General features: G+C 57.5%; 41 protein-coding genes. 30 read left to right on the top strand and 11 right to left on the bottom strand.

Annotation, left to right across the window (positions count from 1 at the left end):
• The 25 genes from H9X86_RS06610 to sigE all read left to right on the top strand — a co-directional run.
• The coding region (locus H9X86_RS06610) for a M23 family metallopeptidase (RefSeq protein WP_204900767.1) at positions 1-506 on the top strand (506 nt) is incomplete at its 5' end.
• Positions 490-1104: a site-2 protease family protein gene (locus H9X86_RS06605; protein WP_204900766.1), complete on the top strand. Its 615-nt coding sequence runs from the start codon at positions 490-492 to the stop codon at positions 1102-1104. The genes H9X86_RS06610 and H9X86_RS06605, both read left to right, overlap by 17 nt.
• 111 nt (positions 1105-1215) lie before the next feature.
• Positions 1216-1557 (top strand): 50S ribosomal protein L19, encoded by a 342-nt coding sequence (gene rplS, locus H9X86_RS06600; protein WP_204900765.1) that lies wholly within the window; start codon positions 1216-1218, stop codon positions 1555-1557.
• Between the two features lie 137 nt (positions 1558-1694).
• Positions 1695-2555 carry a ribosome biogenesis GTPase YlqF gene (ylqF, locus tag H9X86_RS06595; protein ID WP_204900764.1) on the top strand — a complete coding sequence of 287 codons (861 nt, stop codon included), beginning with the start codon at positions 1695-1697 and terminating at the stop codon, positions 2553-2555.
• Complete coding sequence (rnhB, locus tag H9X86_RS06590; protein WP_204900763.1) at positions 2548-3177, top strand: ribonuclease HII; 630 nt, start codon at positions 2548-2550, stop codon at positions 3175-3177. The genes ylqF and rnhB overlap by 8 nt, the downstream gene beginning before the upstream one ends.
• Positions 3178-3224: 47 nt before the next feature.
• The gene (locus H9X86_RS06585; protein WP_346011442.1) at positions 3225-3545 is read left to right on the top strand and encodes a YraN family protein; all 321 of its coding nucleotides are present in this window, start codon (positions 3225-3227) and stop codon (positions 3543-3545) included.
• A gap of 13 nt (positions 3546-3558) precedes the next feature.
• Positions 3559-4494 carry a dipeptidase gene (locus H9X86_RS06580; protein WP_204900761.1) on the top strand — a complete coding sequence of 312 codons (936 nt, stop codon included), beginning with the start codon at positions 3559-3561 and terminating at the stop codon, positions 4492-4494.
• A complete protein-coding gene (gene thrC / locus H9X86_RS06575) occupies positions 4491-5984 on the top strand; it encodes a threonine synthase (RefSeq protein ID WP_204900760.1) in 1494 nt (497 codons plus the stop codon). Before H9X86_RS06580 ends, thrC begins: the two co-directional genes overlap by 4 nt.
• Positions 5985-5995: 11 nt before the next feature.
• Complete coding sequence (locus tag H9X86_RS06570; protein WP_204900759.1) at positions 5996-6685, top strand: metallophosphoesterase; 690 nt, start codon at positions 5996-5998, stop codon at positions 6683-6685.
• 107 nt (positions 6686-6792) lie between these two features.
• Positions 6793-8112, top strand: a complete 1320-nt coding sequence (gene tig / locus H9X86_RS06565; protein WP_204900758.1) for a trigger factor — start codon at positions 6793-6795, stop codon at positions 8110-8112.
• Positions 8113-8195: 83 nt separating this feature from the next.
• Entirely contained in the window at positions 8196-8777 is a 582-nt protein-coding gene (locus H9X86_RS06560) for an ATP-dependent Clp protease proteolytic subunit (protein ID WP_087254877.1), read from the top strand.
• Between the two features lie 66 nt (positions 8778-8843).
• Positions 8844-10157 (top strand): ATP-dependent Clp protease ATP-binding subunit ClpX, encoded by a 1314-nt coding sequence (gene clpX, locus H9X86_RS06555; RefSeq protein WP_204900757.1) that lies wholly within the window; start codon positions 8844-8846, stop codon positions 10155-10157.
• 107 nt (positions 10158-10264) lie between these two features.
• Positions 10265-12679: an endopeptidase La gene (lon, locus tag H9X86_RS06550; RefSeq protein ID WP_204900756.1), complete on the top strand. Its 2415-nt coding sequence runs from the start codon at positions 10265-10267 to the stop codon at positions 12677-12679.
• An 11-nt stretch (positions 12680-12690) separates the two neighbouring features.
• Positions 12691-13284, top strand: coding sequence for a ribosome biogenesis GTP-binding protein YihA/YsxC (yihA, locus tag H9X86_RS06545; RefSeq protein WP_204900755.1), 594 nt, complete (start codon positions 12691-12693; stop codon positions 13282-13284).
• Between the two features lie 3 nt (positions 13285-13287).
• A complete protein-coding gene (locus tag H9X86_RS06540) occupies positions 13288-14040 on the top strand; it encodes a fumarylacetoacetate hydrolase family protein (RefSeq protein ID WP_204900754.1) in 753 nt (250 codons plus the stop codon).
• 149 nt (positions 14041-14189) lie between these two features.
• Entirely contained in the window at positions 14190-14669 is a 480-nt protein-coding gene (locus H9X86_RS06535) for a CarD family transcriptional regulator (protein WP_204900753.1), read from the top strand.
• Positions 14670-14719: 50 nt separating this feature from the next.
• Positions 14720-15439, top strand: a complete 720-nt coding sequence (gene ispD / locus H9X86_RS06530; protein WP_204900752.1) for a 2-C-methyl-D-erythritol 4-phosphate cytidylyltransferase — start codon at positions 14720-14722, stop codon at positions 15437-15439.
• On the top strand, positions 15436-15909 hold the full coding sequence (ispF, locus tag H9X86_RS06525) for a 2-C-methyl-D-erythritol 2,4-cyclodiphosphate synthase (protein ID WP_204900751.1): 474 nt from the start codon (positions 15436-15438) through the stop codon (positions 15907-15909). Before ispD ends, ispF begins: the two co-directional genes overlap by 4 nt.
• A gap of 99 nt (positions 15910-16008) precedes the next feature.
• Positions 16009-16263: a putative Se/S carrier protein gene (locus H9X86_RS06520; RefSeq protein ID WP_204900750.1), complete on the top strand. Its 255-nt coding sequence runs from the start codon at positions 16009-16011 to the stop codon at positions 16261-16263.
• Entirely contained in the window at positions 16260-17393 is a 1134-nt protein-coding gene (locus tag H9X86_RS06515; RefSeq protein ID WP_204900749.1) for an aminotransferase class V-fold PLP-dependent enzyme, read from the top strand. Before H9X86_RS06520 ends, H9X86_RS06515 begins: the two co-directional genes overlap by 4 nt.
• A 92-nt stretch (positions 17394-17485) precedes the next feature.
• Positions 17486-18748, top strand: a complete 1263-nt coding sequence (locus H9X86_RS06510; RefSeq protein WP_204900748.1) for a replication-associated recombination protein A — start codon at positions 17486-17488, stop codon at positions 18746-18748.
• 21 nt (positions 18749-18769) lie between these two features.
• Positions 18770-18964 (top strand): DUF951 domain-containing protein, encoded by a 195-nt coding sequence (locus H9X86_RS06505; protein WP_204900768.1) that lies wholly within the window; start codon positions 18770-18772, stop codon positions 18962-18964.
• Entirely contained in the window at positions 18961-20013 is a 1053-nt protein-coding gene (gene hisC, locus H9X86_RS06500; RefSeq protein ID WP_204900747.1) for a histidinol-phosphate transaminase, read from the top strand. Before H9X86_RS06505 ends, hisC begins: the two co-directional genes overlap by 4 nt.
• 134 nt (positions 20014-20147) lie before the next feature.
• Complete coding sequence (locus H9X86_RS06495) at positions 20148-20984, top strand: sigma-E processing peptidase SpoIIGA (RefSeq protein WP_204900746.1); 837 nt, start codon at positions 20148-20150, stop codon at positions 20982-20984.
• 2 nt (positions 20985-20986) lie between these two features.
• Positions 20987-21706, top strand: a complete 720-nt coding sequence (sigE, locus tag H9X86_RS06490) for an RNA polymerase sporulation sigma factor SigE (RefSeq protein WP_204900745.1) — start codon at positions 20987-20989, stop codon at positions 21704-21706.
• 37 nt (positions 21707-21743) lie between these two features.
• Here sigE and sigG read toward each other — a convergent pair whose 3' ends face one another.
• Entirely contained in the window at positions 21744-22514 is a 771-nt protein-coding gene (sigG, locus tag H9X86_RS06485; protein ID WP_204900744.1) for an RNA polymerase sporulation sigma factor SigG, read from the bottom strand.
• A gap of 182 nt (positions 22515-22696) precedes the next feature.
• Positions 22697-24241 carry an ABC transporter substrate-binding protein gene (locus H9X86_RS06480; protein ID WP_204900743.1) on the bottom strand — a complete coding sequence of 515 codons (1545 nt, stop codon included), beginning with the start codon at positions 24239-24241 and terminating at the stop codon, positions 22697-22699.
• A 272-nt stretch (positions 24242-24513) separates the two neighbouring features.
• Between H9X86_RS06480 and H9X86_RS06475 the strand changes: the two genes are divergently transcribed.
• Positions 24514-25593 carry a response regulator transcription factor gene (locus tag H9X86_RS06475; protein ID WP_204900742.1) on the top strand — a complete coding sequence of 360 codons (1080 nt, stop codon included), beginning with the start codon at positions 24514-24516 and terminating at the stop codon, positions 25591-25593.
• The gene (locus tag H9X86_RS12875) at positions 25590-27359 is read left to right on the top strand and encodes a histidine kinase (protein WP_204900741.1); all 1770 of its coding nucleotides are present in this window, start codon (positions 25590-25592) and stop codon (positions 27357-27359) included. The genes H9X86_RS06475 and H9X86_RS12875 overlap by 4 nt, the downstream gene beginning before the upstream one ends.
• A 70-nt stretch (positions 27360-27429) precedes the next feature.
• On the opposite strand, the gene H9X86_RS06465 is transcribed toward H9X86_RS12875, so the two are convergent.
• The 7 genes from H9X86_RS06465 to H9X86_RS06435 all read right to left on the bottom strand — a co-directional run bounded on the left by H9X86_RS06465 (position 27430) and on the right by H9X86_RS06435 (position 37339).
• Positions 27430-32427: a discoidin domain-containing protein gene (locus H9X86_RS06465; protein WP_204900740.1), complete on the bottom strand. Its 4998-nt coding sequence runs from the start codon at positions 32425-32427 to the stop codon at positions 27430-27432.
• Between the two features lie 314 nt (positions 32428-32741).
• A complete protein-coding gene (locus H9X86_RS06460; protein ID WP_204900739.1) occupies positions 32742-33869 on the bottom strand; it encodes a DUF362 domain-containing protein in 1128 nt (375 codons plus the stop codon).
• Positions 33870-33973: 104 nt separating this feature from the next.
• Entirely contained in the window at positions 33974-35218 is a 1245-nt protein-coding gene (locus H9X86_RS06455) for an ABC transporter permease (protein ID WP_204900738.1), read from the bottom strand.
• Between the two features lie 14 nt (positions 35219-35232).
• A complete protein-coding gene (locus tag H9X86_RS06450; RefSeq protein ID WP_204900737.1) occupies positions 35233-36123 on the bottom strand; it encodes an ABC transporter ATP-binding protein in 891 nt (296 codons plus the stop codon).
• 14 nt (positions 36124-36137) lie between these two features.
• Positions 36138-36356 carry a hypothetical protein gene (locus H9X86_RS06445; RefSeq protein WP_204900736.1) on the bottom strand — a complete coding sequence of 73 codons (219 nt, stop codon included), beginning with the start codon at positions 36354-36356 and terminating at the stop codon, positions 36138-36140.
• A gap of 36 nt (positions 36357-36392) precedes the next feature.
• On the bottom strand, positions 36393-37130 hold the full coding sequence (locus H9X86_RS06440; RefSeq protein ID WP_204900735.1) for a DUF3169 family protein: 738 nt from the start codon (positions 37128-37130) through the stop codon (positions 36393-36395).
• Positions 37127-37339, bottom strand: coding sequence for a helix-turn-helix transcriptional regulator (locus tag H9X86_RS06435; RefSeq protein ID WP_204900734.1), 213 nt, complete (start codon positions 37337-37339; stop codon positions 37127-37129). Before H9X86_RS06435 ends, H9X86_RS06440 begins: the two co-directional genes overlap by 4 nt.
• A 179-nt stretch (positions 37340-37518) precedes the next feature.
• On the opposite strand from H9X86_RS06435, the gene H9X86_RS06430 reads away from it, so the two are divergent.
• Genes H9X86_RS06430 through H9X86_RS06420 form a run of 3 tightly spaced genes read left to right on the top strand, consistent with a single transcriptional unit; the run spans position 37519 to position 40489 of the window.
• Positions 37519-38340, top strand: coding sequence for an HAD-IIA family hydrolase (locus H9X86_RS06430; protein WP_243416869.1), 822 nt, complete (start codon positions 37519-37521; stop codon positions 38338-38340).
• A complete protein-coding gene (locus H9X86_RS06425) occupies positions 38337-39668 on the top strand; it encodes an MFS transporter (RefSeq protein ID WP_204900732.1) in 1332 nt (443 codons plus the stop codon). The genes H9X86_RS06430 and H9X86_RS06425 overlap by 4 nt, the downstream gene beginning before the upstream one ends.
• Positions 39669-39673: 5 nt before the next feature.
• The gene (locus H9X86_RS06420) at positions 39674-40489 is read left to right on the top strand and encodes a glycerophosphodiester phosphodiesterase family protein (RefSeq protein ID WP_204900731.1); all 816 of its coding nucleotides are present in this window, start codon (positions 39674-39676) and stop codon (positions 40487-40489) included.
• A 51-nt stretch (positions 40490-40540) separates the two neighbouring features.
• Here H9X86_RS06420 and H9X86_RS06415 read toward each other — a convergent pair whose 3' ends face one another.
• Positions 40541-40702 carry a hypothetical protein gene (locus H9X86_RS06415; protein ID WP_204900730.1) on the bottom strand — a complete coding sequence of 54 codons (162 nt, stop codon included), beginning with the start codon at positions 40700-40702 and terminating at the stop codon, positions 40541-40543.
• Positions 40684-42141 (bottom strand): FAD-dependent oxidoreductase, encoded by a 1458-nt coding sequence (locus H9X86_RS06410; RefSeq protein ID WP_204900729.1) that lies wholly within the window; start codon positions 42139-42141, stop codon positions 40684-40686. Before H9X86_RS06410 ends, H9X86_RS06415 begins: the two co-directional genes overlap by 19 nt.
• Between the last annotated feature and the right edge of the window lie 369 nt (positions 42142-42510).

Below are 42510 nucleotides of genomic sequence, written 5' to 3'. Positions count from 1 at the left end.
AACCAACCCCGGTTCCAACTCCTGCGGTGGTGACGGCAGTGGCCCAGGAGTATAGCCCGGAAGGGGTGGCTCTGCCTGCCAATGTCAGCTATGAGTATTACGAGCTGGGACTGTCCAAGACGGTGTGTCCGGTGATGGGACCGGTGACCTCTACCTTTGGCTACCGAACCCACCCCATCACCCAGGAGCATGAGTTCCACCTGGCCCTGGACATCGCTGCCGACGAGGGCACCGACATTGTGGCCTTTGCCGATGGCGTGGTGGAGTATATTGGGAGAAGTGACGATGACTTTGGTCTATACTTGAAGATCACCCATGGCAATGGGGTCAGCAGCTTTTATGCCCATTGCAGCAAGCTGCTGGTACAAAAGGGGGATGAGGTGAAGTGCGGACAGACGGTGGCTCTGGTGGGAGAGACCGGAATGGCCACGGGTCCACACTTGCATCTGACCATTGAAAAGGACAATATCCGCCTGGATCCCGCCTACTATGTTGACCCGTCCTGAGATGGAGTGGAAGGTGAGTGCGGGGTTTTGGCTGGTGCTGGGGGTGCTGTTCTATTTAGATGAAGGGGTGGGACTGCTGCCCTGGGGACTGTTGGCCTGCCTGGTGCATGAGTTGGGCCATGTGGCAGCAGCCAAGTGGCTGGGCGGGCGGCTGGATCAGGTGCGGCTCACCGCAGTGGGTGCCGAGATGGCGGTGGTCTACCCCAGAACCATCTCCTATGGGGAGGACACCGTGGTGGCTCTGGCAGGGCCGGTGGCCAATATGCTGCTCAGCGCATTGGCCTGGGCAGGCAAACTGCACATTCTGGCGGTGCTGAGTGTGGGGGTGGGGGGCTTCAACCTGATTCCTATTGTGCCCCTGGACGGGGCCAGGATACTCCACGATTACCTCACGCCTCTGTTGGGGCCGGAGCGGGCCCAGCGATGGGAGACGGCCATCTCGGCGGTGCTGGTGGGCGGACTGCTGGGGCTGGGAGCCATTCTCGTGGGACTGTACGCCAACCTCACCCTGCTGCTCACCTCTGCCTGGCTGTTCTGGGGAATCGTGCGCAGGGAGACGCTGGGATGGTGGCGAGAAAAAAGAAAAAGAAGGGAATAAAGGGTTGATTTCTTCCGGGGGCTATGGTACAATATCTCGGTCTGAAAAAGGGTGGTCCTCTGCACATCGGTGTATGATGCACGAACGCCTGAAGATTAGGAGGAAATATCAATGGAACTGCTGAAGCAATTTAGCGACAAGTATCTGAAGGAAGAGGCTCCCGTGGCCAACGTGGGTGACACCGTGCGTGTTCACATCCGTGTTAAGGAAGGCAACCGTGAGCGTATCCAGGTGTTCGAGGGCACTGTCATCGCCAAGAAGCACGGTGGCATCGAGGAGACCTTCACCGTGCGTCGTGTTTCCTACGGCGTGGGCGTGGAGAAGGTGTTCCCCCTGCACGCTCCCACCATCGAGAAGGTGGAGACTGTCCGTCGTGGTAAGGTGCGCCGCGCCAAGCTGTACTACCTGCGTGACCGTGTGGGTAAGGCTGCTAAGGTCAAGGAAGATCTGTAATTCCAGTTGCACGAGAAAAGGAGCGGAATATCCGCTCCTTTTTTTGTATTTTCCCTCTTTTCCTGAGCAGAAGAATTTAGTATAATAAATCAAAATGTTTACACTGGGGGCAGGGCTCCCAGAGAAAGGGGACGAGTATGAACATCCAATGGTATCCCGGCCACATGACCAAGACCCGCCGCCAGATGGAGGAGGATGTGAAGTTTGTGGACATGGTGGCAGAGGTGGTGGATGCCCGCATTCCCATCTCCAGCCGCAACCCGGATATTGACTCCATGGTGGGGGATCGACCCCGCATGATTATTTTCAACCGGGCCGACCAGGCAGACCCCAAGGTCACCGCCCAGTGGATGGCATGGTTCCGGCAAAAGGGGTATGCCGTGCTGGAGACGGATGCCAAGACCGGTAAGGGGGTCAACCAATTTTCCAACGTGGTCAAGCAGGCCCTGCGGGAGAAGATTGAGGCATGGCGGGCCAAGGGCCAGGTGGGCCGCCCGGTGCGTGTGATGGTGGTGGGGGTACCCAACGTGGGCAAATCCACCTTTATCAATAAGGTGGCACGGCGCAAGTCTGCCAAGGCGGGGGATCGGCCTGGTGTCACCCGGGGCAAGCAGTGGGTGAACATCGACCAGGGCCTGGATCTGCTGGACACCCCCGGCATTCTCTGGCCCAAATTTGAGGACGAGACCACGGGAATGCACCTGGCCTTCACCGGCGCTGTGCGGGATGAGATCCTGGACGGGGAGGAGCTGGCCTGTGGCCTGATGGCGCTGTTGAGTGCCCATTATCCCGGCGTGTTGGAGGAGCGGTACAAGCTCAAGGATGTGGATGGAAAAGCGGGCTGGGAGCTGCTGGAGATGGCAGCCCGCAAGCGTGGCATGCTCATTTCCGGGGGCGAGGTGGACACGGAACGGATGTCCCGGGTGCTGCTGGACGAGTTCCGGGGTGGCAAGCTGGGACGCTTTACCCTGGAACGGCCGGAGGACATTCATGAATAAGGAAGAGAATCATATTGGCCTCTATGCGTGGGATGAAGAAGTGCGTACCCAGAGGGGTGTGGAGCTGATGGCCGGTGTGGATGAGGCTGGGGCAGGCCCCTTGGCCGGGCGGGTGTATGCTGGGGCAGTGATCCTGCCTCGGGACATCCAGCTGCCCTACCTCAATGACTCTAAGAAGGTGACACCCCGGCGGCGGGAGCTGCTCTTTGACATCATCCGGGAGCAGGCGTTGAGCTGGAGCGTGGCCTGGGCTGAGCCGGAGGAGATCGACCAGCTGGACATACTCAACTGCCGGATGCTGGCCATGCAGCGGGCCATTGACGGGCTAAAGCCTGCTCCTGAGCTGGTACTGGTGGATGGGAATCGGGACCACGGCAGCCGCTGTGCCATTACCTCACCCCACCAGACGGTGGTGAAGGGGGACGCCCATTCTGCCTGCATTGCCGCAGCGTCCATTCTGGCCAAGGTCAGCCGGGATCGGCATATGGAGGAGATGGCCAAGGTGTACCCCCAATATGCGTTTGACCAACATAAGGGCTATCCCACCAAGCTTCACTATGAGTTGCTGCGGCAGCACGGGCCATGCCCCATCCACCGCCGCAGCTTTTTGAAGAAGCTGTGAGGGGCGGGGGAACGGCCCGGCTGCTGGGCAAGTGGGGGGAGAACCAGGTGGCGACCTATCTGCGGAACCGGGGATATGAGGTTTTGGATGTGAACTACCGCTGTCGCCTGGGAGAGCTGGACATTGTGGCTTCCAAGGGCCGCTTTCTGGCTTTTGTGGAGGTGAAGCTGCGGCGCAGTTCTGACGTGGCCACCGCCCGGGAGGCGGTGACCCACACCAAGCAGCAAAAGCTGCGGGCAGCGGCGCTTCTTTATCTGCAAAGCCATCCCACCCATCTTCAGCCCCGGTTTGACGTGGCGGAAATCTATGCACCCCAGGGGACTGAGACAAGCCATCCCCGCATAAACTATCTGGAAAACGCTTTTTAAGAGGTGAGTGGGTATGAACCGGCGGATGGTCATGGATGGACACTGTGACACGGTGTATCGTTGCTGGTCCATGGGGGAGGAGCTGCCCTATAACACAGGGGCGTTGGAGCTTTCCTCCGCCTTGGATACCTTTGGAAGCTATGCCCAGATCTTTGCCCTGTGGTCAGCCAAAGGGTATGTGGGGGGCGAGTGCCTGGAGGCCACCTGCAAGTGCCAACTGGGCTACTTTCGGCGGCAGATGGAGTGTTACTCCCACATGGTGACCCAGTGTACCACCGCCCAACAGGCCAGGCACGCCAATGAGATGGGACGGTGTGCCGCTTTCCTCTGGGTGGAAGGGGCGGAGCTGCTGGGGTGCAGCCTCAAGGGCCTGGCATGGGCCGCCCGGGAGGGCGTGTGCGGGGTCAACCTGACCTGGAATCACGAAAACGCCCTCAGTGGCTCCCACTGTGAGAATCCCCAGCAGGGGTTGACTGCGCTGGGCAGGCAGTTTGTCCTGCGTATGCAGGAGCTGGAGATGCTGGTGGATGTGTCCCATCTTTCGGAGGCTGGGTTCTGGGACGTGATGGAGCTGTGTCCCAGGGGAGTGGTGGCCAGCCACTCCAATGCCAGGGCCATATGCGATCACACAAGAAACTTGACGGATGAACAGATTACTGCCATAATAGAGCATCAAGGTATCATCGGCCTGAACTTCTACGAGAATTTTGTGGGGGGTGGCCGAGGTTTGGAAGATGTACGCCGACACCTGGATCACATGCTGGATCTGGGTGGGGCCAGGTGTGTGGCCCTGGGGGGAGACTGGGACGGCGCCCAGCTCATCCCGGCCCTGTCCCATATTACCAAGCTGGAGGATCTCTGGGAGTATCTTCTGGCCCATGGATATGAAGAAAAGGTTTTGCAGGACCTGTTTTACAATAATTTAATGGGGGTAGTGAGACAATTATGAATTATCTGAGCACAAGAGACAATAAATTGCGCATGAGCGCAGCTCAGGCCATTTCCAAGGGTTTGGCCCCCGACGGTGGTCTGATGACCCCTCAGGTGATGCCCCGCCTGGCAGGCAATGCCCTGGAGCGTTTGAAGGATATGTCCTACCAGCAGCGGGCGGTGTATGTGCTGACCGCTTTCCTGGAGGGGTTCTCCAGCTCGGAGCTTACCAACTATGCCAGAGCGGCCTACGGCGAGGAGAAGTTCTCTGACCCCGACGTGGCCCCGGTGCGGGCGGTGGATGAGAACACCCACTGCATGGAGCTGTGGCACGGCCCCACCTGTGCTTTCAAGGATATGGCGCTGCAAATGCTGCCCCACCTGCTCACTGCCTCCCTGGTGAAAACCGATGAGAAGCGGACGGTGTGCATTCTGGTGGCCACCTCTGGGGACACGGGCAAGGGTGCTCTGGAGGGCTTTAAGGATGTCAGCGGCACTCAGATCCTGGTTTTCTACCCCAAGGATGGTGTGTCTGACATCCAGCAGCTGCAAATGGTGACGCAGGAAGGGGAAAACGTGGGAGTTTGCGCCGTGGTGGGCAACTTCGATGATGCCCAGACCGGAGTGAAGAAGCTGTTTTCCGACGAGAAACTGGCCCAGCAGCTCTCTGAGCGGGGCTACTTCCTGTCCTCTGCCAATTCCATTAACTGGGGCCGGGTGCTGCCTCAGATCGTCTACTACATCTCTGCCTACTGTGATCTGCGCAAGCAAGGCGCCATTGAGCAGGGGCAGGAAATCAATGTCTGTGTACCTACGGGAAATTTCGGCAACATTCTGGCTGCCTACTATGCCAAAATGATGGGGGTGCCCATCAAGACTCTGATCTGTGCCTCCAACGAGAACAACGTGCTCACCGACTTCATCCGCACCGGCGTGTACGACCGCAACCGTCCTTTCCACAACACGCTGTCCCCCTCCATGGATATCCTCATCTCCAGCAATCTGGAGCGGCTGCTTTTTGAGCTCTCCGGCCGGGATGACAAGCTGGTGGCCTCCTACATGGAGCAGCTGGCCCAGGAAGGTCGCTATGAGGTGGATAAGGAGATCAAGGCTAAACTGCAACAGACCTTTGCTGCCGGGTACTGCGACGACGTTCAGACCAAGAAGACCATTGCCAAGATGTGGAAGGAGAAGCACTACCTCATTGATCCCCACACTGCCGTGGCCTTTGATGTGCTGGAGCAGTATCGCAAGGACAGCGGAGATCAGACGGTGACGGTGGTGGTGTCCACCGCCAGCCCCTTTAAGTTCTGTTCCAGCGTACTGGACGCTCTGGGGGAGAAGGAGTTTGCCCCCGGCACTGAGATTCTGGATCAGCTCTCCCAGCTCACCGGTGTGGAGGTGCCCAAGCCGCTGGCTGCGCTCAAGGACAAGCAGGTGCGCTTTGACACAGTGACCGAGAAGGAGCACATGGTGGATCAGGTTTTGGCGCATCTCAAGCAGCAGTAAGGGGTGACGCAATGGCTCTGTATGCCTTGGGAGATACCCACCTGTCTCTGGGCTCGGACAAGTCTATGGAAGTGTTCGGGGGCAGCTGGGAAGGATATGTGGACAAGCTGGAGGCTGGCTTTTCCGGAGTGGCGGAGGACGACACGGTGGTGCTGTGCGGGGATCTGTCCTGGGGCATGAGCCTGGAGGAGGCCAAAAAGGATTTGGAATTTCTCAATACCAGGCTGCCCGGGGAGAAGTGGATTCTGAAAGGGAACCACGACTACTGGTGGAATACCGCCTCCAAGATGAACGCTTTTTTCCGGGAAAACGGCCTGGATCGGCTGCACATTCTCCACAACAACTGCGCCTTTTACAAGGATGTGGCCCTGTGCGGCACCCGGGGCTGGTTCTATGAGGAGCAGGCCAATGCCCCCTCGGGAAAGGTGTTTCGCCGGGAAGTAATGCGCCTGGAGACCTCGCTGAAGGCGGCAGGGGAGGCGGAGAAGTACTGTTTTCTCCACTATCCGCCCCTGTATAAAGGATACCAGTGTCCGGAGATTTTGCAGCTTCTGGAGCAGTACCAGGTGAAGGTGTGCTGCTACGGGCATCTCCACGGCCCCAGCCACCGTCTGGCGGTAGAAGGGGTGCAGGGGAGCGTGGCCTATCAGCTGGTGGCCGCCGACTACATTGGCTTCTCACCGAAAAAAATTTTGGATTAGCAAAAAAAACAGTGGAAATATTCTTGCGTATCTGATAGAATAGGTTGGATTTATCAGAAAGAAAAGCCCGCAGCCTTAAGGCGGGGCTAAGTTGGAGGAACGTATACATGAACATCAAGAGCAACGAGAAAAAAGAAAACAGCGCCATTGAGCTGGTCATCGAGGTCAGCGCTGCTGAGTTTGACGCCGCCATCAACAAGGTGTACAACAAGCAGAAGAAGAACATCATGATCCCCGGCTTCCGCAAGGGCAAGGCTCCCCGGAAGATGGTGGAGAAGATGTACGGCGAGAGCGTGTTCTTTGAGGATGCTGTGGAAGAGGCCTATCCCGCTGCCTATGATGCTGCTCTGAAGGAGGCCGGCATTGTGTCCGTGGCCTACCCCAAGCTGGAGATCGTGGAGATCAGCAAGGACGGCTTCACCTTCAAGGCTCTGGTCACCGTGCAGCCTGAGGCTTCCGTGAAGGAGTACAAGGGCCTGGTGGTTGCCAAGCCCGAGGTGAAGGTCACCGCTGCTGACGTCAAGGCTGAGATGAAGCCCTACATCGACCGTGCTTCCCGCCTGGTGAGCGTGGATCGCAAGGCCAAGAAGGGTGACGTGGCTGTCATCGACTTTGAGGGCTTCAAGGACGGCGTGGCCTTCGAGGGCGGCAAGGGCGAGAACTACTCCCTGGAGCTGGGCTCCGGCAGCTTCGTCCCCGGCTTCGAGGAGCAGGTCATCGGCATGAAGGCCGGCGAGGAGAAGGATCTGGACATCACCTTCCCCGAGAACTACACCGCCGATCTGGCTGGCGCCGCCGTGGTCTTCAAGGTGAAGGTCAACGAGGTCAAGGAGCGTCAGGAGCCCACTCTGGACGACGAGTTTGCCAAGGACGTGTCCGAGTTTGACACCCTGGACGAGTTCAAGAAGGACCTGAAGGAGAAGCTGAAGGCCCGCCGTCAGGAGCAGGCCGAGCGTGACTACGAGGCTGCTGTCATCGACGCTCTGCTGGCCAACCTGGTGTGCGACGTGCCCCAGGCCATGATTGACTACCGTGCCGACAAGATGGTGGAGGAGCAGGCCATGCGGATGCAGCAGAGCGGCCTGAACTTCCAGGACTACCTGAAGTACATGGGCCTGACCATGGACGACGTGCGTGCCCAGGCCAAGACCGCCGCTGAGCGCACCGTGCGTACCGCTCTGGCTCTGGACGCTGTGGCCAAGGCCGAGGGCATCGAGGTCACCCAGGAGGAGCTGGACGCCGAGGTCAAGCGCCTGGCTGAGCAGTTCCACGTCACCGAGGAGCAGGTCCGTGAGGTCACCAACCCCGACGACATGAAGCAGGATCTGGGCTCCAAGAAGGCCCTGGAGCTGGTGAAGGCCTCCGCCAAGAAGCCCGCCAAGAAGAAGGACGAGGCCCAGGGCGAGACCGAGGCTCAGGCTGAGTAATCAATTTACAGCATGGGAGGAATAATCCTCCCATGCTGCTGGGTATACTGGGATTGATTTCCAGCAACGAAGGAGAGGTTTCCATGAGTTTAGTTCCCTATGTTGTGGAGCAGACCAGCCGGGGAGAGCGTTCCTACGACATTTTCTCCCGTCTGCTCAATGACCGTATCATTTTCCTGGGGGAAGAGGTGAATGCCACCACATCCGCCCTGGTTGTGGCCCAGCTTCTCTATCTGGAGGCCCAGGATCCGGACAAGGACATTCAGTTCTACATCAACAGCCCCGGCGGCTCTGTCACCGACGGCATGGCCATCTATGATACCATGCAGTATATCAAGTGTGATGTGTCCACCATCTGCGTGGGCATGGCCGCTTCCATGGGAGCATTTTTGCTCTCTGCGGGCACCAAGGGCAAGCGTCTGGCGCTGCCCAATGCGGAGATCATGATCCACCAGCCCTCTGCGGGCACCCAGGGTCAGATCACCGATATGGCCATCCACCTCAAGCGTCTGGAGATCATCAAAAAGCGGATGAACCAGATCCTGGCCGACAACTGCGGCAAGAATGTGGAGCAGGTCACCGCCGACTGTGAGCGGGACAATTTCATGACCGCCGAAGAAGCAGCGGCCTATGGCCTCATTGACAAGGTCATCTACAATCGTTGATGGTGCAAAGGGCGGAGACAGGTCTGTCTTCGCTCTTTGGCACGTCTGACGAAAGGAAGGTATTTCATGGCTCGAGACGAGTACAAAACCGTTCGCTGTTCCTTTTGCGGCAAGCATCAGGAGCAGGTGGAGCGTATCATTGCCGGCCCCGGGGCATACATCTGCAACGAGTGTGTCCATCTGTGCCTGAGCATTCTGGGCGAGGAAGAAGAGCCGGAGCTGGGCAATCTGGAGATGCCCGATGTGATTCCCACCCCCCGGGAAATTCGGGAGGTGCTGGACGAGTATATCATTGGCCAGGAGCAGGCCAAGGTGGCCCTGTCCGTGGCGGTGTACAACCACTATAAGCGGATCTATTTCGGCGGCGGGGACTCTGTGGAGCTGCAAAAGAGCAACATCCTCCTGGTAGGTCCCACTGGCTGCGGCAAGACATTGTTTGCCCAGACCTTGGCTCGGGTGCTCAAGGTGCCCTTTGCCATTGCCGATGCCACCACCCTCACCGAAGCCGGTTATGTGGGCGATGACGTGGAGAACATTCTGCTGCGGCTGGTGCAGGCAGCGGATTACGATATTGAGCTGGCTCAGAGGGGAATCATCTATGTGGATGAGATCGACAAGATCGCCCGCAAGAGCGAAAACACCTCTATCACCCGGGATGTGTCCGGTGAGGGTGTGCAGCAGGCTCTGTTGAAGATTTTGGAGGGGACTGTGGCCAATGTTCCGCCCCAGGGCGGCCGCAAGCACCCCCATCAGGAGTTTTTGCAGATCGACACCAAGAACATCCTGTTTATCTGCGGTGGCGCTTTCGATGGTCTGGAAAAGATCATTGAGCAGCGCATGGATCAAAAAACCATTGGCTTTGGCGCACAGGTACGCACAGCCTCTGAGCGCAGCCAGGAGGACCTTTTCCGCCATGTGCAGCCCCACGACCTGCTGAAGTTTGGTATCATCCCCGAGCTGGTGGGCCGTCTGCCTGTGATTACGGGGTTGAAGGCCCTGGACGAGAAGCAGCTGGTGCAGATTCTCACCGAACCGAAAAACGCTCTGGTCAAGCAGTATAAGAAGCTGCTGGAGTATGACAACGTGGAGTTGGAGTTCACCCCAGAGGCTCTGGAGGCCGCCGCACAGAAGGCGGTGGAGCGGAAGATCGGTGCCCGTGGCCTGCGGGCAGTGCTGGAGGAAGTGATGACCCCCATTATGTACGACGTCCCCTCCGACGACACCATTGCCAAGGTCACCATCACACCCGAGGCCATCCGTGGGGAGGAGGAGCCCCTGGTGGAGCGGGAGGAAGGCCGTCCTGCCCGGCCACGTCTGGGCGCAGCTGCCCTGCGGGCTGAGCTGGGAGGCCAGGCCAAAGGCAAGGGCAACGCATCTTAAACCCAACATACGATAGAAAGGGGCGGGCAGGTTGCTCGCCCCTTTTTGCCTACCCCCAATATCCAGCTTCCTTCCCAATGTGGGGAGGAGGAAAGGAGGAATCCAATATGACAACCAACCAAACGCACCAGATTGTGGCCATGCCGGCCCTGGCCTTGCGGGCCATCACCGTGTTTCCCAATCTGCTCATCCACTTTGATGTGGGCCGGGAGATCTCCATTCGTGCCCTGGAGCAGGCCATGTCCGGCTCCCGAGAGATTTTCCTGGTGACCCAGAGAGAGCTGGCAGTGGAGGCCCCCACCCAGAAGCACTTGTACCGGGTGGGTACCGTGGCCACCGTCAAGCAAATTCTCCGCCTGCCGGACAACAATGTGCGGGTGATGGTGGAGGGTAAGAGCCGGGGGAGAATGCTCCAGCTGCTCACCACCGAGCCATACCTCACCGCAGAGCTGGAGCTGCTGGAGGAGCAGCCTACCCCCGGAGAGAATACTCCCCGCACCGAAGCGCTCATCCGCCAGATCTATTCCATGGTGGAGAAGTATACGGAACTGTCTGACCGGGTGTCCCCAGAGGTGTATCTCAAGCTGCTGGCCAGCGATGACCCCGCCTACATAGCAGACTACGCCGCCCAGAATATGCCTCTGCGCTTTGAGGATAAGCAGCGCATCCTGGAGGAGCTGCGGCCTACCAAGCGCCTGGAAAAGCTGGTGCGCATCTTGGCTCGGGAAGTGGAGATCCGCCAGGTGGAAAGCGAACTGGAGGGCAAAGTCCAGGAGCAAATGGCGGACAACCAGCGAGACTACTACATGCGAGAGCAGCTAAAGGTCATCCAGCGGGAGCTGGGGGAGCGGGACGACGGGGACGAGATCGCCGAGTACCGTCAGCGAGTGGCCAATGCCAAGCTGCCCGACGAGGTACGGGAGAAGCTGAACAAGGAGATCCGACACCTGGAAAAGCAGCCGTACAGCTCTGCGGAGGCATCGGTGCTGCGCAGTTACCTGGACACCTGCCTGGAACTGCCCTGGATGGTGAAGACCAAAGAGCGGGCCAACGTGGCCGCCGTGTCCAAGGTACTGGAGGCGGACCACTACGGCCTGGAAAAGGTGAAGGAGCGCATTCTGGAGTTTGTGGCGGTCAAGCAGCTGTCCCCTGAGATTAAAGGGCAGGTGATCTGTTTGGTTGGCCCTCCCGGCGTGGGCAAGACGTCCATCGCCATGAGCGTGGCCCGGGCCATGAACCGCAAGCTGGCCCGCATTTCCCTGGGCGGCGTCCACGACGAGGCAGAGATCCGGGGCCACCGCAAGACCTATGTAGGCTCCATGCCCGGGCGCATCATCGCCGGCATCCGCCAGGCGGGGAGTGTCAACCCGGTGCTGGTTCTGGACGAGCTGGACAAGGTGGGCAGCGACCACCGGGGCGACCCCAGCGCCGCCTTGCTGGAGGTGCTGGACGTGCACCAGAACGCCACCTTCCGAGACCACTATCTGGAGATGCCCTTTGACCTGTCTGAGGTACTGTTCATCGCCACTGCCAACACCACCGACACCATTCCCCGGCCCCTGTTGGACCGGATGGAGGTCATTGAGATTGGAAGCTATACCGGCGAGGAGAAGGTGCAAATTGCCAAGCGGCACCTGTGGCCCAAGGAGCTCAAGGCCCACGGCCTCACCCGCAGCCAGGTGAAGCTGTCTGACCAGGCTCTGCGCCAGATCATCTCCGGCTATACCCGGGAGTCCGGGGTGCGTCGGCTGGAGCGGCTGCTGGACAAGCTGTGCCGGAAGTCTGCCATGAAGCTGGTGCGGGAAGAAGTGAAGTCTGTCTCCATCACCCCGGAGAATTTGCAGGACTTCCTGGGTGTGCGTCGCTATGCCCAGGACAAGAGCGCTGGCCAGCCCCAGGTGGGAGTGGTCAACGGTCTGGCCTGGACGTCTGTGGGCGGCGAGATCCTGGAGGTGGAGGTCAACGTGGTGGAGGGCACCGGAAAGGTGGAACTCACCGGAAACCTGGGTGATGTGATGAAGGAGTCCGCTCGGGCGGCTCTGTCTTACATCCGCAGCCGAGCCAAGCAGCTGGGGCTGGAGGGCACCTTCTACAAGGATAAGGACATCCACGTCCATTTCCCCGAGGGAGCCGTGCCCAAGGACGGCCCCTCCGCCGGCATTGCCATCACCACTGCCATGGTGTCTGCTCTTACGGGAGTGGCTGTACGTCCCGACGTGGCCATGACAGGAGAGGTGACCATCCGGGGCCGGGTGCTGGCCATCGGAGGCCTGAAAGAAAAGACCATGGCCGCCCTGCGCAACGGCATGTCCACGGTGATTATTCCCCAGGACAATGTGAAGGATCTGGAGGAGATTGACCAGCTGGTGCGAGAGAGCTTGAAGTTCCTCCCCGTCACCAGTGCTGACCAGGTGCTGGCCTATGCTTTGATGGGGGAGTGTACAAATCCCAAGACCTGTGATGCTGTCATCACCCCGGAGCCGGGAAAGACCCCCGGGGTGGCGGTAAATTTGTGCCAGTGAGGTGAGGAAAGATGAAGGTGAATTTGAATCAGGCGGAGTTTGTCCGCTCGGCGGCCAAACCCGCCGATTTTCCCCGGGACACTCTGCCCCAGGTGGTGTTTGCCGGACGCTCCAATGTGGGCAAGTCCTCAGTCATCAACCGCCTGCTCAACCGTAAGAACTTTGCCCGGGTGGGCTCTGCCCCCGGCAAGACCACCCACATCAACTACTTTCTCATTGACAAACAGCTCTACCTGGTGGATTTGCCCGGCTACGGCTATGCCAAGGTGTCCATGGCGGAGCGGGCCCGGTGGGCCAAGCTCATTGAGGGCTGGTTTGCCGACACCTCCCTGATGACCCTGGGGGTGCTCATTGTGGATGCCCGCCACAAGCCCACGGCGGACGATAAGGTGATGAGCGACTTTTTCCTCACCACTGATAAGCCCTATGTGGTGGTGGCCAATAAGCTGGACAAGCTGAAGAAGAGCGAGATCGTTCCCAATCTCCAGCGGGTGCGGGATACCCTGGAACTGCCCGACCACGTCCCTGTCATTCCCTTCTCCGCCGAGAAGGGGGAGGGCAAGCAGGAGCTATTGGAGCTGATCTTCAACCATATGGAGGGCTAAATCATGAAGTACGTGCGTTTTCAAGGGCAGCACGGCCCTCAGTGGGGCGTGGTGGAGGGAGAGCAGGTGAAGACCCTCACCACAGCCCCCTATGATGGTGTGGAGTACGACGGAGGGAGTCTCCCTCTGGCACAGTGCCAGCTGCTGGCTCCTTGCACCCCCACCAAGGTGGTGTGCATCGGCAAAAATTATGCTGAGCACGCCCGAGAGATGGGGGCGGAGCCGCCGGGATTCCCGGTGCTGTTCATGAAGGGACCCAACGCCGTCAACTGTCCCGGCGGGGAGATCACCCCACCGGACTTCGTCCAGCGCCTGGACTACGAGGGGGAGCTGGGGGTGGTGATTCGCCGCCGAGCCACCAAGATTGCCGCCGCAGACTACGCCCAGTACGTACTGGGCTACACCTGTCTGAACGATGTCACCGCCCGGGACGTGCAGCAGCACGACGGGCAGTGGATTCGAGGCAAGTCCATGGACGGATTTTGCCCCATGGGCCCCTGGGTGGTGGATGGAATAGACCCCTCCGGCCTGGACGTCACCACCCGCCTCAACGGAACTGTGGTGCAGCAGGGGAATACCCGGGACTTCATCACCCCAGTGGCCCAGCTGCTGGAGTTCATTACCGCCTCCATGACCCTGGAGCCGGGAGATGTGGTAGCTACGGGAACGCCTGCGGGCATTGGCCCCATGAAGGCCGGGGATGTGGTGGAGGTGGAGATCTCCCACATTGGAGTATTGCGCAATTATGTGAAATAAGAGAAGGCGATGTTGCACCGAAAGGCGTCAACATCGCCTTTTGTCAATTTTAGGTAAATGTTATGGAAAAATTCCGCACCCTCTTGAATTGCAAAGGGAAAAGGGGTATACTAACTTTGTGAGTTTATACATATTTGGGAGGTGGAATCGTGTATCAGATTGGTGATAAGGTGGTACATCCTATGCACGGGGCGGGAGTCATTGACTCCATTGTGCGCAAGAAGGTCGCGGGCAAAGTCCAGGACTACTATTTGCTCAAGCTGTCTGCTGGAAGCATGATGGTCATGATTCCCACGGAACACAGCGATGAGATCGGCGTGCGCCCTGTGGTGTCCGACCAGGAGGCCACCCACATTCTGACGGCGATGGAAGACATCCAAGTGGAGATGACCGCAAATTGGAATCGTCGGTACCGGGAGAATATGCTGCGCATCAAAAGCGGAGATTTGCTGGAAGTTGCCAAGGTGGTCAAGAGCCTGATGCTGCGGGAGACCCAGAAGGGGTTGTCCACCGGGGAGCGGAAAATGCTCCACTCCGCCAAGCAGATTTTGATCTCCGAGCTGGTGTTGGCCCAGAGTATGCCCTATGAGGCTGTGGAAGAGCGGGTCAACAAGGTATTGCATCAATAATCAAAAAGAGGAGCCGTCGGGGCTCCTCTTTTGGGTGTGGAGGAGAATATATGTCATTGTTTGGACGTAAACGTAAGCAGCCCCAGCAGCCAGGCTGTGCCATGGTGGTGGTGGCGGCGGGGTCATCCCAACGCATGGGGCAGGATAAGATGCTGCTGGAGCTGGAGGGACGGCCGGTGCTGGCCCACACGCTGCTGGCCCTGGAGGGCAGCCACCGGGTGGACGAGGTTGTAGTGGTTACCCGGGAGGATCTGGTGGGCACTGTGGCCACTCTGTGCCGGGACATGGGCCTGCAAAAGGTGAAAACTGTGGTGCGGGGTGGAGCCACCCGGGTGGAGTCTGCCAGGTTGGGGACTCTGGAGGTGTCCCAGGAGGCCAAACTCATTGGCATCCACGACGGAGCTCGGCCCTTTGTCAGCTCCCAGGTCATGGAGCGGGTGGTGGACAAGGCCCATCAGACTGGGGCGGCAGCTCCTGCCATTCCTGTGCAGGACACCATCAAGGTAGCGGTGAACGGCGTGGTGGAGCACACCCCTGACCGGGCCACCCTATTTGCGGTGCAGACGCCCCAGATCTTTGACGCTGACCTCATCCGGGGCGCATTGGCCAAGGCTTTACAGGATAACGCCCCCATCACCGACGATTGCTCGGCTGTGGAGCGGCTTGGTATGCCGGTGTCCCTGGTGGAAGGGGATCGGAGCAACATCAAATTGACCACCCCGGCGGATCTGGCTGTGGCCCGGGTGATTTTGGAGGGATGGAACCAATGATGCGAGTGGGACATGGATATGACGTACATCGCCTGGTATCTGGGCGTAAGCTGGTTTTAGGCGGGGTGGAGATTCCCTGGGAGATGGGCCTTTTGGGTCACTCGGATGCCGACGTGCTGGTGCATGCGGTGATGGACGCCCTGCTGGGAGCCGCTGGGCTGTGGGACATCGGCCACGCCTTTCCGGACAACGACCCCGCCTATGCGGGCATTGACAGTATGTTGCTGTTGGCTGAGGTGCGGGATATGCTCACGGAAAAGGGGTATACGGTGGGCAATGTGGATGCCACCATCCTGGCCCAGCGGCCCAAGTTGGCCGGACATATCCCCCAGATGCGGCGCAACATCGCCCAGGTACTGGAGGTCGAGGAGGACTGCATCAACGTCAAGGCCACCACTGAGGAGGGGCTGGGCTTTACCGGCAGCGGAGAAGGCATGGCCGCCCACGCTGTGGCCCTGCTGGAACGATAAAGGCAAACACCTGCGGACGCTCTTGCGCATAGAATGTGCATGAGCGTCCGTATCTTTTTTGGGGAGCGGACAATCCGAAGGGAAGGGAAATGATACCCTATGGTATATTACTTGATTGTATGCCGCTCCCTGACCTATGCCCAGCGTGGGGTGCGGTTGTTGGAGCGGGCAGGTATCTCCGCCTATCTGGTGCGGGCCCCCCGGCTCATTGCCCAGGCAGGGTGCGCATATTGCGTGAAGGTGTCAGAACGGTGGCTGGAGCGGGCAATGGAGCTGATGCGAGGGGCAGGGCTGGCTCTGCGGGGGGTCTATCGTCAGCTGGACAACGGCGAGTTTGAGGAGGTGGAAGTATGATCTACCTGGATAGTGCTGCAACCACCATGGAAAAGCCCGCTTCAGTGGCCAATGCCACCGCTTGGGCAATGAACCACATGGCCAGCCCCGGGCGAGGGGGACATCAGGCGGGAATGCGGGCAGCCGACACCCTGTTTGCCCTACGGGAGACAGCAGTAGAGCTGTTTGATGTGCCCAGTCCCGACCGGGTGGTGCTCACCTATAACGCCACCCATGCCTTGAACCTGGCCATCCATGCCCTGGTGCGCCCGGGGCACACGGTGCTCATCTCCGGCTATGAGCACAACGCCGTCACCCGGCCTCTGTGTGCCCGCAAGGACATCAACCTCCGGGTGGCCCAGGCCCCGGTGTTTGATCAGGCTGGGATGCTGGATGCCTTTGCCCGGGAGCTGGAGCGTGGGGTGGATGTGGTGATCTGCACCCATGTCTCCAACGTCTTTGGGTTTATTTTGCCTGTGGAGGAGCTGTCAAAGCTGTGCCGGGACAGGGGCGTGCCTCTTATCGTGGATGCTTCCCAGTCGGCTGGGTGCCTGCCTGTGAATTTGACCGGTTGGGCAGCGGCCTATGTGGCCATGCCGGGACACAAGGGGCTATACGGCCCCCAGGGCACGGGGCTATTGCTGTGCGGGGAGGAGCAGCCGGCCCCGCTGCTGTATGGCGGCACAGGCAGTGAGTCAAAAAACCAGGCCATGCCGGAGTTTTTGCCCGACCGGCTGGAGGCGGGAACCCAGAATGTGGCGGGGGCAGCGGGTCTGCTGGCAGGTCTGCGCTTTGTCCGGCGGAAGGGGATCTCCCGGATTGGGGCCTATGAGCACTGTCTGTGTACCCGCATGATGGACGCTCTGGAGCAAATTCCAGGCGTGCATGTGTTTAGGGGCGGGATTGGCAACCAGACAGGCGTGTGCTCCATGACTGTGGAAGGGATGGACTGCGAGGAGGTGGGCAGCTGGCTTGCCTGCCGGGGGGTGGCTGTGCGGGCGGGGCTGCACTGTGCGCCTTTGGCCCACCAGACGGCGGGCACCTTGGACACGGGCACGGTGCGGCTGAGCTTTTCTGTGTTCAACACCACCCAGCAGGTGTGTCGGGTGGCGGCGCTGGTGGAGCAGATGGTGCGCTGCCACGCCAAATAAGCTATTCAGCGGATGCTCTCCCTTGCGGGAACCGCTTTTGTGTGCTAAAATATCACGAGAAAGAAGTTTACAGGAAAGAGAGGTGGAGGGGGATGTATCAGCCCTTGGCAGACCGGATTCGCCCCCAGACTCTGGAGCATGTGGTGGGCCAGCGGCACATCTTGGGGGACAACGGCCTGCTGCGGCGCATCGTGGACAGCGGAAACATCCCCAACATGGTCTTTTACGGCCCATCGGGGACGGGAAAGACCACCGTGGCAGATATCATCGCCAAGCGGTCCGGGCGCACCTTACGCCGACTCAACGCCACCACCGCCTCACTGGCCGACGTGCGGGAGGTTATGGATCAGGTGGGCACCCTGTTGGCCCCCAATGGGGTGCTGCTCTACCTGGATGAGATCCAGTACTTCAATAAAAAGCAGCAGCAGACTTTGCTGGAATATATGGAGACGGGGAAGATCACCCTCATTGCCTCCACCACGGAAAATCCCTATTTCACCATCTTCAACGCCATCCTGTCCCGGTCCACCGTCTTTGAGTTCAAGGCCCTGACCCCAGAGGATCTGCTCCCGGCAGTGGAGCGGGCGGTGCAGCTCATGGATGAAGAGCTGGGGGGCGAGAGCCACTTTGAAGAGGGCGTGAAGGAATACCTGGCCCAGGCCAGCGGGGGAGATGTGCGCAAGGCCCTCAATGGGGTGGAGGTGCTGATGAATGCTGCCGCCACCCCCAACGGGGTGCGTACCATCACCATGGAAGATGCCAAGCTGGTGGCCCAGCGCTCCTCCATGCGCTATGACCGGGATGGGGATCAGCACTATGATATCCTGTCTGCCCTGCAAAAGTCCATTCGAGGCTCTGACCCGGACGCAGCGGTGCACTATCTGGCTCGGCTGTTGGAGGCGGGGGATCTGCTCTCCGCCTGCCGGAGGCTGATGGTGATTGCCTGTGAGGATGTGGGGCTGGCCTATCCCCAGGTGATTCCCATCGTCAAAGCCTGCGTGGATGCCGCCACCATGCTGGGATTGCCCGAGGCACGGTTGGCGCTGGCGGATGCGGCCATCCTCATGGCCACGTCCCCCAAGTCCAACTCAGGTCACGATGCCATCAATGCCGCCATGGCGGATGTGCGGGCGGGAAAGACCGGGGATTTTCCCCGCCACCTGCAAAACGTCCACGCCGACGGTACCGGCTTTGAGCGGGAGCAGGGGTATCTCTACCCCCACGACTTTCCCAACCACTGGGTGCAGCAGCAGTATTTGCCCGATGCCTTGGTGGGGCGGGTGTACTACGAGTACGGGCCAAACAAGACCGAGCAGGCTGCCAAGGCCTACTGGGATAAGATCAAACACCAATGAGAGGAGGGGTACCCTATGCCCATGGATATACAAGTCGGTGATGTGCTGGAGATGAAAAAGCAGCACCCCTGCGGCTGCAAGGACTGGCAGGTGCTGCGGGTGGGAATGGATTTTAAGCTGCGCTGCCTGGGCTGTCAGCGGGAGATGATGATTCCCCGGGCCAAGGCGGAAAAAGCGGTGAAACGGGTGAAACGTGAGGGAGGAATAGAGGCATGAAAGAGTTTTGGAGCCGCCGCATTGTGGATGCGGTACCCTATGTGCCGGGGGAGCAGCCCAAGGGGCGCACCTTTGTGAAACTCAACACCAACGAGTGCCCCTACCCTCCATCTCCAAAGGCGTTGGAGGCCATCACTCGTGCAGCGAATGAGACGCTGCGCCTCTATCCGGACCCGGAGTGCCTGGAGCTGCGCCAGACCATCGCCCGGCGGGAGGGGCTGAGTGCCAACCAGGTGTTTTGCGGGAATGGCTCGGATGAGGTGCTGGCTTTTGCCTTCCAGGCCTTTTTTGACCCAGACAAGGAGATCGTCTTTCCCCAAATTACATATAGCTTCTATCCTGTATATACCAGCTACTTCGGCCTCACCTGCCGCCGGGTGCCCATGAACTCCGACTTCTCTGCACCAGTGGAGGAGCTGATGGGGAAAAACGGCGGCGTGGTGCTGTGCAATCCCAATGCTCCTACGGGAATCGGGGTGCCTCGAGACGTGGTGGAGCGGCTGCTCAATGCCAATCCGGACGTGGTGGTCATTGTGGACGAGGCCTATGTGGACTTCGGCGGGGAGAGCTCGGTGGGGCTCATTGACCGCTATCCCAATCTGCTGGTGATCCAGACCGCCTCCAAATCCCGGGCCCTGGCAGGACTGCGGGTAGGCTGGGCCATGGGCAACGAGAACCTGATCCAGGCCCTGTGTTGTGTGCGGGATTCCATCAACTCCTACCCGGTGGATCGGCTGGCCCAGGCGGGGGCCGCTGCCGCCATCCAGGACGAGGACTACTTCGAACAGACTTGCCGAAAGGTGATGGCTACCCGGGAGCGGACGGCCCAGCGGCTGCGGGAGATGGGGTATACGGTGCTGCCCTCCCAGGCAAACTTCCTCTTTGTCTCCCACCCGGACAAGCCTGGCAAGGCTCTGTTGGACGGGCTGCGGCAGCGTGGGGTGCTGGTGCGGTGGTGGTCTGACCCCATGATAGAAAGCTGGCTGCGCATCTCCATCGGCACAGATCAGGAGATGGACACCTTGCTTTCCGCCCTGCAAGACTTATAAATCAGATAAAACACCCGTGAGATGGGGAGCGATGCTCCGTCCCACGGGTGTTTTTATGTCCGAACATCCTTTGACCTTTTTTGAAGGGGCATGGGGCTATAATCTAAGGGCGTCAGAGAAAAGGGGGGATGCCAGTGACGGTGGTATATGTGGACTTGTTGTGGCTGCTCAACTTCATCGCCAACCACCTGCTGCTGCTGGGAGCAGGGCGGCTGGCCGGGGCGGGGCTGCGCCGGTGGCGCATCGCTCTGGGGGCGGCCTTGGGGGCCATGTACGCTGTGGCGATTTTCCTCCCCGGCCTGGGATGGCTGTCTGCGCTGCCCTGCAAGCTGGCCGTGGCGGTGGTGATGGTGGTGTGTGCCTATGGGGGAGAGGTGCGGCTGTGGCGGGTGCTGGGTCTGTTTTTTGCAGCCTCAGCGGGACTGGCTGGGGCCGTACTGGGATTTGAATGGTTGGGGAACGCCTCTCTGACCCTGAACTCTGGAGTGCTTTACACCCAGTTGGATTTGAGACTGCTGTTGGTGGTCTTTTTGGTGTGCTATTTTGTTTTCTCTCTGCTGCTGCGGCGGCTGGGGGCGCATACGGGCTCAGAGCTGGTACATATGGAGCTATCTTTTCCCCAGCGCACCGTGTCCATGACTGCCCTCCATGACACGGGGTTGACCTTATCGGATCCTGTGACAAACCGTCCGGTGGTGGTGGTGTACTGGCGGGATTTTGCCTGGCTGCTCCCACCGGGGGCAGATGTGGCCCGACCCACAGAGTGTGCCCGACTGTGCCACGACCAGGGCATCCGGGGGGTGCGTCTGGTGCCCTACCGTGCAGTGGGGGTGGAGAGCGGAATGCTGCTGGCCTATCCCACCCAAGGGGTGCGAGTGAACGGGCGGAGCATGGGCAGCCTGCTGTTGGCTTTGTCCCCCACGCCGGTGAATGACGGGGGAGCATATCAAGGACTGTTTGGAGGTATGTGAATATGAGAGGGCTGTGGTACGTCAAATTATGTGGGTTTTTGGCTCGGATAGGGCTTCACCTGCCGGGAACGATTTTTTATATTGGGGGCAGCGACACCTTGCCGCCGCCTCTGTCCAAGGAGGAGGAGCGGGAGCTGCTGGCCCAGTGGCAGACCCAGGGGTCCAGCGAGACCATCCGCTCCACGCTCATTGAGCACAACCTCCGACTGGTGGTGTACATCGCCCGCCGCTTTGAAAATAGTGGGGTGGGTATTGAGGACCTGATCTCCATTGGCACCATCGGCCTGATCAAGGCAGTGGAGACCTATAACCCGGGAAAAAATATCAAGCTGGCCACCTATGCCTCCCGGTGCATTGAAAATGAGATCCTCATGCACCTGCGGAAAAATGCCAATCGAAAGGGTGAGGTGTCCCTGGAGGAGCCGCTGAATACCGACTGGGATGGCAATGAGCTGCTCCTCTCCGATGTGTTGGGCACCGACAGCGATGTCATTGAAAAACCCATGGAAGAGGATGTGGAGCGGGACTTGCTTTTCCAGGCGGTGAGCAAGCTGAACCCCCGGGAACGCTCCATCATCACCATGCGCTTTGGGTTGGACGGCAAGACAGAGCGCACACAGAAGGAGGTGGCTACGTTACTGGGTATCTCCCAGTCCTATATCTCTCGGCTGGAAAAGCGTATCATTGGACGACTCAAACAGGAAATATTGAAGCTGATGTGACAAAAAGCCGTGGGGCAGAATGCACCCACGGCTTTGTTCAGAACTCTTTTCGGATTTGTTTCAGGGCGTGCTTTTCCAGCCTGGACACTTGGGCCTGGGAGATGCCGATTTCGGCGGATACCTCCATCTGAGTCTTCCCCTGGAAGAAGCGCAGCTCCAAAATTTCCTGTTCCCGCTTTCCCAGCTTGGAGATGGCATCAGAAAGGGCAATGTGATCCAGCCATGCCTCGTCGGTGTTTTTCCCGTCTCGCACCTGATCCATGACGCACACAGCGTCCCCGGAGTCGGAGTATACCGGCTCAAACAGGGAGATGGGGTCCATCACTGCATCCATGGCAGTGACAATGTCCTCACGACGCAGCTCTAAAATCTTTGCCAGCTCGTCCAGGGTAGGCTCCCGCTGATGTTCATTTTGGAAGGCCTCCCGAGCCTGGAGTACTTTGTAGGCGGTGTCCCGCAGGGAACGGGAGACCCGAATGGTGCTGTTATCCCGGAGAAAACGGCGGATCTCCCCGATAATCATGGGAACGCCATATGTGGAAAACTTCACATCTAAATCTACATTGAAGTTGTCTATGGCCTTGATCAGTCCAATGCACCCCACCTGGAACAGGTCGTCCATGTGCTCCCCACGGCCTGAAAATTTTTGAATCACCGAGAGCACCAGACGAAGATTCCCTGCAATGAGCTCCTCTCGGGCCGCCTGATCCCCCTGACGGGCACGGCGGAGCAGGGCAATGCTCTCTTCGCTTTTCAGCACCTTGAGTTTTGACGTATTCACGCCGCATAAGTCCACCTTACCTTGCACAAAAGCCACCTCGTTTGGAAGATACTGTATTCAGTATCTCCAGACAGGTGGCTTTCATGCAGTGGGGCAGTGGAGGATATTTTTTATCTGTCGAGGAGTTTCGATGGATAATTGTGATTTCATGTTCCCTACCCAGGGATGGGCGGAAATATACTACCTAGGGTAGATGCTGCCCAGGTGGTTCATGACTGGGCATGAAATACATCCAACTGAGCAGAAACTTCCTGCAAAACTTGGTCTACACCATTGGCGTGCAGGGCATCCAAAAATTCCGGGATGTACTGGCCGGGATCCACAGAACCTGTCTCCAGAGAAGGTGCATACTTGGCAATGACGTTGGACAGGGCGGACAGTTGGGGTTCCACGGAATCTGTCTGGAAGGAAAACCCGGTGTTGGGGGCAATGACGGCGGATGCGTTGTATGTCTCAAACAGTTCCACAATGTTTTCTGGGTAGCTGATGTCCCATTTCTGGTTAAAGGGGGTGCCAAACTGCCAGCCGTAAGTGTAATCATAGCCGGAGTTGGTCAGGGTGCCACCCATGGTTTTGTCCACTTGATGCTCTCCTACGGCGGTGTAGTGCACCCCTTCGATGCCGTGGCGGATCAGCGTGCCCACATATTCGTCGGTGTTGAGCAAATTGATGAAAGCCAGCGCCTTGTCCGGGTGCTCACAGGAGGATGAAATGGCCATCAGACCACCCAGGGCACTGCGTGTTTCAAACAGGGGGGACATGAGAGGGACAAACTCCACGCCATGTCCGCAAGACGCACTTAAGGATTCCGCAGTGCCCGGGGCATATTGAATGAAGTAAGAGAACAGGGTGCCCTGCTGAAAATCCCGGTCCCGGTTGGCAATGTCACTGTCATAGGTGACCGGATCCACACCCAGGTAGCCGGCTAGGTTCCAGTCCCGCACAGTTTGGCAATACGACACATATTCCTGGCTGGCATATGGATTGAACACAGCTGACCCAGCCATATCCGAGAAGTTGGAGAACTCCGGCACGGCTGCGGCAATGGGCAGCTTTGGATTGCCGGTGAGGGATTCGTAGGGGGCAGCCATGGGCCATGCGTTGGTCAGACCGGCTACGCCGATGACAGGACTGCCCGCCGCCTGGGATTTTTCTGATACCGTTTGCAGCACAGCGGTGAAATCCTCCAGAGACTTTACGGAACTCATATCAATCCCGTATTCACGAGCCAGATCGCTGTTGTAAAGAATTCCGCCCTGCCATCCCATTTCTTTGTAGGAAGGTACCCCGTAGATGCCGCCGTTGACCTTCACAGCGTCCCAAAGGGATTTAGGTATGAGATCATAGGTTTCTGAGGCGCAGGTAGGCAGCAGCTCTGAGATGTCTAAAAAGGCGCCTTTGCCGGCAAATTGCAGATAGTCGGTGGACCAGTTGGAGGTGAAGCAGATGTCAAAGTAGGAGCCTGCGTGGATCAGGTTGGGCATCATCTCCTTGTAGGTAGGGTTGGAAATCACTTTGTACTCAATTTCCACGCCGATGGTTTGACGGGTGTATTCATTTAGGGCGTTGATAACCTGATCCGTGTCGGAAGCTACGGGGTTGACAGACATATACCAGGTCAATGTTGTAATATTTTCCGGCTCATGCCCGTCATTGTTCTGTTCTCCGCCGGAAAATTGGCAGGCACAAAGCAGACAAGCAGCTATGATAAGACTCCCGGAGAGACCCAGGATCCATTTGAAAAAATGTTTCATCACGTTCTCCTCCTTGGGTGGAGTGCGGGGAATGGAAGATGGCCATGGGAATCCGCCAGAAGAATGGCACAGCCCCCCAATCATTATACACGCTGCGACAGGTTTCAACAACCGTAGAAATGGTAGGGACTCTCACTTTTTTCCATGAGTGCTTTCGTGGAGAAGTGTCAGCGAAAATATAAAGTTTCAAATCCAGGCGCTCAGACGGGGAAAATGTGGTATACTGTAAAGAAGATTGAGTTAAGGACCCAATTTGGAGAGGAGCCAGGTGTATGAAGATAATACTGGTGGACGACGACCCCATGGCTTTGGATGGAATATCCAGGATGCTGCACTGGGAACAGTTTGATGGGCAGCTGGTGGGATGCGCCACGGATGGACAAGAAGCGGTGGAGCTGTTGGAGCAGCATCATCCAGATGTGGTGATATCAGACATTCGGATGCCTGGGATGGATGGCCTGGAGCTGGCACGATATATATATGAACACAATCCAAACACCCGTATGATTCTCATCAGCGGCCATGGTGAATTTGAGTATGCCCAGCAGGCACTGCAATACCAGGTTACGGATTACATACTAAAGCCGATGACCAGGGAGAAACTCAACAGCCTGGAACAGCGGCTGAAGACGATTCGAGACCAACTTTTGCAGGACGAGCCACCCTGGTATGTGTGCAATGAGGCTTTGCGTGGACAGGTTACACAGGCTCTTCGCAAAGGGGATATGGCGGCAATGGGAGAGCTTCTCATCAGTCTGGACGTGCGTCATGCCCTTTCAGAGCGGCGGGATGTGTTAGGCGTTCAGCTGCTCAACTACCTGTTCTCCTATCAGGAGGAACTGGGGCTGGACAAGGACTACCTGGAAGCCATGCGTCGCAAGGCGATCCTGGAGTACTGGAGGCTGACCGACCAGGATCAGCGTCTGTCGTACCTGGCTGCCCAGTACTATGATCTGATGGAACTTGCCGAGAGTCAGAAGGACAAGCATACGGGGCCCATCGTGAGCTATTGCCTGCAAGCTGTGGAGGAGCATTATGCCGATGCAGACTTTAACATCTCCAATCTGGCCGATAAGCTGCATATCTCCCTGTCCTACCTGAGCACGGTGTTCAAAAATGCCACCAAACAAACCATCAGCAGTTACCTGTCCTCCAGACGCTTGGAGCGGGCACAGCAGCTGTTGCAGGATGCGGCGGTTCCCATCAAACAGGTATGTTGGAATTGCGGGTACAGCGATCCACGATATTTTGCCAAGCTCTTCAAGAAGCACACCGGGATGACACCCAGTGAATACCGCAATCTACATGCCGGCACGGCGCAGGGCCTGGACAATGAGGAGGAGAGGTCGTGAGCATACGAAGGTGGTCGTTTCTTGTGGTCTGTTGCGTGGTGTCTGCCATTTTACTGACGATGAATGGAGTCACTTACTTTTTGTTTCGCACATCTATGACCCAGCAGCGGCTCCAATCCCAGCAGATGGTGTTCCAGACCAATGTCAGACTCAGCGAGGTCTTCACCCAGACCGTAGAGCAGCTGGTGTATCAATACACCAGCGATCCTCAGCTGGGGCTGCTGCTCAGTGCGTCGGTGGGAGAGGATCAACTGCGGGATTTCAACACCAAGCAGGGCCTGAATAACCGTGTTTCTGATATCTTGAATGCCCAGCCGTTGCTGCTGAGCCATGGCTTCCGCGTGGAGCTTTATGTCAATGAGGAGCTGGAGGTCAGCCGGTTGTTTTTGCCGTCTAACACAGACTTGAATGTCAGCCGGGTATTTCACAGTGGGATGGTACAGGACCAGACCTGGTATCAGCAGACACTGGAGACGCCCAGCGGACTGTACATTTTTTTGAATGAGGATCAGACCCGGTTATGCTTTGCCTGCCGGCTGCAAAACAGCGCCTACGTTGGCGCCCACTCCCAAGAGGGGCTGGGCGTACTGCGGGGGAGTTTGCCGGTAGCGCAGCTGTCCAACTTGCTGGCCTTGATTCCATCCACGCCAAACAGTGGATTTTTGTTGCTGAAAAAAGGGGGAGATCAGGTTTTTTGCAGCGAAAATCTGAGGGATCTGCCTACACATCAAGTTTATCCTCAGTTGAGTGGGGAGGATGAACCGGTTATGATTGGCGGGGAGAAGTACCTTGGCTCGTGTCAGGAACTGCAGTGGGGCCTGCATCTGGTATTTCTCACGCCGTACCGAGATATTACAAGCCAAGTGTTGGAGATGATGTCTCCCTATGTGATCTGCTCCGTGGTGTTTCTGGTGTTGGGAATTGTGTTATCCACGGTCTTGTCTACGGGCATTTCACGGCCTGTAATTATGCTCACCCGCAAGGTGGAGCAGATCCAGGATATCCGGGATGTGAAGTGGACCAGCGGCGGTGGACCCAGAGAGATTCGGCAGCTGGGTGACAGTTTTGGAAGTCTGATCCGCTGTGTCAACGACCTGATCTGTGAGCTGACACGAAAGGAGGCGCTGCGCCGCGAAAGTGACCTGCGGGCGCTGCAAGCCCAAATTAACCCCCACTTCATGCTCAATGCCATGAACGCTGTGAACTACATGGCTTTGGAACGTGGGGAGGATGACATCGCCGCCACAGTCAACTCCATAGCCAGCTTGATGAGATACAGCATCACTGAGCCGGACCGCATGGTCACCATCAGCACGGAATTGGAGAACATCCAGGAGTATATCTCCATTTACACCCTGCGTTTTCGCCAAAAAATAGGATTGAAGGTGTTACCGGGAATGTCTCCCGGGCAGGTGGTCATTCCCAAATTTACGCTGCAGCCACTGGTGGAAAACTCCATCCGACACGGCATGACCCGGAAGGACGATGGCATTGACATCCAGATTCAGGTACGGGAAGAGGATGAGATGATCGTGGTGGAGGTGACGGATTCGGGGGTGGGGGCGGATGCCTCGCAGCTCAACGCCTACTTGGCCTATCAGGACGTACCCCTTCAGGTCAGTCACGGGTTTGGCATTCGAAATGTCAATGAACGGCTGAAGCTGAGCTTTGGTGAGCGCAGCGAACTTCGTTACTTCAATTACCAGGGACAGCGCTTGATGGCAAGGCTGACGCTGCCCAAGGTGCCACGGGTGGAAATAGAATAATAGAAAGTTCGCCACAGAAGTTTTGGCTTCTGTGGCGAACTTTTTTAGAAAAGAGAGCAAGGGGAGAAGGTTACTTGTTACGACGCTTTCTCACCACTCCGGCGCATGCCATCAAACCTGCGGAGACCAACAGGGCAGCGGCATAGAGGTAAATCATCTGGCTATCACCGGTGCCGGGGACGGCCGAGTCCTCCTGCTGGGCAGTGGTATTCACCAACACGTAAGTGCTGAAGTGGCTTAGGGTGGCTGTGACGGTGTTGGCCTGCTTGTTCACCGTGATGGGAACCTCCTGCCGTTGACCGTCGGTGGAAATGTAGTACAGCTTCAAGTGATTCGCAGAGAGATGGTCAGGGATCTGGAACACCATTTCCACAGGGACCTTGGGCTGGACAGCCTGTCCCTGAAGGGTGGCTGTGATCTCGAAGATTGCGGCTTTGTCCATCTCAGCGATGCCTTTGAGAGCATCTTCCACACGGGTGTAGATTTCGCCCTGGGTGATGGCGTCCACCACAATCACAGTCCCGCCGTCAAAGGCCTGGGAGGCGTTGCTCACAGTGATCTGTGCATCGGTGTTGTTGTCCAAAACCACGCTTTGACCGGGCTCAGCGGAGGGCTCGGCGGTAGGCTCAACAGTAGGCTCAACAGTAGGCTCAGCGGTAGGCTCAGCGGTAGGCTCAGCGGTAGGCTCAGTGGTAGGCTCAACAGTGGGCTCAACAGTGGGCTCAACAGTGGGCTCAACAGTGGGAGAGGGGTCGGGATCGGGTTCCTCTACCTGCTGGAAGACAGCGGCAATGGTCACGTCCTTGTCGGGCATGGTAAATTGGAAAGAACCGTCTTCGGCGGTCACCACGCTAACCGGGGTGCCATCGGCAGTGGTGACAGTGAGAGAACCCGCCTTGAACTGATAGCCGGTAAAGGCCTGCTGGGTTACCGAGATGGTGGCACCTGCGGCAGCCTGCAAGGTGGAGGGGGTCACGACGCCGCCGTTGCCTGGGGCCAGGTTGATGTCATACATGGCGGCGGAGAAGGAGACCCGGACAGAGGTGTTGGCCTGGATGTTGGTGAGCACCAGACGTCCGTCGTCGGGAATGTTCTGGGCCACATTGTTGACCACGATACTTTGAATCTGATATCCGGCGTCCGGGGTGATGGACACCACGGCGTTGCCGCCGGCGGGAACCTGTGTGCCAGTGAGCAGCTGGGCAGAGCCGTGTTCTCCGGCGGAAACGTCCACGGAGAAGGTGTTGCCCACCAGCTCATCCTCCCACATCCGTTCCACCACAGCATAGTCCACGCGGAGGTAACCGTCGTTGACAGTGACGGTCAGGGTATGGTCAGCGTTGGCAGTGGCATCGGGCACGTCGATGGACCACATCCGGGCAGATACCTTGCCGTTGGTGCCCAGACTGGTGGTGTCCAACTGGGTGGGGGTGACCTCTTTACCGTCCAGGGTGAAGGTGAGAGAACCATAGACAGTGGAGTCGTTGGCCTCTCCCATGGGGGTGACGCCGGCATACAGCTGCACGCCGGTACCGTTGAAGTGGAGGGTGTAGGAGGCGCCGTCCTTGTTGGTGCGGGTGAAGCCCAGGTTCTGATACTGGGCGTTCTGGACGTGCTGCACCCAGCCGTTGGCCTCGTCGGCATCCACATTGAAGCCGTTGTTGGTGGTGTCCATGTTTTTGCTGGTGACTGTACCGGGCTGATAGGAGAAGTAGTGCTCTGTGCTGGTATCTGTGTTGCGCTGATCCACATACACCTGCACGGCATCAGCCTTTTGGCTATTGTTCTCCACCACCTCAGCGGGGAGAAGGCCGGTGTAGGTGACCTTGGCTCCGTCAATACCGGCTTGGTTGTTGTTGACTTTCTCGATGGTCAGGGTGTGGACACCTAACGTCAGATTGTCAAACACCAGGCTCTGGTTGTTTGCGGTGCCGGTTTTCCACTCTGCACCGTCAATACCGTTGTCGGTGATGGCGGCTCGGATGTTCTGGGCCTGGTCGGCACGCAGAAGCAGCTCCACCTTGGTGCCGTAGAAGGTAAAGGTGGCCTGAGAACCGTTCCAGTTGGAGAAGTGGCCGTCGTTCTCCAGGGGATACTGCTTCATAGCAGAGCCATTGGTCTCGGTCTCACGATAGGACCACTTATCGTCATAGGAGAAGCGGAACAGGCCGGAACCCATGGTGTTGTCGTTGACGGTGATGGTGGTGCTCTGCTGATCGTCCGCAGCGGTAAGGGCCAGCTCCACATCGTAGATAGCGGGCAGCTCCTGGGCCTGGACAGTCAGACGAATGGCAGAGGCGGTCTCAGCGGTGTCGCCGATGCCGCTCCACACGCCCTGGTCTTCCGTCAGCTCGCCCAGTTCATGCCACTGGCCATCGGTACCCAGATAGGAAGCGGTCATGGACTGGATGGCGTCACCCTTTTCCACCACGGTGATCTGACCCAGCAGGCTGGGCTCAAAGGTGTTTTCCAGGGTATAGCTCTGGCTCTCCTGCTGCTGGGGCTGCCAATAGGTCTCAGAATGTCCGTCGAAGGCAAAGGAGGCGCAAGCACCTTCGCTCTGAGAGCTGGCCTTGGCGGTGGTATTGGTGGCCCAGAAGTACAGGTTGGCCTCGCCGCCGCCCAGGGTAATGGTGAAGCTGCCGTTATCATCCAGGGCGACTTCCTTCAGTTCACCGTTGTTGTCCTTGTCCACCTCATAGAGGGCGTAACCTGCGGCAACAAAGCTGGGGTCAGCGGTGATGGTGATTTGCTGGCGGGTGTTGTCCGAAGAGCCGGCCTCCCGCTCAGAAATGTTGAACTGGTTGTACCGCTCGGCAGTACCAGCCACCAGGCCGTTCATGACCATGAATGCCTTGGGGGCGGTGGCACCGGCAAAGTACTCTTTGATTTCGCTCTCGTACAGGCCGGGCAGGGTATTGAAGTAGCCCAGTACCACGTCGCCGGTCTGGCCGTTGTGAGTGTCGGAGAGGCTGGTCACGGAGATGTCAGACAGACCGAACTCCTGGTTTTTGGCTTCGCTCTCAGCGGCGTCGAAGTTGCTACGTCGGAAGCCAGTGGCGGAGGCGGCGCTTTCGTCACCCATCTCCCCGACTTTGAACATGATCCAGTCGTTGTTCAGACGGGTGAGTTGGTCGTCAATGGCGTGGACACGGTCGATGATCTCGCCCCACTCCAGCAGACCACGGGTGGGGGTTCCGTCCTCATCCCACAGGTAGGAGCGGTCGAACTGGTACTCCACACGGAAGAAGTTCAGCCATTTCATGCCGGACAGGATGGAGGTATTGACGATCAAGTTCTTGTTGGACTGGGAGTGATTGAAGGCAAAGGCATCCAGGTACTGGCCGAACATAATGGGCTTTGTACCCGTGCCGTCCACGCCGCCATAGGCCAGCATACGGTATCTGTCCCAAGTGGGGAGGTTGAGCAGCTTGCGGGCTGCATCTTCCTGTACGGTGGAGTTAGACAGGTTGATGCTGGAGGGGTTGGCCCAGCTGTTGTCTCCGTAGTAATCGTCCCAGGTGAGCAGATCAGGCTGAGCAATGCGGATATATTCTCTCAAATTTGCCTCAGTCCACTGGTTGGGGTACTGGTTGGTGTGGAGAATGACCCCGGGATAGTGCTGGCGGGTCCACTCAAACCATTCGCCGAAGGCCTGTGCTTCGGCGGTGGAGTAACCACCCTCGTCACCGAAGCAGAAGCTGATGGCGTTGTGGACATAGGCTTCCATGGAGTCAGGGATGAAGTCCCGGGGCTCGCCAGCGCCGCTCATGTTGTTGCCGCCGAAGGGAGCCTTGGCAATGCCCCAGACGGAGTCGGGGTTGTAGAGCATATAGTCGGCGTTTTCAAAATCCGGATCATAGAACAGGGGGCCGTCATAGCCGAACTGCTCTGCCTCCTCTACGGTGGGGGTGCCTCGGCCATATCCGCTGCTGGGCGTCCAACCCAACATGGGCAGGCCCCGCTCCACCACAGTGGCCTGACCACTGGCCAGGTACTGGTGGCGATCCTCGTGCTGATAGGGGACGCTGCCGCCCTCCGGGGCGGGCTGCTCCTCGGGCACTGTGCCGGAGTCGGTGAAGATCATAAACTGATACATACGCAGTTCACTTTCCGGGCGCTGCCAGTGGGTGACCTCGAAGCGGATGTACCGGGCCTGATAGGACACGCCAAACTCATAGCGGGTCACGTTCTGGTGATATTGCACGCCGGTGTTCATGTTGCCCTTGGTGATGGGGGTTTCCCAGTTGATGCCGTCGGTACTCACCGAGATCCGAGCCTTGTTGGTGCCCAGTGCCAGATTGGAGGGGCCAAAGGCGGCACGAATGCGGCTGACACTGTACGCTGCACCCAGATCCACGGTGAACAGGGTGACGGCCTGGTCGTTACCGGTGCTGTCGGGGAGCTCACTGCCCGGCACGCTCCAGTAGCTCTCGTCGGTGTTGACATAGCTGCCGTCGTTGGCCTTGCTCTCAGGCAGCACCACGGCATAGTCCTTTTTCAGAACCTCCAGAAGGGCATCTTCATTGTCAAAATCGGTATCAACGGAGAGAGCCTGTTTGATGGTCTGGTCATAGACTGCGGGGACACGTCCACGGTAGTCGGCCTCCACCTTGGTGATCTCAACATTGTATGTGGTGGAGTCCTCGCCGTCGGTGACAGTCACATTCAAGTCGTGAGTGCCGGTTTCGGACACATCCATGGTCACATAGCCTTGGGCATTCAGGTCCTGCCCGTTCACCGTCACCTCAGCGGTGTCAGACTGGGTAAAGGGATAGACCTGGATGGAGTCCACCGACATGTAAGCTGTGGCGGTGTAATCGGTGACCTGGGGGGCAAAACCGATGTCGTTGGGCTCGACGCCCTGAGGGTAATCACCCACAGCTTCCAATTCGTAGACTTTGTCCAGAATCAGATTGCTCAGCATGGGCCCCTGACTCTGTGCGCTGGCCAACAGGGATAAAGGCAGCATACTGGAAATCAGGGCACCGGCACACAAAAGGCTCAAGGCCCTGTGTCGGATGCCGATTGACCACATGCGAGAAGGAATGCGATCATGTTTTTTCATTCTCTCTCCTCCTTGTGAATGTTTGGCGCACCAAAACTGCGGCACTATAAACTCATACAATTCTATAATACCTGGGAGCTATGTGGGAGGGTAGTAGAATTATTTCCTCTGGAGTGTCATTTTTTTAGATGCCAGAAAAAAGAAGTATGGTTGGGCAGATTCTCATAAAAAATGGAAAACCACTGCCTTGTTGCAGACAGCGGTTACCATACTTATGATTTCTACACTCCGGTGGAGCAATATGCGGAATGACTCAGGGCAGGTCATTACACCTCAGTTTGGGCCACCTGTCCAAAGCAGATGCGGCGAAGAAATTATTTCAAAGAGACCAGTTCATAGCTGCGAGTGCCTATGCCGATCTTCTCTGCGTGCTCCAGACACGTCTTGTATTCCGAGTCGGGGGTGCTGTTTTTGAAGTGGTCGTGGTGGTCACAGAAGTCGGGCTTGGCCATGTTGTCGCTGAGCTGGCTGTTGGGCAGGGGATCGCAGGCCAGGCAGGCGTCCACGCAGGCCTGATCCAAGGCCAGGGGGTCAAAGGAGGCGAACATGCCGATGTTGGGAAGGATGGGGGCGTCATTTTCTGCATGGCAATCGCAGTTGGGGCTGACATCCACGATCAGGGAGATGTGGAAGTTGGGACGGCCGTCCACCACAGCCTTGGCATACTCCGCCATACGGCAGTTCAGGTCTTTCACGGCGGCCCAGCTGGAGAAGTCGATGGCATCGAAGTTACATGCCCCGATGCACCGGCCACAGCCCACGCAGTTTTCCGTGACAATGTGCATCTTCCGGGTGGTCTCATCAAAGGCCAGACCGTGGTTGGCGCACTCCTTCAAGCAGGCCTTGCAGCCCCGGCACTTGTCCTGGTGCACGGTGGGCTGACCGTTGTGGTGCTGCTCTTTTTTGCCGGCCCGGGAGCCGCAGCCCATGCCAATGTTCTTGATGGCGCCGCCGAAGCCCGCCATTTCGTGGCCTTTGAAGTGGTTGAGGGAGATGAACACGTCTGCATCCATGATGGCACGGCCAATTTTAGCATTCTGGACATATTCGCCGTTGACGGGAACCTCCACATCGTCGGTGCCCTTCAAGCCGTCACCAATGAGGATGGGGCAGCCCACGGTCATGGGGGTGAAGCCATTTTCCCAGGCGCAGTACAGGTGCTCCAGGGCGTTTTTCCGGCTGCCCACATAGAGGGTGTTGCAGTCGGTGAGGAAGGGCTTGCCACCCAGCTCTTTTACCACGTCCGCCACAGCCTTGGCGTAGTTGGGGCGGAGAAAGCCCAGGTTGCCCAGCTCACCGAAGTGCATCTTGATGGCCACGAACTTGCCATCCATGTCCATGTCCCCGATGCCGGCGGCACGGATGAGCCGCTTGAGCTTGGTGGGCAGGCCCTCGCCCAGCTTGGTGCGGAAGTCTGTGTAATATACTTTTGCTTTATCCATACCTCATTGCTCCTCATTCCAAAATGGGTGTATTTGAAACAGTATTTACAGTATAGCGGAGCCAGGAGAGTTTGGCAAGAATCATCCAAGAAGACTGGAAAAAGTTAGGCCCGCCAAACCGCCTTGAAGATGGCGCCCAGCTTGGGCGGGGTGCCGTAGAGGAGTACACCCACCCGGTAGATTTTGGCGGAGAGCACACCGATGGCCGCCACGGACACAGTCAACAGTCCTATGGACAGGGCAATTTGATACGCCGGAACCGTGGACATGGCAATGCGGGCAAACATGGCAATGGGGGAGGTGAAGGGAAGGAAAGAGCAGACCATCATGGCCACATTGTCCACCGAGCTGCTGCCCATACTGAACATGACCACACAGAAGGCCACTACAAAGAGCAGGGACAGAGGCATCACCGAGGTGTTGATGTCTTCCAGCTTGGTGGCGGTGGAGCCGATGGCGCCGTAGAGGAAGGCGTAGAGGAGGAAGCCCAGCACAAAGAACACCAGCATGAACACCAGCAGGGAGGGGGGCATATCAAACAGGGAGGTCATCATGGTGTTGCCACCCCAGGCATCTTGATTGAGCTGGTAGAAGAGCAGGGAAGAACCGAAGATGACGGTGAGCTGGACAAAACCAGCCAAGCAGGAGGCCAGCACCTTGCCGAACATCATGTTCACCGGGGTGGCACTGGTGATGAGCAGCTCCATGGCTCGGGAGCTCTTTTCCGTGGCCACGTGGGAGGCCACCATTTGTCCGTAGAGCATGATAACCATGTACAGGGCCAAGATCATGATGTAGGTGTACCAGTAATTTTGTGCCTGGTCTATCCCCAAAAGTTCCTCTCTGGCATCAATCTGAATGGAGAGGATGTCACCAGCCTGTTGAGGGGTCAGACCCTGCTGGGCCATGGCATCCACCTGGGCCAGTCCCACCAGCACCTGATTGGCGATTTGGGTGTTCTGATCGTAGAGGGAGCGGTTGAGCACATAATAGGTGTACGAGGTCAACCCGTCAAAGACAAAGGCGCACTCTGCCTCTGCGTTGGACACCTTTTCTTTGATTTGGGACACAGTTTCCTGGGTCAAAGAAACTTCCTGGTCTGAAAATGCGGCGGAGAACGCCTGAACAATGGCATCCCCCATCTCTGGAGATGGAGCAGAGACCAAAATTATGGACTGCTCTGTGCTCTCACCTTCGTCTCCCCCCAAGGAACCAAAGAAGTTCATCAGATTGGGCAAGAACATCACCACTGCCAACACGGCCACGATGAACAGGGTGGAGCCCACGAAAACTTTATTTTTGAAATAGTTTTTCAGCTCGAAGCTGAGAATGGTTCGGAATTGTTTCATGATCTTCTCTCCCTTCACACATGGTCCCCGGCATATTCCACGAAAATGTCGTTGAGGGAAGGTTCGTAGACTTGCACCCGGTCAATGTCGTAGCGGGCCACCAGTTGGCCCATGACCTCTGGCTTTTGCTGTGGGCTGTCCAGACGGAGAAGTACCTCTCCGGGCTGTATCAGTTGGCAGCGGGGGCCAAACTGGTTGAGGATCTCCTGGTACTGGGGACTGCAAATGGTGAGCCGATCCCGGGGATAGCTGCGCTTGATTTGCTCCAGGTTGCCGGAAATGGCGATTTTGCCCTGGTTGAGAATAGCGATGTTCTGACAGAACTCCTCAATGTAGTTCATCTGGTGGGAGGAGAAGAGGACGATTTTCCCCTTTTGAATCTGCTCCTTCACCACGTCTTTGAGCAGCGAAGCATTCACTGGATCCAATCCCGAGAAAGGTTCATCCAGCACGATGATGTCCGGGTCGTGGGCCAGGGCGGTGATGAGCTGGATTTTCTGCTGGTTGCCCTTGGAGAGGGTGTCCAGCCGTTTGTTTTCGTACTCCTCCATGCCCAGCCGTTCCAGCCAGCGGCGGATGGCAGTTACCGCTTGGGAGCGCTTCATCCCTTTGAGCTGGGCGAAGTAAACCAGCTGCTGCCCAATGGGCTTTTTGGGGTACAAGCCCCGCTCCTCGGGCAGATAGCCCAGGGACACCTTGCGGTAGTCAATGGGCTTTCCATCCAGGAGAATTTCTCCTCCATTGGGGGGGAATACATCCATGAGAATGCGGATGGTGGTGGTCTTACCGGCACCGTTGCGGCCCAGCAGGCCAAAGGCCTGGCCGCCTTCAGCGGTGAGGGAGATGCCCTGGAGCACTTGCTTGGCTCCAAAGCTCTTTTCAATGTTGCGCAGTTCCAATGTCATAGTGGTTCACCTCATCATTTTGTCGTGGGATCATCCTGTTGGTGGGAGCGATTTTTCCGCCACCGATCTACAAACGCAATGATCCAGAGTAGGGCACAAAGACTGTAAAGAATCAGGAGAAACATAGGCTCATCTTCATCGTATTTGATGATTTTGGACAGAGCCAGCACAGTCCAGATCACAGCACAGGCGCCATGAATCACCAAGGTGGAGTCTTTGGGTTTCTTCATCATGATAATACACTCCTTACCTATCCGTGGATTGGGTGGTTATAACCTGGCTTTATCCAGCTTTAGGGCGGTGTAGTTGTACACGAATTGCTGCACCAACCAGATGGCGCCTACCAGCAAGCTGTACGCAGGTGCAATCAAGTCGATCATGGAGAGAAGTGCCAGAACTGCCATGAGAATGGGGAAAATTGTGGTCATTATCTTGAACGCCTGATAGCTGCACTGGGCGATTTGCTGTCGCTCGGCCTCGTCACAGCTCTGGTACCAGTCGTGTTGAAATTTGAAATCAAAGATATTGCCTCGCTTTTCTGGAAAAAGTTGCTTGGTGGCGGAGATAATGCGGGCCTGCATGGCCATATCCCATACAAGGTGCACCACCAAAAGCAGAACAGACCAGCCGATACCCCAGGATGCAGCGCAACTCAGAGCCATAGCAAGGAACATAAGCACGGTGGAGAGATTAGCCAGGAACATGGATCGGCACAAAACGAGGTTGACGCCGGGAAACACCTCATCATCCTCCAGGGCCTGGGGAATCAGGTGTTTACCTTGCACGTAAAACCAGGTGGACAAGGCCAGCAACACCAGGGCAGGCAGAAACCACCAGGGGCCGGGGGCAGATAGCATCTGGTTGGTCCATTGGCTGAGGTCTTGCATAGAGAGTTCGTTGGCTATGGCGGCATAGCCCGCAACACCCCCAACTATGCCGCAGATGATGAGTACAACGGCGAAGGTGAGATAGATACGAGCGGGAGATTTTTTCTTGGCTTCTTTCATGATGGCTCCTCCTCTACGAGATAGAAGACTTCTTCCACCGGGCGGTGGAACACCTGGGCAATGCGGAGGGCCAGGGTGATGGAGGGATTGTAGTCTCCCCGCTCGATGAGGCTGATGGTCTGCCGGGAGGCTCCCACCAAGGCTCCCAATTCCTGCTGGTTGATGCCCTGGGCTGCCCGAAACTCTTTGAGACGATTTTGCAACGGCATGAGCACCCCTCCTTGACAACTTTCCTTTGCGTTATAACAACTATTATTGTCAATCAAAGTATAGCGATGACAAAGATAGTTGTCAAGTAGAGCCCGGAGATTTCAAAATCTTTTCAAACTGTTGACACAGAGGGGTGGATTTTCTTCTTCTCTTCGCTATAATGGAGGTGAGTGTGGCAATGGAGGAATGCTATGTGGGAACTTTGAGAGAGAAAAAACTGTTTTTGCTGGATATGGATGGAACGATCTACCTGGACGGAACGTTGTTTCCGGACACCCTCCCGTTTTTACATCAAATCCGGGCACAAGGGGGGAGATATCTCTTTTTGACCAACAACTCCTCCCGGTCCACCCAAGCCTATGTGGACAAGCTGCAGGGCATGGGGATCGACGCCCGGGAGGAGGATTTTCTCACCTCCACCACCGCCCTCATTCAGGAACTGAAGGGTCGGAAGCCGTATCGACTGTGCTACGCCTTTGGCACTGAGAGCTTCCGCAGCCAACTGCGCCAAGCTGGGATTGCGGTGACCGACCGGTTGGAGGATGAGGTGGATTGTCTGCTCATGGCCTTTGACACGGAACTGACCTTTCAAAAGCTGGAAGATGCCTGCATCCTGCTGGGGCGTGGGGTGGACTATCTGGCCACCAACCCGGACTGGGTGTGCCCCACCTGGTATGGCTCGGTGCCAGACTGCGGCAGCGTGTGCGAAATGCTCTTCCGGGCCACCGGGCGCAGACCCCAGGTGATTGGAAAGCCACAGCCCGCCATGGCACGCTTGGCCATGGAGTGGGTGGGGGCCACTCCTGAGGAGACGGTGATGGTGGGAGATCGGCTGTATACCGACATTGCCAGCGGAGAAGCGGCGGGTATTGATACGGTGTTTGTCCTCTCAGGAGAGGGCACGCGGGCTGATTTGGAGACAAGTCCTGTGCATCCCACCTGGGTGTTGGACGGAATCGGAGATATCCTACGAGACATGGAGAGGGGAGAGAACATATGAAACTGGATTATAAGCGTACTGTGTTGGTGGGTCTGGCCTTTTTGTCTATCTGTGCCTTTTGGCAGATGTACGACAATGTGATGACCCTGATTCTCACCGGGACGTTCCAACTCAATGAATCCCTGGCGGGGGCCATTATGGCAGCTGACAATGTGTTGGCGCTATTTTTGCTGCCGCTGTTTGGGGCCATTTCAGATCGCACCAGCACGGGACTGGGGCGGCGGATGCCCTTCATCCTGGGAGGCACCGGTGCGGCGGTGATTTTGATGAATCTGCTGCCTATGTTGGACAACGGCTATGCAGCCTCCCCCTCGGCGTTTGAACTGGCCAGCTTTGTCATTGTTCTGGGGCTGCTGCTGGTGGCCATGGGTACCTATCGCTCTCCTGCGGTGGCCTTGATGCCGGACGTTACTCCCAAGCCCCTGCGCAGCAAGGGTAACGCCATCATCAACCTGATGGGTGCTGTGGGCGGCGTGCTCTATCTGGCGGTGGCGGCGGTGCTGTACCCCACAGCTGAGACCCAGGGAGTGGAGCACGTCAACTACCAGCCTCTGTTTTTGGTGGTGTCCCTCATCATGCTGGTGTCGGTGGTGGTGCTCTTTGTCACCACCCGGGAGCCGGAGCTGGCCCGGAAGAATCAACAACTGGAACAGGAGCACCCAGAGTGGAATCTTGCGGAGGATGACGGGGCAGGGCATGAGGTACTGCCCGCTCCGGTCAAACGCAGCCTGGGCTTTTTGCTGGCGTCCATCTCCCTGTGGTTCATTGGCTACAACGGGGTGACCACCTGGTTTACCAAATATGTGGCAGAGGTGATGGGAGAGGGGCTGGGGGGTGCGTCTACCTGTCTGCTGGTGGCCACCGCCGGAGCCATTGTCTCCTACATCCCCATCGGCATCCTGGCCAGCCGCATTGGCAGAAAGAAGACCATTTTGTGTGGTGTTGTTCTGCTGGCAGCCTGTTTTTTGATGGGCTTTGTCCTCACCACTGTGTACTCGTCCATCCAGCCCATCATGTACCTGGTTTTTGCCCTGGTGGGCTTTGCTTGGGCGGCCATCAATGTCAACTCTCTGCCCATGGTGGTGGAGATGTGCCGGGGCAGCGACATTGGTAAATTTACCGGCTACTACTACACCTTTTCCATGGCGGCTCAGGTGGTGACCCCCATTTTGGCGGGGACGCTGATGCGTGTCATTGACTACCGGGTGTTGTTTCCCTATGCGGCTTTGTTTGTGGCGCTGTCCTTTGTGACCATGCTGGGGGTGCACCACGGAGACGCCAGGGTGGAAGCGAAAAAGGGCTTGGATGCCTTTGAGGAGATGGATTGAGAGATATGATGGGTTGGATTGTATTGTGTGTTGTGGCTGTGTTGGTGCTGTTTTGGATTGTGGCGGTGCGCTGCCGCCACGGGCATCCGGCCTGGCAGGAGCTGCGTCGATATCGGTATGCGCACCGGGGGCTGCATGATAAAGAGCACGGCATTCCGGAGAACTCTCTGGTGGCCTTTCGTCGGGCGGCGGAGCGAGGGTACGGTGCCGAGCTGGATGTTCACCTTACCCGGGACGGAAAACTGGTGGTCATCCATGATGACTCCCTGCTGCGCACCGTCGGAGTGGATGTGAAAGCGTCCTCGCTGACGGCCCAGCAGCTGTCCCAGTACCGTCTGGAGGGTACAGAGGAAAAGATCCCCATGTTGGAGGAGGTGCTCCCCCTGTTTGAGGGAAAGGGGCCTCTGATCGTGGAGCTGAAGGTGGAGGGCAACGCAGACCGGCTGGCCAAAGCCACCTGTGAGATGCTGGATCGGTATCAGGTGAAGTATTGCATTGAGTCGTTTCACCCCAAAGCACTGCTGTGGCTCAAGCGAAACCGGCCTGAAATTTGCCGGGGCCAGCTAAGTCAGAACTTTCTCAAGAATCGCAGTGGACTGCCTTGGCTGGCGGCTATGGTAATGACCAATGTTATGACCAATCTGGTCACCTGCCCGGATTTTGTAGCCTACCGCTGGAAGGATCGCCGCCGGGCCTGCCTGTTTGTGGCCACGAAGCTGTGGCGAGGACAGGAAGTGAGCTGGACTCTGCGCAGTGCAGAGGAAATGAAGCAGGTAGAGGGTGACGGCTGCTTGTCCATCTTTGAACAATTTACCCCGTAAAATATCCCCCTGATTTCCGGCGTGAAATCAGGGGGAATATTTAATCTCGGGTCAGTGAAAGACCTTCAGATCGGGGCCGGATGTGCCGTCCACAATGGGCTTTGCCCGTTCTTTGCCGTGCTTGGCCTTTCCTTGGATTTGGGGAACAGGGGGAACTTCGTTGCGAGGGTGTGTGTGGGTGCGATCGGGGCGCTTCATTCCTTGTTTTGCCATAACGATACCTCCATACTGATGTCCTTCTGGGCTGGCCCTGAAATGAGATGGCCATAGCGGTCAAAGCGGGAGCCGTGACAGGGACAGTCCCAGCTGAGCTCGTCGGGGTTCCACTCCAGCTGACAGCCCAGGTGGGGACAGCGAATATCCACGGGGTGGATGGTTCCGGTTGGCTCCTTATAGACCCCCAATTTCTCCCCATTCAAAAAGACGATGCCGCCGTGACCCCGTGGAATTTCTGCCGCCTCTTTGGATGGAATTTGAAAAAATCGTTTGACCATCCCTTTCACAGCCTTGCCGCCATCCACTGCCATGCCGGGAAGTGCGGCAGCCTCAAATCGGCCTGGATCGAAGACCTGGGCGCAGGGACTCTCTTTTCCGCAGATCAGATCCCGGAGTATGGTTGCCGCCACCATAGAGGTGGTCATACCCCATTTTTGGAACCCGGTGGCCACATGCCAATGGGGGTGGCTGGTGGCATATCGGCCAATATATGGAACTCCGTCCGGGGTCATACAGTCTTGGGCCGACCAGTGGCAGACCTCACGGCTGTCTGGGAACCATTCTCTGGCCTTTTGACGCAGGCGCTCATACCGTCCACCGTCTCGGTTCTCTCCACAACGGTGGTTCTCCCCGCCCATGAGGAGCAGCTTTCCGTAGTTGCGCAGGGAGTAGCCTCCCTCTTGGGCACAGATATACATGCCATTCACCTGGGGGGCGTTTTCCAGAGCCAGAACGTAAGAGCGCTCCTGGTGCAGCCGGGCAAAATACATCCCAGGCATATTGATGAATGGGAAATGGCAGGCAAAGACGATGTGCTGGGCAGTGATGGATCCGTGGGGAGTGGTAAGCATATGGTCGTCTACGGTTTCCACTGGAGTGTGCTCATAGATGGTCAGACCATCAGAAATATGTTTGAGAAACTTCAGGGGATGAAATTGGGCCTGATGTTCCATTTTTACTCCGCCTGCTGAGGGAATAGGGATGTTCAAGTCAGTGACGTAGGAGGCGGGCAGACCCAGTTTGGCAGCGGCCTGTGCCTCTGCCTGGAGCTGCTCCCAGTCATTCCCGTAGACGTAGGCGCTGCGTTCTTCAAAATCGCAGTCTATGTGATGGTCTTGTATCATGGCTTTATAAGCGTATACAGCAGACAGATTGGCTTGAGCATACTGCCTGGCCATGTCCTCACCCAGAGTGTCAATGAGTTTTTGAAAGATCATGCCGTGTTGGGCGGTGATCTTTGCCGTGGTGCGACCGGTCTGGCCGCTGGCGATCGTCCCGGCATCCACCACAACGACCTGGTGACCGGCTTCTTGCAGGAAGTGGGCCGTCAACACACCTGCCATGCCTGCACCGATGACTACGGTGTCAATCTCCAAATCGCCGGGCAGGCACCTGCGCTGGGGAATTTTGCAGCTTTGTGACCATAGGGATTGCATATGATTCCTCCCGGTTGTCTCAGAATTGCATTGCGCATTTGTATTGTTGGCAGGGAGGAATGTGTTTATGTGTGTGGAGGAAAGCTCTGAAGTAAAAAGCTCAACGTCTTCCTATTTGCAGACGGGAAAAGAAATTGCCGCTTGCCAGTGAGGAATCGGGGCGGCGCTGATGCGCCGTACAAGTGTTTTTGTCAGAGGCGAAAACCTTGGCGCAGGCGGAGTTGATTTCCGCCGAGCATTAAAATTACTTATGGTTACCAAAAAGGGCCTGTTGCAAAATAGGCCAGGACAATAGGAACCCCCCGGCATAGCCGGGGGTTCTTCATATGCGGGCAAAGCCCTTTGTTACTAGCCACGCCTAAAGGCGTT

Origin of the sequence: Pseudoflavonifractor capillosus, from assembly GCF_016902575.1 — a bacterium.
GTDB classification, from domain to species: Bacteria; Bacillota; Clostridia; order Oscillospirales; family Oscillospiraceae; genus Enterenecus; species Enterenecus capillosus_A.
This window is presented reverse-complemented; position numbering and strand designations above follow the sequence as displayed.

Coding starts and splice junctions, on each gene's coding strand:
- H9X86_RS06420 (WP_204900731.1), top strand. CDS start 39,674: ATGATGGGTTGGATTGTATTGTGTGTTGTGGCTGTGTTGGTGCTGTTT.
- tig (WP_204900758.1), top strand. CDS start 6,793: ATGAACATCAAGAGCAACGAGAAAAAAGAAAACAGCGCCATTGAGCTG.
- H9X86_RS06605 (WP_204900766.1), top strand. CDS start 490: ATGTTGACCCGTCCTGAGATGGAGTGGAAGGTGAGTGCGGGGTTTTGG.
- H9X86_RS06560 (WP_087254877.1), top strand. CDS start 8,196: ATGAGTTTAGTTCCCTATGTTGTGGAGCAGACCAGCCGGGGAGAGCGT.
- H9X86_RS06430 (WP_243416869.1), top strand. CDS start 37,519: ATGGAGGAATGCTATGTGGGAACTTTGAGAGAGAAAAAACTGTTTTTG.
- yihA (WP_204900755.1), top strand. CDS start 12,691: ATGAAGGTGAATTTGAATCAGGCGGAGTTTGTCCGCTCGGCGGCCAAA.
- H9X86_RS06480 (WP_204900743.1), bottom strand. CDS start 24,241: ATGAAACATTTTTTCAAATGGATCCTGGGTCTCTCCGGGAGTCTTATC.
- thrC (WP_204900760.1), top strand. CDS start 4,491: ATGAATTATCTGAGCACAAGAGACAATAAATTGCGCATGAGCGCAGCT.
- lon (WP_204900756.1), top strand. CDS start 10,265: ATGACAACCAACCAAACGCACCAGATTGTGGCCATGCCGGCCCTGGCC.
- H9X86_RS06515 (WP_204900749.1), top strand. CDS start 16,260: ATGATCTACCTGGATAGTGCTGCAACCACCATGGAAAAGCCCGCTTCA.
- H9X86_RS06580 (WP_204900761.1), top strand. CDS start 3,559: ATGAACCGGCGGATGGTCATGGATGGACACTGTGACACGGTGTATCGT.
- clpX (WP_204900757.1), top strand. CDS start 8,844: ATGGCTCGAGACGAGTACAAAACCGTTCGCTGTTCCTTTTGCGGCAAG.
- H9X86_RS06455 (WP_204900738.1), bottom strand. CDS start 35,218: ATGAAACAATTCCGAACCATTCTCAGCTTCGAGCTGAAAAACTATTTC.
- H9X86_RS06520 (WP_204900750.1), top strand. CDS start 16,009: ATGGTATATTACTTGATTGTATGCCGCTCCCTGACCTATGCCCAGCGT.
- H9X86_RS06540 (WP_204900754.1), top strand. CDS start 13,288: ATGAAGTACGTGCGTTTTCAAGGGCAGCACGGCCCTCAGTGGGGCGTG.
- H9X86_RS06440 (WP_204900735.1), bottom strand. CDS start 37,130: ATGAAAGAAGCCAAGAAAAAATCTCCCGCTCGTATCTATCTCACCTTC.
- sigE (WP_204900745.1), top strand. CDS start 20,987: ATGAGAGGGCTGTGGTACGTCAAATTATGTGGGTTTTTGGCTCGGATA.
- H9X86_RS06435 (WP_204900734.1), bottom strand. CDS start 37,339: ATGCCGTTGCAAAATCGTCTCAAAGAGTTTCGGGCAGCCCAGGGCATC.
- H9X86_RS06465 (WP_204900740.1), bottom strand. CDS start 32,427: ATGAAAAAACATGATCGCATTCCTTCTCGCATGTGGTCAATCGGCATC.
- rplS (WP_204900765.1), top strand. CDS start 1,216: ATGGAACTGCTGAAGCAATTTAGCGACAAGTATCTGAAGGAAGAGGCT.
- H9X86_RS06415 (WP_204900730.1), bottom strand. CDS start 40,702: ATGGCAAAACAAGGAATGAAGCGCCCCGATCGCACCCACACACACCCT.
- ispF (WP_204900751.1), top strand. CDS start 15,436: ATGATGCGAGTGGGACATGGATATGACGTACATCGCCTGGTATCTGGG.
- H9X86_RS06475 (WP_204900742.1), top strand. CDS start 24,514: ATGAAGATAATACTGGTGGACGACGACCCCATGGCTTTGGATGGAATA.
- H9X86_RS06410 (WP_204900729.1), bottom strand. CDS start 42,141: ATGCAATCCCTATGGTCACAAAGCTGCAAAATTCCCCAGCGCAGGTGC.
- H9X86_RS06570 (WP_204900759.1), top strand. CDS start 5,996: ATGGCTCTGTATGCCTTGGGAGATACCCACCTGTCTCTGGGCTCGGAC.
- H9X86_RS06510 (WP_204900748.1), top strand. CDS start 17,486: ATGTATCAGCCCTTGGCAGACCGGATTCGCCCCCAGACTCTGGAGCAT.
- H9X86_RS06425 (WP_204900732.1), top strand. CDS start 38,337: ATGAAACTGGATTATAAGCGTACTGTGTTGGTGGGTCTGGCCTTTTTG.
- H9X86_RS06450 (WP_204900737.1), bottom strand. CDS start 36,123: ATGACATTGGAACTGCGCAACATTGAAAAGAGCTTTGGAGCCAAGCAA.
- ylqF (WP_204900764.1), top strand. CDS start 1,695: ATGAACATCCAATGGTATCCCGGCCACATGACCAAGACCCGCCGCCAG.
- H9X86_RS06445 (WP_204900736.1), bottom strand. CDS start 36,356: ATGATGAAGAAACCCAAAGACTCCACCTTGGTGATTCATGGCGCCTGT.
- H9X86_RS06460 (WP_204900739.1), bottom strand. CDS start 33,869: ATGGATAAAGCAAAAGTATATTACACAGACTTCCGCACCAAGCTGGGC.
- ispD (WP_204900752.1), top strand. CDS start 14,720: ATGTCATTGTTTGGACGTAAACGTAAGCAGCCCCAGCAGCCAGGCTGT.
- hisC (WP_204900747.1), top strand. CDS start 18,961: ATGAAAGAGTTTTGGAGCCGCCGCATTGTGGATGCGGTACCCTATGTG.
- H9X86_RS06505 (WP_204900768.1), top strand. CDS start 18,770: ATGGATATACAAGTCGGTGATGTGCTGGAGATGAAAAAGCAGCACCCC.
- rnhB (WP_204900763.1), top strand. CDS start 2,548: ATGAATAAGGAAGAGAATCATATTGGCCTCTATGCGTGGGATGAAGAA.